General features: G+C 60.9%; 58 protein-coding genes and 1 tRNA gene (2 of these 59 running past the window's edge). 47 read left to right on the plus strand and 12 right to left on the minus strand.

All coding sequences use genetic code 11. The annotated features are described in order from the left end of the window. From fabF to araH, 17 genes are all read left to right on the plus strand, one after another. Positions 1-398, plus strand: partial view of a beta-ketoacyl-ACP synthase II gene (gene fabF, locus BLQ55_RS18805; RefSeq protein ID WP_092255817.1) — the 3' portion only. The gene continues 847 nt to the left of window position 1, outside the view; 398 of the gene's 1,245 nt are visible here — the last part of the coding sequence; its start codon lies off the left edge, out of view; its stop codon occupies positions 396-398. Continuing rightward, positions 398-1,213, plus strand: coding sequence for an aminodeoxychorismate lyase (gene pabC, locus BLQ55_RS18810; RefSeq protein ID WP_092201918.1), 816 nt, complete (start codon positions 398-400; stop codon positions 1,211-1,213). The genes fabF and pabC overlap by 1 nt, the downstream gene beginning before the upstream one ends. A gap of 3 nt (positions 1,214-1,216) precedes the next feature. Further along, positions 1,217-2,377: an endolytic transglycosylase MltG gene (gene mltG, locus BLQ55_RS18815; protein ID WP_092255820.1), complete on the plus strand. Its 1,161-nt coding sequence runs from the start codon at positions 1,217-1,219 to the stop codon at positions 2,375-2,377. 20 nt (positions 2,378-2,397) lie between these two features. After that, a complete protein-coding gene (gene tmk, locus BLQ55_RS18820) occupies positions 2,398-3,030 on the plus strand; it encodes a dTMP kinase (RefSeq protein WP_092201922.1) in 633 nt (210 codons plus the stop codon). After that, positions 3,023-4,009 carry a DNA polymerase III subunit delta' gene (locus BLQ55_RS18825; RefSeq protein ID WP_092255825.1) on the plus strand — a complete coding sequence of 329 codons (987 nt, stop codon included), beginning with the start codon at positions 3,023-3,025 and terminating at the stop codon, positions 4,007-4,009. The genes tmk and BLQ55_RS18825 overlap by 8 nt, the downstream gene beginning before the upstream one ends. 49 nt (positions 4,010-4,058) lie before the next feature. After that, on the plus strand, positions 4,059-4,415 hold the full coding sequence (locus tag BLQ55_RS18830; protein ID WP_092255828.1) for a PilZ domain-containing protein: 357 nt from the start codon (positions 4,059-4,061) through the stop codon (positions 4,413-4,415). A gap of 11 nt (positions 4,416-4,426) precedes the next feature. Next, complete coding sequence (locus tag BLQ55_RS18835) at positions 4,427-5,221, plus strand: TatD family hydrolase (RefSeq protein ID WP_092201926.1); 795 nt, start codon at positions 4,427-4,429, stop codon at positions 5,219-5,221. Between the two features lie 384 nt (positions 5,222-5,605). Then, complete coding sequence (locus BLQ55_RS18840) at positions 5,606-6,244, plus strand: TetR/AcrR family transcriptional regulator (protein WP_060741238.1); 639 nt, start codon at positions 5,606-5,608, stop codon at positions 6,242-6,244. Positions 6,245-6,400: 156 nt separating this feature from the next. Continuing rightward, positions 6,401-7,369: a GTP 3',8-cyclase MoaA gene (locus BLQ55_RS18845; protein ID WP_060741239.1), complete on the plus strand. Its 969-nt coding sequence runs from the start codon at positions 6,401-6,403 to the stop codon at positions 7,367-7,369. 187 nt (positions 7,370-7,556) lie between these two features. Beyond that, positions 7,557-8,162 carry a DUF4823 domain-containing protein gene (locus BLQ55_RS18850; protein ID WP_092201928.1) on the plus strand — a complete coding sequence of 202 codons (606 nt, stop codon included), beginning with the start codon at positions 7,557-7,559 and terminating at the stop codon, positions 8,160-8,162. A 15-nt stretch (positions 8,163-8,177) separates the two neighbouring features. Beyond that, positions 8,178-8,738 (plus strand): DUF1285 domain-containing protein, encoded by a 561-nt coding sequence (locus BLQ55_RS18855; protein ID WP_092201930.1) that lies wholly within the window; start codon positions 8,178-8,180, stop codon positions 8,736-8,738. A gap of 292 nt (positions 8,739-9,030) precedes the next feature. Next, complete coding sequence (locus BLQ55_RS18860) at positions 9,031-9,777, plus strand: FadR/GntR family transcriptional regulator (RefSeq protein ID WP_060741242.1); 747 nt, start codon at positions 9,031-9,033, stop codon at positions 9,775-9,777. Further along, the gene (locus BLQ55_RS18865; protein ID WP_092255832.1) at positions 9,774-10,649 is read left to right on the plus strand and encodes an SMP-30/gluconolactonase/LRE family protein; all 876 of its coding nucleotides are present in this window, start codon (positions 9,774-9,776) and stop codon (positions 10,647-10,649) included. Before BLQ55_RS18860 ends, BLQ55_RS18865 begins: the two co-directional genes overlap by 4 nt. A gap of 236 nt (positions 10,650-10,885) precedes the next feature. Beyond that, entirely contained in the window at positions 10,886-11,704 is an 819-nt protein-coding gene (locus BLQ55_RS18870; RefSeq protein ID WP_092201934.1) for an SDR family oxidoreductase, read from the plus strand. Between the two features lie 174 nt (positions 11,705-11,878). Then, positions 11,879-12,883, plus strand: a complete 1,005-nt coding sequence (locus BLQ55_RS18875; RefSeq protein ID WP_092201936.1) for a substrate-binding domain-containing protein — start codon at positions 11,879-11,881, stop codon at positions 12,881-12,883. Between the two features lie 75 nt (positions 12,884-12,958). Beyond that, positions 12,959-14,503, plus strand: coding sequence for an L-arabinose ABC transporter ATP-binding protein AraG (araG, locus tag BLQ55_RS18880; protein WP_092201938.1), 1,545 nt, complete (start codon positions 12,959-12,961; stop codon positions 14,501-14,503). A 10-nt stretch (positions 14,504-14,513) separates the two neighbouring features. Then, a complete protein-coding gene (gene araH, locus BLQ55_RS18885; protein WP_092201941.1) occupies positions 14,514-15,482 on the plus strand; it encodes an L-arabinose ABC transporter permease AraH in 969 nt (322 codons plus the stop codon). Between the two features lie 275 nt (positions 15,483-15,757). On the opposite strand, the gene BLQ55_RS18890 is transcribed toward araH, so the two are convergent. Next, positions 15,758-16,138, minus strand: coding sequence for a Rho termination factor N-terminal domain-containing protein (locus tag BLQ55_RS18890; protein WP_092201943.1), 381 nt, complete (start codon positions 16,136-16,138; stop codon positions 15,758-15,760). A 37-nt stretch (positions 16,139-16,175) separates the two neighbouring features. Continuing rightward, a complete protein-coding gene (locus BLQ55_RS18895; protein ID WP_092255835.1) occupies positions 16,176-16,520 on the minus strand; it encodes a hypothetical protein in 345 nt (114 codons plus the stop codon). 189 nt (positions 16,521-16,709) lie between these two features. On the opposite strand from BLQ55_RS18895, the gene BLQ55_RS18900 reads away from it, so the two are divergent. Continuing rightward, on the plus strand, positions 16,710-17,192 hold the full coding sequence (locus BLQ55_RS18900) for a GNAT family N-acetyltransferase (protein ID WP_060741250.1): 483 nt from the start codon (positions 16,710-16,712) through the stop codon (positions 17,190-17,192). Positions 17,193-17,197: 5 nt separating this feature from the next. Here the strand turns inward: BLQ55_RS18900 and BLQ55_RS18905 are convergent, their stop codons facing one another. Further along, positions 17,198-17,830: a glutathione S-transferase family protein gene (locus tag BLQ55_RS18905; RefSeq protein WP_092255838.1), complete on the minus strand. Its 633-nt coding sequence runs from the start codon at positions 17,828-17,830 to the stop codon at positions 17,198-17,200. A gap of 189 nt (positions 17,831-18,019) precedes the next feature. Here BLQ55_RS18905 and BLQ55_RS18910 point away from each other — a divergent pair, with 189 nt between their 5' ends. The 5 genes from BLQ55_RS18910 (at position 18,020) to BLQ55_RS18930 (ending at position 23,190) form a co-directional block, all read left to right on the plus strand. Further along, on the plus strand, positions 18,020-19,000 hold the full coding sequence (locus tag BLQ55_RS18910; protein WP_092201947.1) for a 2-dehydro-3-deoxygalactonokinase: 981 nt from the start codon (positions 18,020-18,022) through the stop codon (positions 18,998-19,000). A gap of 19 nt (positions 19,001-19,019) precedes the next feature. Further along, on the plus strand, positions 19,020-19,640 hold the full coding sequence (locus tag BLQ55_RS18915; RefSeq protein WP_003204208.1) for a 2-dehydro-3-deoxy-6-phosphogalactonate aldolase: 621 nt from the start codon (positions 19,020-19,022) through the stop codon (positions 19,638-19,640). A gap of 49 nt (positions 19,641-19,689) precedes the next feature. After that, positions 19,690-20,838, plus strand: a complete 1,149-nt coding sequence (gene dgoD / locus BLQ55_RS18920) for a galactonate dehydratase (protein WP_003179439.1) — start codon at positions 19,690-19,692, stop codon at positions 20,836-20,838. A gap of 178 nt (positions 20,839-21,016) precedes the next feature. Next, positions 21,017-22,327, plus strand: a complete 1,311-nt coding sequence (locus tag BLQ55_RS18925; RefSeq protein ID WP_060741253.1) for an MFS transporter — start codon at positions 21,017-21,019, stop codon at positions 22,325-22,327. A gap of 59 nt (positions 22,328-22,386) precedes the next feature. Further along, entirely contained in the window at positions 22,387-23,190 is an 804-nt protein-coding gene (locus BLQ55_RS18930; RefSeq protein ID WP_072406290.1) for an IclR family transcriptional regulator, read from the plus strand. A 6-nt stretch (positions 23,191-23,196) separates the two neighbouring features. Here BLQ55_RS18930 and BLQ55_RS18935 read toward each other — a convergent pair whose 3' ends face one another. Further along, complete coding sequence (locus BLQ55_RS18935) at positions 23,197-24,249, minus strand: NAD(P)-dependent alcohol dehydrogenase (RefSeq protein WP_092255841.1); 1,053 nt, start codon at positions 24,247-24,249, stop codon at positions 23,197-23,199. Between the two features lie 178 nt (positions 24,250-24,427). Here BLQ55_RS18935 and BLQ55_RS18940 point away from each other — a divergent pair, with 178 nt between their 5' ends. Beyond that, entirely contained in the window at positions 24,428-25,318 is an 891-nt protein-coding gene (locus BLQ55_RS18940) for an AraC family transcriptional regulator (RefSeq protein ID WP_092201951.1), read from the plus strand. Between the two features lie 183 nt (positions 25,319-25,501). Here the strand turns inward: BLQ55_RS18940 and BLQ55_RS18950 are convergent, their stop codons facing one another. Then, positions 25,502-27,166, minus strand: a complete 1,665-nt coding sequence (locus BLQ55_RS18950) for an electron transfer flavoprotein-ubiquinone oxidoreductase (RefSeq protein WP_092255844.1) — start codon at positions 27,164-27,166, stop codon at positions 25,502-25,504. Positions 27,167-27,710: 544 nt separating this feature from the next. Between BLQ55_RS18950 and BLQ55_RS18955 the strand changes: the two genes are divergently transcribed. From BLQ55_RS18955 to BLQ55_RS19020, 14 genes are all read left to right on the plus strand, one after another. Continuing rightward, positions 27,711-28,460 carry an electron transfer flavoprotein subunit beta/FixA family protein gene (locus BLQ55_RS18955; protein ID WP_092255848.1) on the plus strand — a complete coding sequence of 250 codons (750 nt, stop codon included), beginning with the start codon at positions 27,711-27,713 and terminating at the stop codon, positions 28,458-28,460. A gap of 2 nt (positions 28,461-28,462) precedes the next feature. Beyond that, entirely contained in the window at positions 28,463-29,392 is a 930-nt protein-coding gene (locus BLQ55_RS18960; protein WP_092204669.1) for an electron transfer flavoprotein subunit alpha/FixB family protein, read from the plus strand. Between the two features lie 91 nt (positions 29,393-29,483). Then, a complete protein-coding gene (locus BLQ55_RS18965) occupies positions 29,484-30,308 on the plus strand; it encodes a substrate-binding periplasmic protein (RefSeq protein WP_092204670.1) in 825 nt (274 codons plus the stop codon). 9 nt (positions 30,309-30,317) lie between these two features. Continuing rightward, positions 30,318-30,677 (plus strand): DUF4398 domain-containing protein, encoded by a 360-nt coding sequence (locus BLQ55_RS18970; RefSeq protein WP_072406275.1) that lies wholly within the window; start codon positions 30,318-30,320, stop codon positions 30,675-30,677. Then, positions 30,674-31,483: an OmpA family protein gene (locus tag BLQ55_RS18975; RefSeq protein WP_092204671.1), complete on the plus strand. Its 810-nt coding sequence runs from the start codon at positions 30,674-30,676 to the stop codon at positions 31,481-31,483. The genes BLQ55_RS18970 and BLQ55_RS18975 overlap by 4 nt, the downstream gene beginning before the upstream one ends. Positions 31,484-31,683: 200 nt before the next feature. Further along, positions 31,684-33,126, plus strand: coding sequence for an aminotransferase-like domain-containing protein (locus BLQ55_RS18980; protein WP_092204672.1), 1,443 nt, complete (start codon positions 31,684-31,686; stop codon positions 33,124-33,126). A gap of 85 nt (positions 33,127-33,211) precedes the next feature. After that, complete coding sequence (locus BLQ55_RS18985) at positions 33,212-33,691, plus strand: translation initiation factor 2 (RefSeq protein ID WP_092255851.1); 480 nt, start codon at positions 33,212-33,214, stop codon at positions 33,689-33,691. A 149-nt stretch (positions 33,692-33,840) separates the two neighbouring features. Beyond that, positions 33,841-34,095 (plus strand): YkgJ family cysteine cluster protein, encoded by a 255-nt coding sequence (locus tag BLQ55_RS18990; RefSeq protein ID WP_060741261.1) that lies wholly within the window; start codon positions 33,841-33,843, stop codon positions 34,093-34,095. Between the two features lie 53 nt (positions 34,096-34,148). Continuing rightward, positions 34,149-34,757, plus strand: a complete 609-nt coding sequence (locus BLQ55_RS18995) for an START domain-containing protein (RefSeq protein ID WP_092168574.1) — start codon at positions 34,149-34,151, stop codon at positions 34,755-34,757. Positions 34,758-34,897: 140 nt separating this feature from the next. Further along, the gene (locus BLQ55_RS19000) at positions 34,898-35,134 is read left to right on the plus strand and encodes a hypothetical protein (protein ID WP_092255853.1); all 237 of its coding nucleotides are present in this window, start codon (positions 34,898-34,900) and stop codon (positions 35,132-35,134) included. A 201-nt stretch (positions 35,135-35,335) separates the two neighbouring features. Beyond that, the gene (locus BLQ55_RS19005) at positions 35,336-35,677 is read left to right on the plus strand and encodes a ribonuclease E inhibitor RraB (RefSeq protein WP_003179463.1); all 342 of its coding nucleotides are present in this window, start codon (positions 35,336-35,338) and stop codon (positions 35,675-35,677) included. Between the two features lie 389 nt (positions 35,678-36,066). Then, the gene (locus BLQ55_RS19010) at positions 36,067-37,476 is read left to right on the plus strand and encodes a circularly permuted type 2 ATP-grasp protein (protein ID WP_092204676.1); all 1,410 of its coding nucleotides are present in this window, start codon (positions 36,067-36,069) and stop codon (positions 37,474-37,476) included. A 9-nt stretch (positions 37,477-37,485) separates the two neighbouring features. Continuing rightward, positions 37,486-38,436 carry an alpha-E domain-containing protein gene (locus BLQ55_RS19015; protein ID WP_092204677.1) on the plus strand — a complete coding sequence of 317 codons (951 nt, stop codon included), beginning with the start codon at positions 37,486-37,488 and terminating at the stop codon, positions 38,434-38,436. Then, complete coding sequence (locus BLQ55_RS19020) at positions 38,433-39,236, plus strand: transglutaminase family protein (RefSeq protein WP_092204678.1); 804 nt, start codon at positions 38,433-38,435, stop codon at positions 39,234-39,236. Before BLQ55_RS19015 ends, BLQ55_RS19020 begins: the two co-directional genes overlap by 4 nt. A 142-nt stretch (positions 39,237-39,378) precedes the next feature. On the opposite strand, the gene BLQ55_RS19025 is transcribed toward BLQ55_RS19020, so the two are convergent. Further along, positions 39,379-40,191, minus strand: a complete 813-nt coding sequence (locus tag BLQ55_RS19025) for a c-type cytochrome (RefSeq protein ID WP_092255856.1) — start codon at positions 40,189-40,191, stop codon at positions 39,379-39,381. A gap of 611 nt (positions 40,192-40,802) precedes the next feature. Here BLQ55_RS19025 and BLQ55_RS19030 point away from each other — a divergent pair. The 3 genes from BLQ55_RS19030 (at position 40,803) to BLQ55_RS19040 (ending at position 45,001) form a co-directional block, all read left to right on the plus strand. Beyond that, the gene (locus BLQ55_RS19030) at positions 40,803-42,008 is read left to right on the plus strand and encodes an acetyl-CoA C-acetyltransferase (RefSeq protein WP_092255858.1); all 1,206 of its coding nucleotides are present in this window, start codon (positions 40,803-40,805) and stop codon (positions 42,006-42,008) included. 22 nt (positions 42,009-42,030) lie between these two features. After that, positions 42,031-44,175 (plus strand): 3-hydroxyacyl-CoA dehydrogenase NAD-binding domain-containing protein, encoded by a 2,145-nt coding sequence (locus BLQ55_RS19035; protein WP_092255862.1) that lies wholly within the window; start codon positions 42,031-42,033, stop codon positions 44,173-44,175. A 91-nt stretch (positions 44,176-44,266) separates the two neighbouring features. Then, a complete protein-coding gene (locus BLQ55_RS19040; RefSeq protein ID WP_092204681.1) occupies positions 44,267-45,001 on the plus strand; it encodes an amidotransferase in 735 nt (244 codons plus the stop codon). A 106-nt stretch (positions 45,002-45,107) separates the two neighbouring features. Here the strand turns inward: BLQ55_RS19040 and BLQ55_RS19045 are convergent, their stop codons facing one another. The 3 genes from BLQ55_RS19045 to BLQ55_RS19055 all read right to left on the minus strand — a co-directional run bounded on the left by BLQ55_RS19045 (position 45,108) and on the right by BLQ55_RS19055 (position 47,941). Further along, a complete protein-coding gene (locus BLQ55_RS19045; protein WP_092204682.1) occupies positions 45,108-46,079 on the minus strand; it encodes a magnesium and cobalt transport protein CorA in 972 nt (323 codons plus the stop codon). A gap of 134 nt (positions 46,080-46,213) precedes the next feature. Continuing rightward, positions 46,214-46,936 (minus strand): 1-acylglycerol-3-phosphate O-acyltransferase, encoded by a 723-nt coding sequence (locus BLQ55_RS19050; RefSeq protein WP_092204683.1) that lies wholly within the window; start codon positions 46,934-46,936, stop codon positions 46,214-46,216. 315 nt (positions 46,937-47,251) lie between these two features. After that, positions 47,252-47,941: a crotonase/enoyl-CoA hydratase family protein gene (locus BLQ55_RS19055; RefSeq protein ID WP_060741273.1), complete on the minus strand. Its 690-nt coding sequence runs from the start codon at positions 47,939-47,941 to the stop codon at positions 47,252-47,254. 308 nt (positions 47,942-48,249) lie between these two features. On the opposite strand from BLQ55_RS19055, the gene BLQ55_RS19060 reads away from it, so the two are divergent. After that, positions 48,250-48,339: transfer RNA gene (locus BLQ55_RS19060), tRNA-Ser, on the plus strand. 46 nt (positions 48,340-48,385) lie between these two features. Continuing rightward, positions 48,386-49,048, plus strand: a complete 663-nt coding sequence (locus tag BLQ55_RS19065; RefSeq protein ID WP_256326603.1) for a nuclear transport factor 2 family protein — start codon at positions 48,386-48,388, stop codon at positions 49,046-49,048. 7 nt (positions 49,049-49,055) lie between these two features. Here the strand turns inward: BLQ55_RS19065 and BLQ55_RS19070 are convergent, their stop codons facing one another. After that, the gene (locus BLQ55_RS19070; RefSeq protein ID WP_092204685.1) at positions 49,056-49,871 is read right to left on the minus strand and encodes a DUF1206 domain-containing protein; all 816 of its coding nucleotides are present in this window, start codon (positions 49,869-49,871) and stop codon (positions 49,056-49,058) included. A gap of 216 nt (positions 49,872-50,087) precedes the next feature. Next, a complete protein-coding gene (locus tag BLQ55_RS19075; RefSeq protein ID WP_092255865.1) occupies positions 50,088-51,023 on the minus strand; it encodes a helix-turn-helix transcriptional regulator in 936 nt (311 codons plus the stop codon). Between the two features lie 561 nt (positions 51,024-51,584). Between BLQ55_RS19075 and BLQ55_RS19080 the strand changes: the two genes are divergently transcribed. The 4 genes from BLQ55_RS19080 to BLQ55_RS19095 all read left to right on the plus strand — a co-directional run bounded on the left by BLQ55_RS19080 (position 51,585) and on the right by BLQ55_RS19095 (position 55,543). Beyond that, entirely contained in the window at positions 51,585-52,916 is a 1,332-nt protein-coding gene (locus BLQ55_RS19080; protein ID WP_092204687.1) for an MFS transporter, read from the plus strand. Positions 52,917-53,018: 102 nt separating this feature from the next. After that, the gene (locus BLQ55_RS19085; RefSeq protein WP_092255867.1) at positions 53,019-53,717 is read left to right on the plus strand and encodes a fumarylacetoacetate hydrolase family protein; all 699 of its coding nucleotides are present in this window, start codon (positions 53,019-53,021) and stop codon (positions 53,715-53,717) included. 21 nt (positions 53,718-53,738) lie between these two features. Continuing rightward, positions 53,739-54,497 carry an SDR family oxidoreductase gene (locus BLQ55_RS19090; protein ID WP_092255870.1) on the plus strand — a complete coding sequence of 253 codons (759 nt, stop codon included), beginning with the start codon at positions 53,739-53,741 and terminating at the stop codon, positions 54,495-54,497. Between the two features lie 89 nt (positions 54,498-54,586). Then, the gene (locus tag BLQ55_RS19095) at positions 54,587-55,543 is read left to right on the plus strand and encodes a 2-hydroxyacid dehydrogenase (RefSeq protein WP_092255874.1); all 957 of its coding nucleotides are present in this window, start codon (positions 54,587-54,589) and stop codon (positions 55,541-55,543) included. 42 nt (positions 55,544-55,585) lie between these two features. On the opposite strand, the gene BLQ55_RS19100 is transcribed toward BLQ55_RS19095, so the two are convergent. Continuing rightward, on the minus strand, positions 55,586-56,035 hold the 3' end of the coding sequence (locus tag BLQ55_RS19100) for a DMT family transporter (RefSeq protein WP_092255950.1). It continues 516 nt past the right edge of the window; 450 of the gene's 966 nt are visible here — the last part of the coding sequence; its start codon lies beyond the right edge, outside the window — the gene reads right to left on this strand; it ends in the stop codon at positions 55,586-55,588.

A 56,035-nucleotide genomic window follows, 5' to 3' on the forward strand; every position in this document is an offset into this window, starting at 1 on the left:
GCATCGCCAATGCCTTGCGTGACGCGAAAATCAACGGTGAGCAGGTGCAGTACATCAACGCCCACGGTACTTCCACGCCGGCCGGCGACCTGGCCGAAGCCCAGGCGATCAAGACCGTGTTCGGCGAGCACGCCTACAAGCTGGCGGTCAGCTCGACCAAGTCCATGACCGGTCACCTGCTGGGTGCGGCTGGGGCGGTGGAAGCGATCTTCAGCGTACTGGCGATCAACAGCCAGACGGCGCCGCCGACCATCAACCTCGATGAGCCGGACGACGGCTGCGACCTGGACTTCGTGCCGCACACTGCCCGCGGCATGGACATCGATGTGGTGCTGTCCAACTCATTCGGCTTTGGCGGGACCAACGGTTCGCTGGTGTTCCGCCGGTTCGCCGGTTGATGGAAAGCTGGGTCGACGGTCAGCCAGCCGACGTCCTGTCGCTGAAAGATCGCGGCCTGGCTTACGGGGATGGGTTGTTCGAGACCATCGCCGTACGCGGTGGCAGCCTGCTGTTGCTGGAACGTCACCTGCAGCGCCTGGAAGCAGGTTGCCAGCGGTTGGCGTTCAACGTCGACACGAGCGCGTTGAACGCAGAGCTGGATGCCTATGCCCGCGACCTGGGCGACGGCGTGCTGAAGTTGATCGTGACCCGTGGCGACAGCCTGCGCGGTTATGCCGCCGATCCTTCGACGCCGGCCAGGCGCATCCTGCAAGGCAGTCCGCCGGCCGCCTATCCCGCCGTCCATGGCGACCAAGGCATTCTTCTGTTTCCCTGCACCGTGCGTTTGTCCGAGCAGCCCTTGCTCGCCGGGCTCAAGCACCTCAATCGCCTGGAACAAGTGCTGGCTCGTGCCGAATGGCGCGATACGCAGTACGCTGAAGGCTTGATGCTGGACGCGTCTGGACGAGTGATCGAAGGTGTGTTCAGTAACCTGTTCCTGGTGCGCGATGGCGTCTTGTTCACGGCGGACCTGAGCCGTTGCGGCGTGGCCGGCGTGATGCGCGCCGAATTATTGTTTCAAGCCAAGTCCCAAGGCATCGCCACGCAAATCACCGACATCAGCCTCGAACAACTGCACCAGGCCGATGAAGTCTTCGTCTGTAATAGCGTTTATGGCGTGTGGCCGGTGCGCGGATGCGGTTCGGCGCGCTGGTCGGTTGGCCCGCTCACCCGTAAACTGCAGACCCTTGCCCGTGCGCTATTGGATGTTTGATTCGTGAGACGTAAATTCTTGCTGCTGCTGGAGACCGGACTGGTCCTGGCAGGGCTGTTGTTGGGTGCTTCGGCCTGGAAGATTCATTCGGCGCTGCAACAGCCGCTGAACATCACCCAGGAAGAATTGCTGGACGTACCCAACGGGACCACCCCGACCGGAACCCTCAAGCGCCTCGAAGCCGATGGCTTGATCAAGGACGCTTTCTGGCTGCGGATCTATTGGCGCTTCAATCTTGCCGACCAGCCCTTGCACTCCGGCGAATACCGTATGGTGCCGGGCATGACCATGGAAGGCCTGATCGCCGTCTGGAAGCGCGGCGAAGTGGTGCAATACAGCGTGACGCTGGTGGAGGGCTGGAATTTCCGCCAGGTGCGTGCCGCACTGGCCAAGGATGAAAAGCTCCAGCAGACCCTCACCGACCTGAGCGACAGCCAGGTCATGGACCGTCTCGGTCATTCGGGCGTATTTCCCGAGGGTCGGTTCTTCCCGGACACCTATCGCTTCGTGCGGGGTACCTCGGACGTCGACCTGCTGAAGAAAGCCTACGACCGCCTGGAAGACGTGCTTGCCAAAGAGTGGGCACAGCGTTCCGCCGATGTGCCTTACACCTTGCCGTACCAGGCGTTGATCATGGCGTCCCTGGTGGAGAAGGAAACCGGCGTGCCCCAGGAACGCGGGCAGATTGCCGGCGTCTTTGTACGGCGCATGCGCCTGGGCATGCTGCTGCAGACCGATCCCACGGTGATCTACGGCCTGGGCGAGCGTTACACGGGTAAACTCACCCGCGCCCATTTGAAAGAAGAAAACCCCTATAACACCTACCTGATCCCGGGCTTGCCGCCGACGCCGATCGCGATGGTGGGACGTGAAGCGATTCACGCCGCGTTGAACCCGGCGCCGGGCAACAGCCTTTACTTTGTCGCACGGGGCGATGGCAGCCACGTGTTTTCCGATGACCTGGAGTCGCACAACAACGCGGTGCGCGAGTTCCAGCTCAAGCGCCGTGCCGACTACCGCTCCAGCCCGGCCCCGGCAACGCCGGACGAGCAGGCGCCGATCCCGGCGGCATCGCCCGACACGGCCCCCGAAGCGGTGCCCCAGGTGCCGCCTCAGGTACCGGCCCCCGAACCGGACGCCAGCGAGCCACCGAGCCCGCAATGACTTTGATTAAGGATCGCCCCGTGACTGGCTTGTTTATAACGCTGGAAGGCCCGGAAGGCGCCGGCAAGAGCACCAACCGCGAATACCTGGCCGCACGCCTGCGGGCCGCCGGCATCGAGGTGGTATTGACCCGTGAGCCGGGCGGCACGCCGCTGGCCGAGCGCATTCGCGAGGTTCTGCTGGCCCCCCTTGAAGAGGTCATGAACCCTGACACTGAGCTGCTGCTGGTGTTCGCTGCCCGGGCGCAGCATCTGGCCGAGGTGATTCGCCCGGCGCTGGCCCGTGGCGCCGTGGTGCTCTGCGATCGTTTTACCGATTCGACCTACGCCTACCAGGGCGGCGGCCGGGGCTTGTCCGTGGAGCGCATCGCCGCGTTGGAAACCTTCGTCCAGGGTGACCTGCGACCGGACCTTACCCTGGTGTTCGACTTGCCAGTGGAAATTGGCCTGGCCCGCGCCAGCGCCCGTGGCCGGCTGGATCGTTTCGAGCTTGAGGGCCAGGACTTCTTCAATGCCGTGCGCAACGCCTTCCTGGGGCGCGCGAAGGCCGATCCGGCGCGTTACCTGCTGATCGATGCCGCGCAGCCGCTGACCCAGGTTCAGCAGTCCCTGGACGGCTTGCTGCCACGTTTGCTGGAGCGTGTCCGTGGCTGAAGCCTATCCCTGGCAAGACGGTCTCTGGCAGCAACTGGCCGGTCGTGCCCAGCATGCCCACGCCTATCTGCTGCACGGCCCGGTCGGCATCGGTAAGCGGGCACTGGCCGAACGCCTGATGGCCAGCCTGCTGTGCCTGCGGCCGGGTGCTTCGAACGCCTGCGGTGAATGCAAGTCCTGCCTGCTGCTCAAGGCCGGCAGCCATCCCGACAATTACGTGCTGGAACCGGAAGAGGCGGACAAGGCGATCAAGGTCGACCAGGTCCGTGACCTGGTCAGCTTCGTGGTTCAGACCTCGCAGATGGGCGGGCGCAAAGTGGTGTTGATCGAGCCGGTCGAGTCGATGAACATCAACGCTGCCAACGCCTTGCTCAAGAGCCTCGAAGAACCCTCCGGCGATACCGTGCTGCTGTTGGTCAGTCACCAGCCGAGTCGCTTGTTGCCAACTATCAAGAGTCGCTGCGTGCAACAGGCCTGTCCGTTGCCGAGCGAAGCGATGAGCTTGCAATGGCTGGCCCAGGCCTTGCCCGACAACACCGATGAAGAACGTATCGAGCTGCTGACCCTCGCGGCCGGTTCGCCCCTGGCGGCTGTCAGCCTTCAGGCCCAAGGCGTGCGTGAACAGCGGGCCCTGGTGGTGGACGGGGTGAAGAAACTGCTCAAGCAGCAGCAATCCCCCACGCAGCTGGCCGAGGGTTGGACTGCCATCCCGCTACTCTTGCTGTTTGACTGGTTCTGCGACTGGTCGAGCCTGATCCTGCGTTACCAGTTGACCGAAGACGAGGCGGGCCTGGGGTTGGCGGACATGCGCAAGGTGATCCAGTACCTGGCGCAAAAAAGCAGCCAGGATAAAATCTTGAACATCCAGGACTGGATTCTTGCCCAACGGCAGAAGGTGCTGAGCAAGGCGAACCTCAATCGGGTGCTGTTGCTTGAGGCGCTGCTGGTGCAGTGGGCGAGTTTGCCTGGTCGAAACTGACAGACACGGCCCAGCTACTAGACTCAGCTCAACCGCAGCGGAGATCAGCATGAACGAACCTGTCAGTCCCGGCCCACGCAACGGCATCCTGTCCCTGACCATCAAGGACAAGTCGGTGCTTTACGCCGCCTACATGCCCTTCATCAAGAATGGCGGCCTGTTCATTCCGACCAACAAGAATTATCGCTTGGGCGATGAAGTGTTCATGCTCTTGAGCCTGATGGACGAGGCGGAGAAAATCCCGGTCGCCGGCAAGGTGATCTGGCTGACCCCCAAGGGCGCCCAGGGCAATCGGACCGCCGGCGTGGGCGTGCAGTTCAACGACGGCGACAATTCGGCCCGCAACCAGATCGAAACCCACTTGGCCGGCTCTCTGAAGTCCGACCGTCCCACCCATACGATGTAGCCTGGCCTTTTATGCTTGTAGATTCCCATTGTCACCTTGATCGTCTCGACCTCGCTGCCCACGGCGGTTCCCTGGATGCTGCACTGGATGCAGCCCGTGAGCGGGGTGTGGGGCACTTCCTGTGCATCGGCGTCAGCGCCGATAACGCCGCCGACGTCAAGGCCTTGGCCGAGCGGTATGCCGATGTCGACTGTTCAGTCGGTGTCCACCCACTGGATGTCCAGCCCGACGCCGCGCCGGCGCTCGATTGGCTGTTGCGTGAGCTCGATCATCCACGGGTGGTCGCCATTGGCGAAACCGGCCTGGACTATCACTACGAGCCGGAAGCCGCCGATGTGCAGCAAGCCTCATTCCGGCTGCACCTGGAGGCCGCCCGGCAGACCGGTAAGCCGGTGATCATCCACACCCGTGGCGCCCGGGCCGACACCCTGGCCCTGCTGCGTGACGCCGCGCTGCCCCAGGCCGGTGTGCTGCATTGCTTCACTGAAGACTGGGACATGGCCAAGGCGGCCCTGGACATGGGCTATTACATTTCCTTGTCCGGGATTGTCACGTTCCGCAATGCCGATGCCTTGCGCGACGTTGCGAGCAAAGTGCCGGCCGATCGGCTGTTGGTGGAAACCGACTCGCCTTACCTGGCGCCGATTCCGTATCGCGGCAAGCCGAACCTTCCGCAATACGTACGGGAAGTGGCAGAATTTCTGGCGATGTTGCGCGGTGAGTCCTACGAGCGGTTTGCCGAGCAGACGACGGAAAACTTTAAGCAATTGTTTCCGCTGGCTCACGTCCGTTCGGTGGATGCCTGAATCCCATGCAAAAAAAACCCGGGTTCTGGGGGGTGAATCCGGGTTAAGACCATTAGGAGTAAAACAAAGGCACGCGGTCCGTTGGTACCTTTATCAGCGCGTCACTTGGGGGAGATGTCGCGCCGACAGTTCAAGTATTGATCAGTATGCCAACGCGTCCAGTCGGGCCGGGGCGGTTTTTAAACAAATTTGGAATACGCTCGCTTCGGATAAGTTCTCACTGTCGGCAAAGCTCGCCAGGGCGGCGCATTGACCCGGGAAACGGCGAGCCGGGTGTGTACGGTTTTGTGAAGAACAGTGGCCGGGAGCGGATGATCCGTGCATTTTTGCGTAAGTTAGGCATAATACCCGGCTTCGAATTTTGACCCTTCAGACCTTTTTCTTATGCACAAAGAACCCCGTAAGGTCCGTGAGTTTCGCCGCCGCGAGCAGGAAATTCTCGACACCGCGCTCAAGTTGTTCCTCGACCAGGGTGAAGACAGTGTCACCGTCGAGATGATTGCGGATGCCGTGGGTATCGGCAAAGGCACGATTTATAAACATTTCAAATCCAAGGCGGAGATCTACCTGCGCCTGATGCTCGACTACGAGCGCGATTTGAACGAGCTGTTGCATTCGGCCGATGTGGACAAGGACAAGGAGGCCCTGTCCCGGGCCTACTTCGAGTTCCGCATGCGCGACCCGCAGCGCTACCGCTTGTTCGACCGTCTGGAAGAGAAGGTGGTCAAGGGCAACCAGGTGCCGGAGATGGTCGAGGAACTGCACAAGATCCGCGCCTCGAACTTCGAACGCCTGACCCTGCTGATCAAGGGCCGGATCAGCGAGGGCAAGCTCGAGGACGTGCCGCCTTATTTCCACTATTGCGCTGCCTGGGCGTTGGTGCATGGCGCGGTGGCGCTGTACCACTCGCCGTTCTGGAGCAACGTGCTGGAAGACCAGGAAGGTTTCTTCCAGTTCCTGATGGACATCGGCGTGCGCATGGGCAACAAGCGCAAACGCGACACCGACGTCCCGAGCAACTGACTGGCCGCAAGGCAACAAGACATTCAGCTGCCTTATTGCGCCATGTCCGCTTACATGGCGCAGTGCCCCAGTAATATACTCAGGCTTGGGTCTTGCGAAATCTTGATCTTCAGGTCAATTATCGCGAGTCCGATTTTTCTTGTGCCGGAGTGATCCATGATCGTTGACCGTCAAGGCAGGCGTTTCCGTAATTTGCGGATCAGCCTGACCTCAGCCTGCAATTACGCCTGTACCTATTGCGTGCCTGATGGCAAGCGGTTGGTGGCTGCGCAGGATGAATTGTCGGCTGACGCCATGGCGCGCGGCGTGGCCTATTTGATCGAGGCCGCCGGTATCGAGCGGCTGCGCATCACGGGTGGCGAGCCGCTGGTCAGCCCCAAGCTCGAGCGTTTCATGACGGCTGTGGGGCAGATGGGCCTGGAAGACATCAGCCTGACCACCAATGGCCAGTTGCTAGCGAAAAAACTGCCCTTGCTGGTGGACGCTGGTATTCGTCGCATCAACGTTTCCCTCGACACCCTGGACCCCGTTGCGTTTCGCAGCATCGCCCGTGGCGGCGACCTGGCGACCGTGCTCGACGGCATGGAACAGGCTCGGGCCGCCGGGTTGAAGATCAAGGTCAACATGGTGCCGTTGCGCGGACAGAACCTGGACCAGGTGATGCCGTTGCTCGAATACTGTCTGGAACGTGGTTACGAGTTGCGTTTTATCGAGTTGATGCGCATGGGCCACCTGGCCAGCGACTCCAACGCCTTCCTGCAGCAGTTCGTCAGCCTCCAGCAACTGCTCAGCCTGATCGGCGACCAGTACGAATACCTGCAAGCCGACGCGCCGGTGGATGCCACGGCGGTGCGCTATGAAATCCCGGGGCTGGGGCATTTCGGCGTGATCGCCAATGAAAGCGTGCCTTTCTGCCGGACCTGCTCGCGCCTGCGGCTGTCTTCTACGGGGTGGTTGCATGGCTGCCTGTCGTCGAGTAACCGTCACTTCGTCGGCGACCTGTTGGACAAGCCACGCCATCAGGCCTTGCCGGCGCTTCAGCGCTTGTTGGTCAAGGCACTGGGGGACAAGCAGGAGGTGGCATTCTCCGGTGGCGCAACCATCATGAAAATCATCGGCGGCTGATCTATTGCTATCGCGGGCAAGCCTTGCTCCCACAAGTACGACGCTTATCCTGTGGGAGCAAGGCTTGCCCGCGATAGCAATTTCCCATTCCCCTGGGTACATCTGACCCCCATCTCGATGAGCTGGCGCAAAAGCTGCATCCCACGACCATTCGCCGGTTTTCCGACACCGGTTTCTGGAGGGTAGGATGCGTAGCCTGGTTTTGCTGCTGGCCGTTTTGGTGCTTGGCGGTTGCATGAATGTCAGCGACATGGGAGAGGGCGTTCGTTATCACATGAGCGACGCCGGCCTGCTGGACCATAGCGACAGCCGTCGTATTAACAACCTGCGTATTCAGCCCGACTCGTTCATCTACATCGCCCAGGGCGCCTTCGCTCCGCCGGGCAGTGCCTATCCGCGTCCCAACGTAGTGGCCGAAGAAGCCTTCAATGGCTTCATCGAATATTTCCCCATGGTCCGTCGCGCCCGTGTTCCCGAAGGGCTCGACCAAGCCATGGGCGAAGCCCGTGCCGCGGGTGCCCATTACCTGTTGTACACCCGCTTCGCCAAGGCCGATAACCGCATCGGCAACTCCGACGAATGGCTGGATGAAGAAGCCGTGGATCGTCTCGGTGTCGATACCAGCGTGATTCAAATCATGTTGATCGAGACCAGTACCCAGTATTTGATCGATACTGCACGGATCAAGAGTCGTGGCGGTTTACTGACGTTGCACGACAAACAGCCCCAGGACCTCATCGCCACGCCGTTGCGTGAATATGCCCGCAGCCTGCTGGGGATGAGCGACGAATAATCACAAGGAGTCACCATGAGCGGACCGCAAAAAGCCAATGACTTGCTGGGGCAGATCCCCAAGACCAGAGGCCTGCCGCCGGTCCACTTGTGGAACCCGGATTTCTGCGGCGACATCGACATGCGCATCGCCCGGGACGGTACCTGGTACTACTTGGGCACGCCCATCGGACGAAAACCGATGGTCAAGCTGTTCTCCACCATCATCCGCCGCGACGGCGATGATTACTTCCTGATTACCCCTGTGGAAAAAGTCGGCATCAAGGTCGATGACGCGCCGTTCGTGGCCGTGACCCTCGAAGTTGAAGGGCAGGGGGAAGGGCAGTTGTTGCGCTTCACCACCAATGTCGAGGAAACCACTGAGGCTGGCGCCGAGCATCCGTTGCGGGTGGTGATCGATCCCCAGACCCAGGAACCGGCGCCCTACGTGCATGTGCGCAGCAATCTCGAAGCGCTGGTCCATCGCAATGTGTTCTACCAACTGGTGGAGCTGGCGGTCAGTCGCGAGATCGACGGGCAGCGCTGGTTGGGCGTGTGGAGCGGCGGCGTGTTCTTCCCGATAGGCCTGGAACCCTGAGCCCTTGTGGGAGCGAGGGTTGATCCAATATCTATGTTGACTGGACGTCCGCTATCGCGAGCAAGCTCGCTCCCACAGTGAATTTGGGGTGCCTGCAATATTTGTGTACGCCACCAGTCCCTGTGGGAGCGAGCTTGCTCGCGAAGGCGTCGGCACATCCAGCATCTTCTTGACTGACCCACTGCTTTCGTGAGCAAGCCCGCTCTCACAGCGGCCAAGTCAAATTAAAATTGACACCCAATCGTATGATGATTAGCGTGAGCCTCCAATAAGAGTGGCCCGCGGGGTTTTCATGTCCAGCAGTTTTCATGCATCGACCGTCGATTGGCTGGGGGGCTGGATAGCCGCCGGCCAGGTCAAGCCTGGGCAAACCATCAAGGTAGAAGCGGACTTGGGCGAGCAACTGGGCGTCAGTCGCACGGTGATCCGCGAGGCGATCAAGACCCTGGTGGCCAAGGGGATGCTGGAAGTCGGGCCGAAAGTCGGCACGCGGGTGTTGCCGGTGCGCCGCTGGAACCTGTTCGACCCCCAAGTGGTGGGCTGGCTGTCCCGCAGCGGCCTGCCGGAAAACTTCGTCGATGATTTGCTGGACCTGCGCCGTACCATCGAGCCGATGGCGGTGCGCTGGGCCTGCGAGCGGGCCACCGCCGATCAGGTGCAGGCGATCCGCCTGGCCTACCATGCGCTGGAACGGGCGGTGGACAGCGGCGCCGATTACAACCGCGCAGACCAGTTTTTCCACGAGTGCATTCTGGCCGCCAGCCATAATCAATTCATCGAACAAATGGTCCCGGCCCTGGGGGCGCTGCTGGCTGTGTCATTCGAGGTGTCGGCGGCCGACCCGGATGAGCTGCGCCGCACCTTGCCCATCCACAAGGACATCGCCGACGCCATCGCCGCCCGTGACGCGGCGCGGGGCGTCTGGGCCTGCATGACCCTGATCGATAACGCTGACCTGGCGATCAAACGCTTTTACCCCAATGTCATGGCGGGTCGAACAGATGCCGCCGGGCAAGTCGGGAACGGGAGGTTTCAATGAAGTGGACGGCTGTGACGGAACACCGGGCGAAATTGGGCGAAGGGCCGTTCTGGGATGCGCCGACCCAAGCGTTGTATTGGGTCGATATCGCCGGCAAGCAGGCCCTGCGGCTGATCGGCGCCAATGTGGAGATCTGGCAGATGCCCGAGCATGTCTCCGCCTTCATACCGACCCAAAGTGGCGACGCGCTGGTGACCCTGAGCAGTGGCGTCTACCGCCTCAATCTTGATTCGCCGGGCCTGGAGCCGCGCCTGACATTGCTGTGCATGGCCGACCCCCAGCCAGGCAATCGTGCCAACGAAGCCCGTTGCGACCCCCTGGGTCAACTCTGGCTCGGTACGATGCAGAACAACATCGGTGCCGGAGGCGAGGACTTGCCGATCGAGCACCGCTCCGGCGGCCTGTTTCGCATCGGGGGTGATGGCCGGGTCTTGCCCCTGTTGCGCGGGCTGGGCATCCCGAACACCTTGCTCTGGAGCCCCGATGGCACCACGGTGTATTTCGGCGACAGCCTGGATGGCACGTTGTATCGGCACTTTATTTACCCGGAAGGCAACCTGGCGCCTGCCGAGGTCTGGTTCGGCCCGCACCCCCGTGGCGGCCCGGATGGCTCGGCGATGGATGCCCGAGGGTATATCTGGAACGCCCGCTGGGACGGCAGTTGCCTGTTGCGGCTGACCCCGGACGGGCAGGTTGATCGGGTGATCGAGTTGCCCGTCAGCCGCCCGACCAGTTGTGTATTCGGCGATGAAGACCTCAAGACGTTGTACATCACCAGCGCGGCGAGCCCATTGGGTCATCCGCTGGACGGTGCCGTGCTATCGATGCGTGTCGACGTGCCTGGCGTGGCCTGTACAAGGTTTGGCGGCTAAATCCCAAAATATGGGATGTAAATATATATATTGAGATTATTTGGCAGCCGGGTTTATAGTCGGCTCCATCGGCAATACGCACTCACACTAAAAAAACAAGACAGGTGAAGTGATGCAACGATCTTTCCCCGTACGCCCCGGCGGCGTACGCCGGCCACTGTTCTTTCAAGCGCCTTCGCGCCGGTCATCCGTGGATGCCCGGTTTTTGTCGTGCCTGGGCACAGGAGCCCTGAGCCATGGCTGAGCCCTTGGTCTTGCCACCCGTGCCGGAGCCACCCAAGGGCGAACGCCTGAAGGACAAGGTGGTGCTGTTGACCGGCGCCGCCCAAGGCATCGGCGAAGCCATCGTCGCGGCATTCGCTTCGCAACAGGCCCGGCTGGTGATCAGTGATATCCAGGGGCAGAAAGTCGAGGCGGTGGCCGCCCATTGGCGTGAACGCGGGGCCGATGTGCACGCACTGCAAGCCGATGTGTCGAAGCAGCAGGACTTGCAGGCCATGGCTCGGCGTGCCGTCGAGCTGCACGGCCGCATCGATGTGTTGGTCAACTGCGCGGGCGTGAATGTCTTCCGTGACCCGCTGGAAATGACCGAAGAAGACTGGCGCCGCTGCTTCGCCATCGACCTGGATGGCGCCTGGTACGGTTGCAAGGCGGTGTTGCCACAGATGATCGAGCAGGGCGTGGGCAGCATCATCAACATTGCCTCCGTCCATTCGTCCCACATCATTCCCGGCTGTTTCCCTTACCCGGTGGCCAAGCACGGCCTGCTCGGCCTGACCCGCGCCCTGGGCATCGAATACGCGCCCAAAGGGGTACGCGTCAACGCCATCGCCCCGGGTTACATCGAAACCCAACTGAACGTCGACTACTGGAACGGCTTTGCCGATCCCCATGCCGAACGCCAGCGTGCGCTGGATCTGCACCCGCCACGGCGCGTCGGGCAACCGATAGAAGTGGCAATGACGGCCGTGTTCCTGGCCAGTGACGAAGCACCGTTTATCAATGCCTCATGCATCACCATCGATGGAGGACGTTCGGTCATGTACCACGACTGAATATTCCTGGATCGCAGCGGGAAACTTCGCCTGTAATCCAATCATCATACGATATGACTATTTAGGCCTATGCTGTGTAGCAACTTGATGTAACCGCCCAGCCTGCGCACTTCCACCGTCGGTGGAGCAGACCCTGGACGTTTGGCTTTCAATAAAAAAAACAAGGAGTCAACTATGAATCATCGTCGTGGGATCCGTTCCCTGTGTCGCGCCGCCCTGGCGGTCACCGCGGTCAGCCTCAGCAGCAGCTTGCTGGCGGCCGATCCCGTAAAAATCGGTTTCCTGGTCAAGCAGGCCGAGGAGCCTTGGTTCCAGACCGAATGGGCGTTCGCCGAGAAGGCGAGCAAGGACAAAGGCTTCGAGTTGATCAAGATCGCCGTGCCTGACGGCGAGAAGACCCTCTCGGCCATCGACAGCCTGGCCGCCAACGGTGCCAAAGGCTTTGTGATCTGCCCGCCGGACGTGTCCCTCGGCCCGGCCATCATGGCCAAGGCCAAGCTCAACGATCTCAAGGTGATTGCCGTGGACGACCGGTTCGTCGACGCCAGCGGCAAATTCATGGAGGACGTGCCGTACCTGGGCATGGCCGCGTTCGAGGTGGGCCAGAAGCAGGGCGCCGCCATGGCCGCCGAAGCGAAAAAGCGCAACTGGGAGTGGAAAGATACCTACGCGGTAATCAACACCTTCAACGAGCTGGACACCGGCAAGAAGCGCACCGACGGTTCGGTCGATGCCCTGAAGAAGGCCGGGATGCCGGCTGACCACATCCTTTATTCGGCGCTCAAGACCCTCGACGTGCCCGGTAGCATGGACTCCACCAACTCGGCGTTGGTGAAGCTGCCAAGCGCCGCGAAAAACCTGATCATCGGCGGCATGAACGACAACACCGTGCTGGGCGGCGTGCGCGCCACCGAAGCGGCCGGGTTCAAGGCGGCCAATGTGATCGGCATCGGCATCAACGGCACCGACGCCATCGGTGAATTGAAGAAACCCGACAGCGGCTTCTTCGGTTCGATGCTGCCAAGCCCGCACATCGAAGGCTACAAGACCGCCGAGATGATGTACGAGTGGATCACCACCGGCAAGGAACCGCCGAAGTACACCGCCATGGACGAGGTGACGCTGATCACCCGGGAGAACTTCAAGCAGGAGCTGGAAAAGATCGGCCTGTGGAACTGACGGTCGGTTGATTCAAAAGCGGCCCTGGCCACATGAGTGGCGGGGTCGCTTGATCTCTGTAAGTTCGAGGTGGTTATGCAAGCGCAAACAGCGACACTGCAACACAACATCGGCGGTAGCTTGCGGTTCAACGGGATCGGCAAATCCTTTCCCGGCGTGCAGGCGCTGGCCAATATCAGTTTCGTCGCGCATCCGGGGCAGGTGCATGCCTTGATGGGCGAGAATGGCGCGGGCAAGTCCACGTTGCTGAAGATCCTCGGTGGCGCCTACATCCCGAGCAGCGGTGACCTGCAGATCGGCGAACAGACGATGGCCTTCAAAGGCACTGCCGACAGCATCGCCAGCGGGGTGGCGGTGATTCACCAGGAGCTGCACTTGGTGCCGGAAATGACCGTCGCCGAAAACCTGTTTCTCGGCCATTTGCCGGCGCGTTTCGGCCTGGTCAACCGTGGCGTGCTGCGCCAGCAGGCGCTGACGCTGCTCAAAGGCCTGGCTGACGAAATCGACCCGCAGGAAAAAGTCGGCCGCCTGTCCCTCGGCCAGCGCCAATTGGTGGAAATCGCCAAGGCCTTGTCCCGTGGCGCCCACGTCATTGCCTTCGACGAACCCACCAGTAGCCTGTCGGCCCGGGAAATCGACCGTTTGATGGCGATCATCGCTCGCTTGCGCGACGAGGGCAAAGTGGTGCTGTACGTCAGCCACCGCATGGAAGAAGTGTTCCGTATCTGTAACGCGGTGACGGTATTCAAGGACGGTCGTTATGTCCGGACCTTCGAAAACATGAGCGAGCTGACCCACGATCAGTTGGTCACGTGCATGGTCGGTCGCGATATCCAGGACATTTATGATTACCGCCCTCGGGAGCGCGGCGATGTGGCGCTGCAGGTCAAGGGCCTGCTGGGGCCGGGCTTGCGCGAACCTGTGAGTTTCCAGGTGCACAAGGGTGAAATCCTTGGATTGTTCGGGCTGGTCGGTGCCGGTCGTACCGAGCTGTTTCGCTTGCTCAGTGGCCTGGAGCGCCAGAGCGAGGGAAGCCTCGTGCTGCACGGCAAGGAATTGAAACTGCGTTCGCCACGGGATGCCATCGCCGCTGGCGTGCTGCTGTGTCCGGAAGATCGCAAGAAGGAAGGCATCATCCCGCTGGGCAGCGTGGGCGAGAACATCAACATCAGTGCCCGTCCGGCTCATTCCGCGCTCGGCTGCCTGCTGCGCGGCGACTGGGAGCGGGGCAATGCCGACAAGCAGATCAAATCGCTGAAAGTGAAGACCCCGGCGGCCAGCCAGAAAATCATGTACCTGTCCGGCGGCAATCAGCAGAAGGCGATTCTCGGTCGCTGGCTGTCGATGCCGATGAAAGTCCTGCTGCTGGACGAACCGACCCGTGGCATCGATATCGGCGCCAAGGCGGAGATCTATCAGATTATCCACAACCTGGCGGCCGACGGCATCGCGGTGATTGTGGTGTCCAGCGACCTGATGGAAGTGATGGGCATTTCCGACCGAATCCTGGTGCTTTGCGAAGGGGCCATGCGCGGCGAGCTGTCGCGTGACCAGGCCAACGAATCCAACCTGCTGCAACTGGCGCTGCCGCGCCAACGCGTTGCCGACGCGGCGAACTGAGAGGTAAATCATGACCATTCAAAACAATGCACTGCCAACGGCACGCAAACCCCTGGACCTACGCCGTTTCCTGGATGACTGGGTCATGCTGCTGGCGGCCATCGGTATCTTCGTGCTCTGCACCTTGATGATCGACAACTTCCTGTCGCCGTTGAACATGCGTGGCCTGGGCCTGGCGATTTCCACCACTGGCATCGCCGCGTGCACCATGTTGTATTGCCTGGCGTCCGGGCACTTCGACTTGTCGGTCGGCTCGGTGATTGCCTGTGCCGGCGTGGTCGCGGCGGTGGTGATGCGCGACACCAACAGCGTGTTCCTCGGCGTCAGCGCGGCGCTGGTGATGGGGCTGATCGTCGGCCTGATCAACGGCATCGTCATCGCCAAGCTGCGGGTCAACGCCTTGATCACCACCCTGGCGACCATGCAGATCGTCCGTGGCCTGGCCTATATCTTTGCCAACGGCAAGGCGGTGGGTGTCTCGCAGGAATCGTTCTTCGTGTTCGGCAACGGCCAGTTGTTCGGCGTGCCGGTGCCGATCCTGATCACCATCGTCTGCTTCCTGTTTTTCGGCTGGCTGCTGAACTACACCACCTACGGGCGCAACACCATGGCCATCGGTGGCAACCAGGAAGCGGCGTTGTTGGCGGGGGTGAACGTCGATCGCACCAAGATCATCATCTTCGCCGTGCATGGTTTGATCGGCGCCTTGGCCGGGGTCATCCTGGCGTCGCGCATGACCTCGGGCCAGCCGATGATCGGCCAGGGCTTCGAATTGACCGTGATCTCGGCCTGCGTGCTGGGTGGGGTGTCGTTGAGCGGTGGCATCGGCATGATTCGCCATGTCATTGCGGGCGTGCTGATTCTGGCGATCATCGAGAACGCGATGAACCTGAAGAACATCGACACCTTCTACCAATACGTCATCCGCGGCTCGATCCTGTTGCTGGCGGTGGTGATCGACCGTTTGAAGCAACGCTGAAGATCATTTGTGACTGATCTACCGCTATCGCGAGCAAGCTCGCTCCCACAGGTTTTTGTGTCCGGCACAACATCGCGACACAGCGCCGATCCTATGTGGGAGCGGGCTTGCCCACGAAGGCGGTGGTACATTCGGTATTGATGCAAGCTGATCTACCGCCATCGCGAGCAAGCTCGCTCCCACAGGTTTTTGTGTCCGGCACAACATCGCGACACAGCGCCGATCCTATGTGGGAGCGAGCTTGCCCACGAAGGCGTCCTCACTAACGCCAACGATCACCCCGCTTTGCGCAACGCTTCGACCAACTCCTGCTTGCGCATCTTCGACCGTCCGGGAATGTTTTTCGCCCGGGCCTCCTTCATCAGGCTGTCCACCGTCTGGGTCCCATGGGAGGCTTTGCTGCTGCGCGGGTGACCTTCGCGGGTCTTGGCGGCGCGGCGGGCCGATTCCTTGCGGTCGGTTTTCTTTTGCGCAGTTGGTTTGGTCTTTCCCGAGCCGCCAGAGCGTTCGCCGCCACCGGACTGCTTGTTCACCGTCGCCCAGGCCCGTGCCTCGGCTTCGTTCTCCGACACGCCTTTTTTCTCGTAACTCTTTTCAATGTGTTCGGCCTTGCGTTTTTGCTCGGCGGTGTATTTGTCTTTGCTTCCACGAGGCATGGGGGTTTTCCTCCTCAAGTGTCCGGGCAGAGGCTGCTTACTGGCTGGCAGCGCCACCTTCGGAGCCCGAGCCACCGGTCGTGGTTTTCGAACCCACGCCGGTCTCGGCGTTGTCAGGGGCGGTGGAGTCAGGTGTATTCATGCCGCCCTGGCGCCCCATGTCATTACCCTGCACGCGGGGATCCGTGCCGGTGGCAGGTGGCTGGCCATTGTTCAGACCGCCGCTGGTGCCGTCGGTGTTCAACTTGGGCAGGCCTTGCGTGGCTGGAGAATTGGGCGCCTGTACCGGGTCGGTGGGGCCGGTGCCGGAAGTGGAAGCCGCGAAAGCCACCGAAGACAACAGCGTGGCGAGTGTGAATGCAGTCAGCCTTGAAGTGATCATGGTGTCGCCTCCATTTTTCAGATTGCTTACCTGATCTTGGGCCGTGGTGGCTTGGGGTTGGTGCCTGGGGCGCGACGAATGGCACGTGTGAAGGAAGCTCGCATCGACGATCAAATAGTTGGATCGGTATGTGACGAGCGCCGCGCAGCGGCTTAGTATGGCGCTTTCAATTGGCTACAAGGCCTGTTCATGTCGATCGAGATCCGTCCTGCGCAACCCAGCGATGCGCCTCAAATCCTTGCCTTCATCACCGAGTTGGCCGATTACGAAAAGGCCCGCCACGAAGTCATCGCCAGTGTGGCCGACATCGAGCGCAGCCTGTTCAGCGAGGGCGCGACCGCCCACGGGCTGATCTGCCTGCGTGATGGCGTGCCGATTGGTTTCGCGGTGTTTTTCTTCAGTTATTCCACTTGGCTGGGCAGCAACTGCTTGTACCTCGAAGACCTGTACATCACGCCTGAGCAGCGTGGTGGCGGGGCGGGCAAGACGCTGTTGCGCCACCTGGCGAAGATCGCCTGCGACAACGATTGCGGTCGCTTCGAATGGAGCGTGCTGGACTGGAACACGCCGGCCATCGAGTTCTACAAATCCCTCGGCGCGCAACCCCAGGAAGAGTGGGTGCGCTACCGAATGGACGGCAAGGTGCTACGGGATTTCGCTAACGGCCACTGAGCACTTCATGAGTGTGCGGCAGACGCGTATTCGGCAAACCCCGGTCGTTGCTCGAGGCGTTTGCAGTAGGCCGCCACGGCCGGATAGTCGGGACGCTCCATGGGCGCTTGGCGCCAACGGTGTACGGACAGGCCGATGAGCACGTCCGCGAGGGAAAACGCCGTACCGGCCACGTAGGCGCCGGTGCGGTTCAACTGCTGCTCCAGCAACCCCATCTTCTCGTTCCAGCCCTTGATGCCGGCGGCGATGCGCTGCGGGTCCTGGAAGTCCGGGTTCTTGCGAACCAGGGCGTGGAAGGCGTAGCCCCAGGACGGATTGAGCTCCGTGGCTTGCCAGTCCATCCACTGTTCGATTCGCGCCCGGGCGGCAGGCTCGACAGGTAGCAGATCGCTGGGCCCATGCTTGCCCACCAGGTACCGGCAAATGGTATTGGATTCCCAGAACACGCCGTTCTCATCAATGATCACCGGCACCTGGGCATTGGGATTCAAGGCCAGGAACGCTGGGTCCTGGGTCGAGGCAAAGCCGATGCCCCAATCTTCGCGCTCGTAGGCGATGTCCAGTTCCTGGCAGGTCCACAGCACTTTTCTGACATTGATCGAAGACGTGCGGCCGAGGATTTTCAGCAGTTGTCCCATCACTTTTTCCCTAGTTGTCTGGTGTCCGGTCAGAAAACGTAGCAGGGTCTTGGACGGATGGCGATTAGCTTTGTAGGTGATGTATTTATGTCCCAATATATGGGAGTGATATTTATATATTGAGATTCTGCCGGCCCCAGGTTTATAGTCCGTCTCACTCACTGCCAAAAAACAAAACAGGTGAAGCGGATGCAGGCGCAATTGATCGCGCTCGATTGGGGGACCACCTCATTACGGGCTTACAAACTCGCAGCCGGTGGCGAGGTGCTCGAGCAGCGTTCGCTGTCGTCGGGGATCATGCAGTTGCCCACGGGGCCACGAAACGTGGCCGGCCAGGTATGCATCGACGGTTTCGAGCTGGCCTTCGACGAGGCCTGCGGCGACTGGCTCGATGCCCAGCCAGGCTTGCCTGTCATTGCCTGTGGCATGGTCGGCAGTGCGCAGGGCTGGCGTGAAGCGCCGTACTGCGACACACCCGCCAACGTCGCCAATCTCGGACATTCCCTGCAAAGCGTTCGCAGCCTTCGCGGTGTCGATGTGCACATCGTGCCGGGCGTGATCCAGCGTTCACGCTTGCCCAATGTCATGCGCGGCGAAGAAACCCAAGTGCTCGGTGCCTTGCACAGCCTGCCGGACGAAGCGGTGCTGATCGGCCTGCCCGGCAGTCATTCGAAATGGGTGGAAGTGACCGATGGCCGCATCGTGCATTTCGATACCTTCATGACCGGCGAGATCTTCGCCGTGCTCAGTGACCACAGCATTCTCGGCCGCACCCAGCAACGGAGTGCGACCTTCGATGGCGTGGCCTTTGATCGCGGCGTGCAAGTGGCATTGTCGGTGGACGGCCAGATCGGCCCGTTGTCCACCGTGTTCAGTGCCCGCAGCCTGGGCTTGACCGGCGAGTTGAGCGCCAGTGCCCAAGCGGACTACCTCTCGGGCCTGTTGATCGGCCATGAGCTGACGGCGTTGGCCCAGGTACAACGCCGACGCCGCGACAGCCTGCACCTGCCGACGGTGGTGCTGATCGGCAACTCCCAACTCTGTGTCCGTTATCAACGGGCCCTCGACGCCTGCGGTTTCGCCCGGGTGGTCCTGGCCGAACAGGCCACCGAACGCGGTTTGTGGCAACTGGCCGTGGCGGCCGGGTTGCTCGATTCCACCGCCCCCTGAACCTGACTGGAGGTCTGACATGCTCACACAAGCACTGGCGCACAACGGGCTGATCGCGATCCTGCGTGGCTTGCGTCCCGAAGAGGCGGCGGCCATTGGCGAGGTTCTGTACAGCGCCGGATTTCGCGTCATCGAAGTACCGCTCAATTCCCCCGAGCCGTACGAAAGTATTCGCATCCTGCGCAGTACCTTGCCCGCCGATTGCCTGATCGGTGCCGGCACCGTGCTGACGCCGGAACAGGTGGAACAGGTGAAAGCCGCCGGTGGCCAAGTGATCGTCATGCCCCACAGCGATCCGAAGGTGCTGCGTGCGGCGAAAGCGGCGGGCTTGTATTTGTCGCCAGGCGTCGCCACGCCCACCGAAGCCTTCGCCGCACTCGCCGAGGGCGCCCATGTGCTGAAGATGTTCCCCGCCGAGCAAATGGGCCCGGCGGTGGTCAAGGCCTGGCTCGCGGTGCTGCCGGCCGGGACCGTGCTGGTGCCGGTGGGTGGGATTACGCCGGACAACATGGCGGTCTTCGTCGAAGCCGGCGTCAAGGGTTTCGGCCTCGGTTCCGGGTTGTTCAAGCCGGGCCTGACAGCGGATGAAGTGGCGGTGCGCGCCAAGGCCTATGTGGCCGCATGGAATGCCTTGAACTGAAGACTTTTCCAGCGCTCCGTGCGCTGCATCTGACAAGAGAGCCAACAAGATGAAAATCACCAAGCTGACCACGTTTATCGTTCCGCCGCGCTGGTGCTTCCTCAAGGTCGAGACCGACGAGGGCGTGACCGGTTGGGGCGAGCCTGTGGTCGAAGGCCGTGCCCATACGGTGGCGGCTGCCGTTGAAGAATTGTCCGACTACCTGATCGGCAAAGACCCTCGCAACATCGAAGACATCTGGACCGTGCTCTATCGCGGCGGCTTCTACCGCGGCGGGGCCATTCACATGAGTGCCCTGGCCGGCATCGACCAGGCGTTGTGGGACATCAAGGGCAAGGCCCTGGGCGTGTCGGTCAGCGACCTGCTGGGCGGCCAGGTGCGGGACAAGATCCGTGTGTATTCGTGGATCGGCGGCGACCGGCCGGCGGACACCGCTCGCGCTGCGAAAGAGGCGGTGGCGCGGGGCTTCACCGCAGTGAAGATGAACGGCACCGAAGAGCTGCAGTTCCTCGACACCTTCGAGAAGGTCGACCTGGCCCTGGCCAACGTGGCGGCGGTGCGCGATGCGGTCGGACCGAACGTCGGCATTGGCGTGGACTTCCACGGCCGGGTGCACAAGCCGATGGCCAAAGTGCTGATGAAGGAACTCGACCCCTACAAACTGATGTTCATCGAAGAGCCGGTGCTCAGCGAAAACTATGAAGCCCTCAAGGAACTGGCGCCGCTGACCAGCACCCCGATTGCCCTGGGCGAGCGGTTGTTTTCCCGCTGGGATTTCAAGCGCGTGCTCAGCGAGGGCTACGTGGACATCATCCAGCCGGACGCATCCCACGCCGGTGGCATCACCGAAACCCGCAAGATCGCCAACATGGCCGAGGCCTACGACGTGGCGCTGGCGCTGCACTGCCCACTGGGCCCCATCGCCCTGGCGGCGTGCCTGCAGCTGGATGCGGTCTGCTACAACGCGTTCATCCAGGAGCAAAGCCTGGGCATCCACTACAACGAGAGCAACGACCTGCTGGACTACATCAAGGATCCGCAGGTGTTCGACTACGACAAGGGCTTCGTGAAGATCCCCAATGGCCCGGGCCTGGGCATCGAGATCAACGAGGAATACGTCATCGAACGCGCGGCCATCGGCCACCGCTGGCGCAACCCGATCTGGCGCCATGCCGATGGCAGTTTTGCCGAGTGGTGAGTCAGGCCTGACCCTGTGGGAGCGACTTTGCCCGCGATGAGGATGTATCAGTCACACATGTGCCAACTGACACATCCTCATCGCGAGCAAGCTCGCTCCCACAATTTGATCTTCGCAAGCAGGGAGATCTTCTTCGATGCACCCGTTTCCTCAATAAACATAAGAAGAGGCACCTCACATGCAAGCGCACACCCTGAGCGCGCAGGCGTCGTTGGTGACGCCCAGCCGCAAGCGTTTTTTCATCATGGTCCTGCTGTTCATCACCGTGGTGATCAATTACCTGGACCGCAGCAACCTCTCCATTGCCGCCCCCGCGCTGACCAGCGACCTGGGCATCGACCCCATCCACGTCGGGCTGATTTTCTCGGCGTTCGGCTGGACCTACGCCGCCATGCAGATTCCCGGTGGCTGGCTGGTGGACCGTGTGCCGCCGCGCATTCTCTATAGCGTGGCGTTGCTGTTGTGGTCGGTAGCCACGGTGATGCTGGGGTTCGCCGCCAGCTTCATCGCGTTGTTCGTGCTGCGCATGGCGGTCGGTGCTCTGGAGGCGCCGGCTTATCCGATCAACAGTCGCGTGGTGACCACTTGGTTTCCCGAGCGCGAGCGGGCCACGGCCATCGGTTTCTACACCTCCGGGCAGTTTGTCGGGCTGGCCTTCCTGACGCCGGTATTGGCCTGGCTGCAACACGCCTTCGGCTGGCACATGGTGTTTGTCGCCACGGGCGCGGTAGGGATTCTCTGGGCGGTAATCTGGTACGCGGTGTATCGCGAGCCCCGGGATTTCAAAGGCGCCAACGCCGCCGAAATCGAGCTGATCCGTGAAGGCGGCGGGCTGGTGGATATCCAGGCCGATACCGCCAAGGTCAAGGCGAAATTCAGTTGGTCCGACCTGGGCATCGTCCTGACGCAACGCAAGTTGTGGGGCATTTACCTGGGGCAGTTCTGCCTCAACTCCACGCTGTGGTTTTTCCTGACGTGGTTCCCCACCTACCTGGTGAAGTATCGCGGCATGGATTTCATCAAGTCCGGCTTGCTGGCGTCGTTGCCATTCCTCGCGGCGTTTGTCGGCGTGCTGTGCTCCGGGTTCTTCTCCGACTGGTTGATTCGTCGCGGCGCCACCGTGGGGTTCGCGCGCAAGCTGCCGATCATTGGTGGGCTGCTGATCTCGACCTCGATCATCGGCGCCAACTTTGTCGAGTCGACGCCGCTGGTGATCGCTTTCCTGGCCCTGGCGTTCTTCGGCAATGGCCTGGCGTCGATCACCTGGTCGCTGGTGTCGACCCTGGCCCCGGCACGATTGCTCGGGTTGACCGGCGGGGTGTTCAACTTCATCGGTAACCTGGCGGCCATCGCCACGCCGATCGTGATTGGCTTCCTCGCCAGCGGCGATTCGTTCGCCCCGGCCATTACCTATATCTCTGTCCTGGCATTGGCTGGCGCGCTGTCCTACATCCTGCTGGTCGGGAAGGTCGAGCGCATCGAGTTGTAGTCCGACGGGGCGGGCGACCATAATGCCGCCCGTTCCCCGCTCACTGTTGAAGGCCGGCTATGCAGCAAGACGATCCAAAAATCACCAAGGACGCCGCGCCTACAGGCACGCAGACATTGCTGCGTGGTCTGGGCGTGGTCCAGGCGGTCGCCAGCGGCGCCCGTGACTTGAAGGAAATCGCCCGGCTGATCGGCACCACCCGCAGCACCACCCATCGCCTGGCCAGTTGCCTGGTGGACGAGCGTTACCTGCGCGTGGTGCCGCAAGTGGGTTACCTGCTAGGGCCGAAGTTGATCGAGTTGGGCTTCCAGGCCCGGGAAGAACTGCCACTGGTGAGCTTGGCGGGGCCGTACCTGGACGAGCTGTCGGCGCTGACCGGAGACACCGTTCACCTGGCGATTCGCGAGGGCGACGAAGTCTTGTACCTGCTGAAGAATCCGGGGCGTAACGGCCCGGAAATGCGTTCGCGCGTAGGCCATCGCATGCCGTTGGCGCGCACCGGGATCGGCAAGGCGCTGATGCTCGATGACACTCAGGAACAATGGAAGCGGCTGTATGAAATCAGCCTGCCGGCGGGTGGGAAAAATCAGTTCTGGCCCCAGCATCAGGAGCAGTCCTGGGAGCAGTTCCAGCAACGAATGCTGGAGTACGTGGCGGGGGGCTACGCTTTCGACCTGGAGGACAACGAACCGTCGATTCGCTGTGTGGCGGCGCCGATCCGTGACGCCGGCAAGCGCATCGTCGCTGGTATCAGCATCGCCAGCACCGTGCCGTACATGCCCCTGGAAAAGATGGCCGAGCTGATTCCCCTGGTCAAAGGGGTCACAGCCCGGCTGTCGGCGGAGCTAGGCGCCAAGGTCTGACGAACGTCAGGCCTTGAGCGTCGCCATGTCGATGACGAAGCGGTACTTCACGTCCCCGGCGATCATGCGGCTGTAGGCCTCGTTGATCTGGCGGATGTCGAGCATTTCAATGTCGCAGCTGATGTTGTGTTCGGCGCAGAAGTCCAGCACTTCCTGGGTTTCGGCGATACCGCCGATCAACGAGCCGGCCAGGACACGACGACCCATGATCAAGTTGGCCGCATGGACTGGCGGATCAATCGGCTCGACCAGGCCCACCAGGATGTGTACACCGTCGAACCGCAGGGTACTGAGGTAGGGGTTGAGGTCGTGCTGCACCGGAATGGTGTCCAGCAGGAAGTGGAAGCGTCCGGCCGCGGCAGCCATCTGCTCGGCGTCAGTGGACACGATCACATGGTCGGCGCCCTGGCGACGGGCTTCTTCGGCCTTGCTGGCCGAGCGGGTGAACAACGTGACTTCGGCGCCCATGGCCTTGGCGAACTTGATGCCCATGTGGCCGAGGCCGCCCATGCCCAGCACGCCGACCTTGTCGCCGGCCTTCACGCCGTAGTGCTTGAGCGGCGAGTAGGTGGTGATGCCAGCACAGAGAATCGGCGCGGCACTGGCCGGGTCGAGTGCTGCCGGGATGCGCAGCACAAAGTGCTCCTTGACCACGATGCTGTTGGAGTAACCGCCCATGGTGTGGCCGCCGCTGATACGGTCCGGGCTGGCGTAGGTCTGGGTCATGCCTTGGTAGCAGTATTGCTCCAGGTCGGCGTGACAGGCTTCACACTCGCGGCAGGAATCGACCATGCAGCCAACGCCCACCAGATCGCCGACTTTATAGCGGGTGACATCCGCGCCGACGGCGGTGACTTTGCCGATGATTTCATGGCCGGGCATCAGTGGATAAACGGCGATGCCCCATTCGTTGCGGGCCTGGTGAATGTCGGAGTGGCAGACACCGCAGTAAAGAATGTCGATCGCCACATCGTCGGCTCGCGGGCTGCGGCGCTCGAACTTCATCGGGGCGAGGGGAGCGGAGGGCGATTGGGCGGCATATCCGATGGCTGTGTACATGATGGACCTCGCTAAGCAGTGAACGGTGAGGGTTTCATTCTGGGAGTCCTGGCGGCAGGCGGCGATGGTAATTCCTCCGCCTGTCATGCCTAATCCTCCGGTCTTGGCCAGGATTTGATCCTATGTGACGCCAGACCTGCGATGATGGTTTCATCCCTTTTTTCGTGAAGTTTTCGCCATGTTGTTGACCCGCCATCTCGATGCCAACGCTACGCTGGTCTCATTGATAGAACCCTTGGCGACCCGCGACGGTTTCGTCCCGACGCCACTGCCCGGCGTACATGTGCTTCGGGCCAGCCAGGACGTCGCGCGTGGCCCGCAGCTCTACGAACCGAGTCTGGTGATCATTGCCCAGGGTAGCAAACTGGCGTATCTGGGGCCGCGCACGCTGGAATATGGCGCCGGGCATTATCTGATCCAGGCCTTGCCGGTGCCATTCGAATGCGAAACCTACGCCATGCCCAATGCTCCACTGTTTGGGGTTTCCGTTGCGATCGATCGGGCGATGCTGGGGGAACTGGTGTTGGCCATGGGGCTGGTGCCGGGTCGAAACCTGGCGCCGCAGACGCCGGAATCAATGACCTGCGCAGTGCTCGATGACGCCATGCGTGGATGTGTCGAGCGCTTGTTGCGCTGCTTGCACGATCCGTTGGAGTGCCAGGTCATGGGCCAGGCGCGGCTGCGGGAGTTGCTGTTCGTCGCGTTGCGCGGGCCTCAGGCCGACGTATTGCGGGCGCTGGTGGAGCAGCATGGGCAATTCGCTCGGATTGCCGCTGCCCTGAGTCATCTGCATGCGCATTTCACCGAGCCGCTGAACGTCGAGACACTGGCCAGTTGCGCGAACATGAGCGCCTCGACCTTTCATGAGCATTTCAAGCGCAGCACCTTGCTCTCGCCGGTGCAGTACCTCAAGCGGTTGCGCCTGCTCAAGGCCCAGCGGCTGCTGCTCATCGACGGCATGGGTGTGGCCCAGGTGGCGCATCAGGTGGGGTATCAGAGCCCGTCGCAGTTCAGTCGGGAGTACAAGCGCTACTTCGAGCGCAACCCCGGGGAAGAGCGCGCCGCCTGATCCTGTGATGTTCACCTGTGGGAGCGAGCTTGCTCGCGATAGCGGCGGTTCAGCTTGCATCAATGTTGAATGGGCTGCCGTCATCGCGAGCAAGCTCGCTCCCACATTGGGTTGCGGTGTTCCTTGGATGGCGGGCAACAAAAAGGCCCCCATTGCGGGAGCCTCGATGTTCAGCGTGTCGGCTTACATGTTCGGGTAAGTCGGCCCGCCAGCGCCTTCCGGCGACACCCAGGTGATGTTCTGCGCCGGGTCCTTGATGTCGCAGGTCTTGCAGTGCACACAGTTCTGGGCGTTGATCTGGAAGCGCTTCTCGCCGTCTTCCTTGGTCACCACTTCGTACACGCCAGCCGGGCAGTAGCGCTGGGCCGGTTCGTCGTACAGCGGCAAGTTCTTGCTGATCGGGATGCTCGGGTCGGTCAGCTTCAGGTGGCAGGGTTGTTCTTCTTCATGGTTGGTACCGGAGATGAACACCGAGCTGAGTTTGTCGAAGCTGAGCTTGCCGTCCGGTTTCGGGTAGTCGATCTTCTTGCAATCGGCGGCCAGCTTGAGGCAGGCATAGTCCGGCTTGTTGTCGTGCAAGGTGAACGGTATTTTGCCGCCGAAGATGTTCTGGTCGAGCCAGTTGAAACCTCCGCCGATGATCGCGCCGTACTTGTGGATCGCCGCGCCGAAATTGCGGCTGGCGAACAGTTCTTCGTACAGCCAACTGTTCTTGAAGTTGTCGACGTAGGCGGTCAGTTCATCACCGCCTTCGGACTCGGCGAACAAGCGATCGGCCACGGCCTCGGCGGCGAGCATGCCGGATTTCATGGCGGTGTGGCTGCCCTTGATCTTGGCGAAGTTCAGGGTGCCGAGGTCGCAACCGATCAGCGCGCCGCCCTTGAAGACCATTTTGGGCAACGAATTCAGGCCGCCCTTGCAGATGGCACGGGCGCCGTAGCTGACGCGCTTGCCGCCTTCCAGGTACTGCTTGAGCACCGGGTGATGCTTGAGGCGCTGGAACTCGTCGAACGGCGACAGGAAGGTGTTGCTGTAGGACAGGTCGATAATCAGGCCGACCACCACCTGGTTGTTTTCCAGGTGATAGAGGAAGGAGCCGCCGGTGTTCTCGGTGCCCATGATGTCCAGCGGCCAGCCAGCGGTGTGCACCACCAGGCCGGGTTGATGCTTGGCCGGGTCGATTTCCCAGATTTCCTTCAGGCCGATGCCGTAGTGCTGGGCGTCGGCCTCGCTGTCCAGGTTGAAGCGCTTGATCAACTGCTTGCCGATGTGACCACGGCAGCCTTCGGCGAACAGCGTGTATTTGCCACGCAATTCCATGCCGGGGGTGTAGAGGCCTTCCTTCGGCTTGCCTTCGCGGTCGACACCCAGGTCGCCGGTGATGATCCCGCGTACCACGCCATTTTCGTCGAACAGCGCTTGCTGGGCGGCGAAGCCGGGGTAGATTTCCACGCCCAGGTTCTCGGCCTGCTGGGCCAGCCAGCGGCACAGGTTGCCCAGGGAAATAATATAGTTTCCTTCGTTGTGCATGGTCTTGGGCACGAAGAAGTCAGGGATTTTGCTCGCGGCCTCGGCGTTTCTCAGGACATAAATGTCATCGCGTTTGACAGGCGTATTCAGCGGCGCGCCGAGTTCTTTCCAGTCCGGGAACAGTTCGTTCAGGGCGCGGGGCTCGAACACCGCGCCGGAGAGGATGTGCGCACCGACTTCGGAACCTTTTTCGACCACGCAGACGCTGATTTCCTTACCGGCTTCGGCGGCCTTCTGTTTCAGTCGGCAAGCGGCAGACAGGCCAGCGGGGCCGGCACCGACGATGACCACGTCGAATTCCATGTATTCGCGTTCCACAGGCTATCTCCTACTCAAGGCTCACAGTTTTTCTAATTGGAGGTTTGGCGTCGCATCCGTTGTTTCCTTCGCGAAAAGCGACGAAAGCGACAATGGATGAACCGCGGGTCTCTCTTAAGCGGCGCATTATATCTACACCACTCTCAGGGTCCAATACAAACGTTTGTTTGAAATTGCCGCAGCCCAGATAAATCACTGACGTACGGCTTATGACTGACCATTTTGCCGTATTGACCGGAATAGGTGTTCCGGTCAAGATACGGGCGGTTTTGCGCTCGCCGTAGGCTGACTGTTGGTTTCAAGAGCACCTCTAAAGACAGGGCGAAGGCAGCACAAAGTGACGTATTGCGCGGTTCCGAGGCGCAGTTTACACGCCGCGATAATGAATGACCCATCGGTCATCACTGACGAATGGTCTTCACTCCCGTGAGCAGGGTCATGTGTAGTTCATGCCGGCGTTTTTAGAGGTGCCCTTGCGCCCATGAGCATCAACCGCCAGGTTCGCCTAGGCGACTTTTTTTCACCGGAGAGTAACGAGGAATCCATGAAGGTTCTTGTAGCTGTCAAACGAGTGGTCGACTATAACGTCAAGGTTCGCGTCAAGGCGGACAGCTCCGGCGTCGACCTCGCCAACGTCAAGATGTCGATGAACCCTTTCTGCGAGATCGCCGTGGAAGAAGCCGTACGCCTGAAAGAGAAAGGCGTGGCAACGGAAATCGTCGTCGTCTCCATCGGCCCGACCACCGCCCAGGAACAACTGCGCACCGCGCTGGCACTGGGTGCCGATCGCGCCATCCTCGTCGAATCCGCCGAAGACCTGACTTCCCTGGCCGTGGCCAAGCTGCTCAAGGCCGTTGTCGACAAGGAACAGCCATCGCTGGTGATCCTCGGCAAGCAAGCCATCGACAGCGACAACAACCAGACCGGCCAGATGCTCGCGGCATTGAGCGGCTACGGCCAGGGCACCTTCGCGTCCAAAGTCGAAGTGTCCGGCGACAGCGTTGCCGTGACTCGCGAGATCGACGGCGGCGCGCAGACCGTTTCCCTGAAACTGCCGGCCATCGTCACCACCGACCTGCGTTTGAACGAGCCGCGCTACGCGTCCCTGCCAAACATCATGAAAGCCAAGAAGAAGCCGCTTGAAGTGCTGACGCCTGACGCTTTGGGCGTTTCCACCGCCTCCACCAACAAGACCCTCAAAGTCGAAGCACCGGCTGCACGCAGCGCGGGCATCAAGGTCAAGTCGGTGGCTGAACTGGTCGAGAAACTGAAAAACGAAGCGAAGGTAATCTAAACATGACTATCTTGGTAATCGCCGAACACGATAACAACGCGCTGGCTCCGGCCACGCTGAACACCGTTGCTGCTGCCGCCAAAATCGGTGGCGATGTGCACGTCCTGGTGGCCGGGCAGGGCGCAAGCGCCGTTGCCGAAGCCGCTGCGAAAATCGCGGGCGTGGCAAAAGTGCTGTCGGCCGACAACGCCGCCTACGCACACCAGTTGCCAGAGAACATTGCGCCGCTGGTAGCCGAGCTGGGCAAGGGCTATAGCCACATCCTGGCGGCCGCCACTTCCAACGGCAAAAACATCCTGCCACGCGTCGCCGCTGCGCTGGACGTCGACCAGATCTCCGAGATCATCTCGGTCGAAAGCGCCGACACCTTCAAGCGTCCGATCTACGCCGGTAACGCCATTGCCACCGTGCAATCGACCGCATCGGTCAAGGTCATCACCGTCCGCGCCACCGGTTTCGACCCGGTTGCCGCCGAAGGTGGCTCGGCTGCCATCGAAGCCGTCGGGGCTGCCCACGACGCCGGGATCTCCAGCTTCGTCAACGAAGAACTGGCCAAGTCCGATCGTCCTGAACTGACCGCTGCCAAGATCGTCGTTTCCGGCGGCCGTGGCATGCAGAACGGTGACAACTTCAAGCACCTGTACGCCCTGGCCGACAAGCTGGGTGCTGCTGTCGGCGCTTCCCGCGCGGCGGTCGACGCAGGTTTTGTGCCCAACGACATGCAGGTCGGCCAGACCGGCAAGATCGTTGCGCCACAGCTGTACATCGCCGTCGGTATTTCCGGCGCGATCCAGCACCTGGCCGGCATGAAGGACTCCAAGGTGATCGTAGCGATCAACAAGGACGAAGAAGCGCCGATCTTCCAGGTGGCCGACTATGGCCTGGTAGCGGACCTGTTCGAAGCCATCCCTGAGCTGGAGAAGCTGGTCTAATCCGGCGTCTTCACTTATAAAGAGCCCGGCCCTTTGGCCGGGCTTTTTATTTTCCGCACTGATTGTTTCGCTGCAAGGGGAGCGTATCGCCATGGATCTGCGTCGTTTGACCGGCTGGTCGTTGCTATGGACATTGGCGGTCATGCCGGGCCTGTCTGTCGCCGCCGGCAAATGTGAACGGCTGATCGCCACCGGCAGCCCGGACGCGCCGCCTTACCTCTGGCAAGACCCTCAGGACCCCAAGCACCTGATCGGCGCTGGCGCAGACCTGCTGGCGCAAGTGGCGGGCGAACTGGGGATCAAGATCGAGCTGCTTTACGCTGGCAAGCGTGCCCAGGCACTGGACGAAGTGCGCAGTGGGCGCATGGACCTGCTCACCGATGCGCCACTGACCAGTACGGGGCTTGAAGCGCTGGACTACGTCCACCCGCCCTTGCTGGAAAACGATTACCTGGTCTGGACCCGCAAGGATTCGGCACTGGTCATCAATCAACCCGAAGACCTCCAAGGACATTCCGGGGCCCTGTCGGAAAAGGCTCGTATGACCCAGGGATTTGGCGTTTTTGCTGAGCAGAAATTAACCTTGGTGCGCACGCCTAACCTGACCCAGGCTTTTCAGAAATTGCTGCTGGGAGAGGTGGAATATGTCCTGGCGGGTCGCTATTCGGGCCTGGCGATGGCGCAGACACTGGGCATGGCCAACGACCTGCAAGCCGCACCGCAACCGGTGGACAGACCCGGGCTGTTCCTCGCGGTTTCCCATAACTCCGCCTGCAACGACCCATGGTTACGCGGACAGCTGGCGCAAAAGATGACAGAATTGGCCGCGTCCGGTCTGACGGAGGCTGTGTTGCAGCGCAATCTCGAGCGCTGGAAAACACAGTTGCAGCCACCTGTCAGTGCCCCAAAACAGTAGGGAACATTAGTGACTATTCGACCTCTTTTCGCTGCCCTGGCCGTTCTGGCTCTGGCGGGCTGCGCAGCCGATCCGGCGCCGAATGAACAGATCCGCCTGACCGAACAGGCACTGCAGCAAGCCCGGGCCGTTGGCGCTACTGCCGACGAAGTGCCCGAATTGAAACTGGCTGAAGAAAAATTCGCCCGCGCCAAATCCAACATGGCCGACGAGTCCTACAAGAAGGCGCGCATGCGGGCCGAACAGGCTGAACTCGACGCCCGCCTGGCCGAAGCGAAGGTGCTGACCCTCAAGAGCCAGGAGCAACTGAACGTGCTCGACACCCGCATCAAGCGCTTGCGCAAACAGCTGAGGGAGGACGCCCAATGAAGCACTCCCACGTATTGGGCGGTCTGGTCCTCGCCGGCCTGGCCAGCTTGTATGGTTGCGCCGGCCAACGCAGCGAAGCGGCGCTCGAGCAGGCCAGCACCGATTTCCAGAAGGTCAAGGAAGACGCCAACGTATTGCGTGCCGCGCCCCGGGACGTGATCCGCGCCGGTGAATCCCTGGCCCGTGCCGATCGCTTGTCCAGCTACTGGGGCAGCGGCGAGGATGTGCAGCATTACGCCTACCTGAGCCAGCGCTACAGTGCGATCGCCCGGGAGCACAGCAATCAGGTGCTCAACGAAGAGCGCGCGGCGAAGCTCGAACTGGAGCGCCAGCGCCTGCAGCTGGCCCTGCGCGAATCCAAGTTGCTGAGTGTGCAGCAGCAGGGCAAATGGCTCGAAGAACAGATCATGGCGATGGCGACCACCCAGACCGATCGCGGCCTGGTAATGACCCTGGGCGACGTGCTGTTCGACACCGGCGAAGCGGAACTGAAGAATTCGGCCAACCGGGTGGTGCTCAAGATTGTGCAGTTCTTGCAGCTCAATCCCAAGCGCGTGGTGCGTATCGAGGGGTACACCGACAGCACGGGCGGCAAGCAGGAAAACCTCAAGTTGTCCCGAGACCGCGCACAGTCGGTTGCGGATGTGCTGGTGGACCTGGGGATCGATGAAAAGCGCATCCAGGTCGAAGGCTACGGTGATGAGTACCCGGTGGACGTCAACGCTACCGAGCGGGGCCGGGCACAGAACCGTCGCGTTGAAATTGTGTTTTCCGACGAAAAAGGCCAGCTCGGCGCCGCCCGCTAAGGGTTGCGTCACTGGAAAGCCCGGCCCCTGTAGAAGGCGCCGGGTTTTTTTGGCCCTGCAATCGATGCGCGATGAGTACAGTTAGAGCTGTCACTCCACTGTACTGTCGAGTAATCTGGCAACTGTCCCAGTACACTTCTAAACTGTTCCGGTATCGTTTCCCACAAGAATAAAATGCCCGTGAAATCGAGTGCTGCGTCATGACTAACCTCCTGCTCTATCAACGTATTGCTCAACAGCTGGCTGAAGACATCCGGCGCGGTGTGTATCAGCCCGGTGAACGCGTGCCTTCGGTGCGCAAGATGAGCTCGCAGCTCAACGTCAGCCACGCCACGGTGTTGCAGGCCTACGCGAACCTTGAAGATCAGGGGCTGATTCGCGCACGGCCGCAATCGGGCTACTACGTGCACCAGACACCGGCCCTGACGGCACCGACGCCGGACATTGCCCGGGTAGAGCGCCCGGGCCTGGTGACGCGCAGCAGCATCATCCAGCAGGTATTGGTCGAGTCGCGCCGCGAAGGGGTGTTCCCCCTGGGCGCGGCGGTGCCGAGTGTCGAGTACCTGCCTGTCCGGGCCTTGCATCAGCAGTTGGCCAAGGTCACGCGCTTCCACAGCCCACGGGCGTTCAGCTACATGTTCAGCCCGGGCTTCGAGCCGTTGCGGCGCCAGGTGGCGATTCGCATGCGCGATGCCGGTGTCGTGGTGGACCCTTCCGAGGTGGTGATCACCCACGGCTGCGTCGATGCGCTACAGATGTCCTTGCGGGTGCTGACGCGGCCGGGGGACTTGATCGCCGCCGAGTCGCCGACCTATTACGGCTTGCTGCAACTGGCGGATCTGTTGGGCCTCAAGGTCATCGAGATCCCCAGCGATCCGGTCACCGGCATGAGCCTGGAGGCCTTGCAGTTGGCGGCCAACCAGTGGTCGATCAAGGCGCTGGTATTGACCACGCGCTTGAGCAATCCCCTCGGCGGCACCATGCCCGAGGAGCGGCAAAAGCAACTGCTGCGCCTGGCGTCGGACTTCGACATCCAGATCGTCGAGGACGATATCTATGGCGAGCTGATGTTCGAGCAGGGGCGCACCAAGGCCCTCAAGGCCTACGATCGGCTAGACCGGGTCATCTACTGTTCGAGCTTTTCCAAGACATTGTCGCCGGGTGTGCGCATCGGTTGGATGATCGCGGGGAAATTCCAGCAGGAAATCCAGCGGCTCCAGACCTTCAGCACTCACTCGGCGTGCAGCGTCACGCAGATGGGCATTGCCGCCTACCTGGAAAACGGCGGCTATGACCGGCACCTGCGCTATATCCGCCAGGAGTACCGCAAGAACCTCAGCGCCTTTCAGCTGGCGGTGCAACAGCACTTCCCCGAAGGCACGCAAATGAGCCGTCCCAACGGCGGTTTCATCCTGTGGGTCAGCCTGCCGGGACGGGTCAATACCCAGGAGTTGCATGTGCGGGCGCTGCAACAAGGCATCAGTATCGCGCCAGGGCTGATTTTCAGTAACACCGAGCAATTCAATCACTGCATTCGCTTGAACTGCGGTACCCCCTGGAACCGTGAGGCAGAGCGGGCCTTGATGACGCTGGGGTTGTTGGCGACTCAATTGTGCCAAGAAACGGCCAACGGGCTCCTATAGAAATCAGCGGTTTAGCTTGATGTGCTTGTCAGCGCCTCATTATCAGGCGAGCATGGGGTTTTCTGCCGTCAGTACCGTTGTGTCTATGAAAGCCAATGTTCCTGTTGCCTGGATTTTGATCGGCCTGTTCAGTGTCTTCCAAATGGGAGGCGTCGTCTTGGCGGCTCCGGCGCAGGAAAAACCGGCCATCAATGCCACGAAGAATGCGCCGAAAAAAACCGCAGTGGCCAAGAAGCCTTCCGCTAAAAAGGCGACTGCGACGAAGAAAAAAAAGCGTGCGCCCATTGCTTCCAAGAGCAAATCCGCCCATGAGGTCGCCAAAACTCCATTGCCGCCGGCCAAGCTGGACCTGAGCCTGCCCCATGACATGGTCGAGCAGTTGGAGCCACCGGGTAAGGTTGCGCCGCTCAAGCGCGAACCGCTCTTGCCGTCCATGTTCGGAGATAAACCCGGACCGTTCCAGCTCAATGGCCGGTTGTTGAGCAATGAAATGCAACTGCCGCTGCGCAATCAGGAGCGTAACGAGGTGGAAGGCGCAGCGCTGGATTTCGAATTCAAGCAGTAAGCCTTCCACTGGACATGCAGCTCGTCGCTGACCGTTCGGTCATTTGGCCAACGGTAAAAAAACACGCAGACGGTAATTTAAAACGAGTGTTTTAGCCGTTACTCTGTCTTCTGTTATTCATCATTACCCGCCGCGAGGATGTTGTCGTCATGAAGTGCCGTGAAGGCTGTGGCGCCTGTTGCATCGCCCCTTCCATCAGCTCACCTATCCCTGGCATGCCCCAAGGCAAACCGGCGGGAGAACGTTGTGTGCAACTGTCGGTCGATAACCTGTGCCGGATCTTCGGCCAGCCGGAGCGTCCGGCGGTGTGCTCGGCGTTCGAAGCCGACATCGAGGTGTGCGGCGGCAGCCGTGAAGAGGCTATCCGCTTGATCGGTTGGTGGGAGCAAGTCACGGCAGCGTAATGGGTCAATGAACAGATCCGAAATGAACGAACTTGGACAATAAGGAAAAAACTATGGGTTCGCTGCATCGTATGGCTGTGTTGTGTGGGTTGACCGTGTTGCTGGCGACGGCCACCGCCCAGGCAGAGGACTGGCAGGTTGCCAAGGAGAAGGAGGGTATCAAGGTTTCCCTCAGTGAAGTGGCGGGCTCCAAGTACAAGGCCTATCGCGGCGTGACGGTGATGAAAACCACCATGGCCAAGCTGCGGGCCCTGCAGGAAGACGTTCCCGGCGCCTGCGCCTGGATTCATGAGTGCAAGAGCCAGAAACTGCTCAAGCACGAAGGCGACAAGAGCTGGACTTATACCCAATTCAACACGCCATGGCCGGTGACACCACGGGACTCGGTGCTGGAAGTCACCACCGAGGAGGGGGCCGACGGCAGCCTGACCCGCAAGCTCAAAGGCGTGCCGACATACCTGCCTGAGGAGCAAGGTTTCGTACGGGTGGCCCAGGTTGACGGTTTCTGGAAATTTACGCCAAAGGGCGCGGACCAGATTGAAGTCGTTTATCAGGTCCACACCGAGCCGGGTGGGGACGTGCCGTCCTGGCTGGCGAACAAGTTCGTGGTGGATGCGCCGTTCAACACCCTCAAGGCCCTGAAGGAACGCGCCGAAAAGTGATCACCAAGGCTGCACAAGAGAGACCGCCCCCGAGGCGGTCTTTTCATTGGGTACCGTCCAAGCACCCAGCGGAACGATTGTCCGCCCCCCAATGTCGAGATGAAGGTAAGCCAGGCCCTGAATTGATCAAGGAGACACTGATGCAAAAGTGGGAAATCACTTTCATTGACGATCACGGTGAAACCACCGTCGAGCAGTTCGACTATGACCACCAACCCACCATGGAGCAGGCCGCCCAACTGATTCGCGAAAGGTTGCTACCCGTGCTTACCCAGTTGGACCTCAACGACCTGGTGGACCGCACCGAAGACCCGACAGTCAAGAACCTCAAGTCCCAGAACAGTATCGAAATCCTCAGCATTACACCGATTTCATGAAACGTTGCCTGGTCTCGCTTGGCAGTGGCCACCACTTGCGGCTACTCTGCAATTGAGATCAGCGAAAGGATCGCCAAGGTCCGGTCTTGTCAGCTACATGCTTGTGTCCCGACGGCCATTTGATGCCGTATCGCTTGCAGCCTGAAGGCTTCACGCACGGGAAGACGGAAAGTCTATCCATCGGTTTTAGGAGGACGTTTCATGAGCACAGCCTATCAAGAAGACATCAGCACCAGCGTATTGCGCCGCATGAAAGAAGGCGGTTTCGATTTTTCCCGATTCCATCCCATTGAGTTCTACGCCATTTTCCCGGACGAGGAGCGGGCGCGCAGGGCGGCAGGTCATTTTCGGGGCGAATCGTTGAACGCGCAGATCAGCGCACGGGACGACGGGGCTTGGTCATTGGAACTGAGCCGGGTGATGTACGCCACTTACGATGATATTGGCGACTTCGAGCAAGACTTCGAGGCAGTTGTCGAACCCTTGGGGGGTGTTATCGAGGGTTGGGGCGTCAAGCAAGAGATCCGGCGCCTGCAGGCCTGACAGTCACTCATCGCAACCACAGCAACGGCTGACCTTTGTGTCGGCCGTTTTCATGTCTGTGAGCTAACCGAGGGTCCCTGTGGGAGCCGAGCTTGCTCGCGATGGCGGCTGCACGATCAACATCTTATCCGCTGACACACCACAATCACTTCCCCAGGTTTTGTACCTAACTGTATCCAGACCAAGCCGCTTCGTTTTTCCATGGCTATGCTCAGGAGAGCGACGCCCCTGCGTCGCAATGAAGCGGGGGGCGGCGGGTTGGGGGCATTTGCCGCACCATAAAAGTGCGCGGCCTCTCAATGGAGATTCCAACCCGTTGATCATAAAGCGTTTATGCCGATGGCACGGGGCTTGCGAAGCCTTGCTGCCAGGGTGACAAGGAGCACGGCATGATCCGCAGCGGTTTTGATGAAATGTACGATGCCGACGGCCAGGTCCGCCCGCACTACCAGGCGTTTGCCCGCTGGCTGGCCGACACGCCTGACGAGCTGCTGGCGCAACGCAGGCGCGAAGCCGATCTGTTGTTTCACCGTGCTGGCATCACCTTCACGCTCTACGGGGACGAGCAGGGGACCGAGCGCCTGATCCCGTTCGACACGATCCCGCGCAGCATCCCGGCCAGCGAATGGCGGGTGGTCGAACGTGGCTGCATCCAACGGGTCAAGGCGCTGAACATGTTCCTGGCCGACCTCTACCACGAACAGCGGATCATCCGGGCCGGCATCATCCCCGCCGAACAGGTGCTGGCCAACGAACAGTACCAACTGGCGATGCAAGGGCTCGATCTGCACCGTGACATCTACGCGCACATTTGCGGTGTCGACCTGGTACGCGACGGTGACGGCACCTACTACGTGCTCGAAGACAACCTGCGTACGCCCAGCGGCGTCAGCTACATGCTCGAAGACCGCAAGATGATGATGCGCCTGTTTCCCGAACTGTTCGCCGCCCAGCGCATCGCCCCCATCGATCATTATCCGAACCTGCTGCTCGACACCCTGAAAAGCTCCAGTCCGCTGGACGACCCCAGCGTCGTGGTACTGACGCCGGGGCGTTTCAACAGTGCATTTTTCGAGCACGCTTTCCTGGCCCGGGAGATGGGCGTGGAGTTGGTGGAAGGCGCTGACCTGTTCGTACGGGATGACAAAGTGTTCATGCGCACCACCGACGGGCCGAAGGCGGTGGATGTGATTTACCGTCGCCTCGACGACGCGTTCCTCGATCCACTGGCCTTCAATCCGGATTCGATGCTCGGTGTACCAGGGCTGTTGTCCTCCTACCGTTCCGGCAATGTGGTGCTGGCCAATGCCATCGGCACGGGGGTGGCGGATGACAAGTCGGTGTACCCCTTCGTCACCGACATGATCCGTTTTTACCTGGACGAAGCGCCGATCCTGAAGAACGTTCCCACCTGGCAGTGCCGTAATCCTGCAGAGCTTTCCCATGTACTGGCGAATCTTCCCGACCTGGTGGTCAAGGAAACCCAGGGCTCCGGCGGGTATGGAATGCTGGTGGGGCCGGCTGCGACGACGGCGCAAATCGATGCCTTTCGCGAGCGGATCAAGGCCAGGCCGCACGCCTACATCGCCCAGCCGACGCTGTCGCTCTCGACGTGCCCGACCTTTGTCGAGAACGGCATCGCCCCGCGTCACATCGACTTGCGCCCGTTTGTGCTGGCCGGCCGCGAGACCCGCGTGGTCCCTGGCGGGTTGACACGGGTGGCGCTGCGCGAAGGCTCCCTGGTGGTGAACTCATCCCAGGGTGGCGGTACCAAGGACACTTGGGTGGTCGAGGATTGAGGAGCTGCCATGCTGAGTAGAACCGCCTCGGACCTGTACTGGATGTCGCGCTACCTGGAGCGGGCGGAAAACCTCGCGCGGATGCTCGACGTCAGTTATTCGTTGTCACTGATGCCCCAGGACGGGCGTGGCGACGGCCTGCACGAACTGGCCATGCCATTGCTGATCACTGGCACGCTGGACGATTACCGGGAGCGACACGGCGATCTGCACGCCGAGCGCCTGCTGCATTTCTTTGCCCTGGAAGCGGCCAACCCGGCCAGCATCTACAGCTGTCTCGGTTCCGCGCGGGCCAGTGCCCATGCGGTACGTGGCCGAATCACCGCCGACATGTGGGAAAACATCAACGCCACCTGGCTGGAAATTCGCGGTATCGGCCAGCAAGGCTTGAATCGCTACGGCATGAGCCGTTTCTGCGAGTGGATCAAGGAGCGCTCGCACCTGTTTCGTGGCGCGACCTACGGCACCATCATGCGTAACGACGCGTTCCGGTTCATACGCCTGGGGACCTTTATCGAAAGGGCCGACAACACCCTGCGCTTGCTCGATGCCCGCTACGAAATGGCCGGCGACCAGGCCGACGCAGTCAGCGACGGCACGGCCCACGCCTACTACCAATGGAGCGCCTTGTTGCGGGCCTTGTCGTCCTTCGAGGCCTACACCGAGATCTATCGTGAGGCCCCGGGCGCTCGCCATGTGGCTGAGTTGCTGCTGTTGCGCGCCGACGTGCCGCGCTCGCTGCGTGCCTGTACCGAAGAAATCGACCAGATCCTCGCGAGCTTGCCGGGCACCAACGGTCGGCAGGCACAACGGCTGGCGGCGGAAATGGACGCACGCCTGCGCTACACCGGCATCAATGAAATCCTCGACGGGGGCCTGCATGCCTGGCTCACCGAATTCATCCCACTGGTCCGTGAACTGGGCAACACCATTCACAGTTCCTACCTGGAGGTCATATGAGACTCTCGATCAGCCACGAAACGGCCTACCACTATGACGATCAGGTTCGCGCCAGCATCCAGTACCTGCGCCTGACGCCCCACGACAGCGAACGCCAGCATGTGCTGAGCTGGCAGCTTGATTTGCCACGGCCGGTGCGGGCGCAACTGGATCCGTTTGGCAACATCCTGCACGTGCTGACCCTGGATGAACCCCACGAAACGGTCATCATCGGCGCCCGCGGACAGGTGGATATCGATCCGTTGCGCGAAGCCGAACACGAGAGCCAGTCGGCGCTGCCATTCCTGCGCTTCACCCGGCTGACCGAGGCGGACGAGGCCCTTCGAAACTTCGCCGCGCAGCAATGCCAGCAGCGTCGCGACCGCACCGCGTTGATCGACCTGATGCATGGGTTGAACCAGCACATGATCTACACCCCTGGCACCACGGCAGTCGAGACCAGCGCAGCCCAGGCGTTCGCCGGTCGTAGCGGGGTGTGCCAGGACCATACCCATGCCTTCCTGGCCTGCGCTCGTAGCCTGGGTGTGCCGGCGCGGTATGTGTCGGGTTATCTGTTCAGCGAAGAGAGCGAGCACCTGGCGAGCCATGCCTGGGCAGAGGCCTGGCTGGACGACGCCTGGTACAGTTTCGACGTGACCAACCAACTGGCCCGCCCGGAGCGCCACCTGAAACTGGCCGTGGGCCTGGATTACCTGGACGCCTGCCCAGTGCGTGGCATGCGCCGCGGCGGTGGTGGCGAGCAGATGCATGCCAAGCTGGTCGTGACTCCGGCGCCGGTGATCACGGTGCAACAACAATAACCTCGCCTCCGTAGGAGCTGCCGAAGGCTGCGATCTTTTGATCTTTTGCTTGAAACTCAAGCGTCGAGGAAAAGATCGCAGCCTCGTTGTACTCGTCAGCTCCTACGGCTTGAGGGGACAACCTCGTCACAGTGGTAGCGGATTATTGGACCGGGGGTTGCTTGCGTCCCGCCATATGCTTCAAGTAACCCACCAGCAAATCCAGCTCCGAATCCGGCAACACCGCTGCCGAGAACCCGGGCATCTTGCCCTGGGGCCAGTGTCGCAGGCCTTGGGGGTCGCGAATGTAGCGCTTGAGGAAATCCCCGGAGAAGTATTCGGTGGGATTGAAAGGAATGTTCAGGTCAGGGCCGAACTGTGCATCGCCAGCGCCATTGAGCCGATGACACGCCAGGCAGTTCTTCTGGAACAGCTCAAAACCTTTATTGATCGGGTCGTCCTTGGCCAGGTTGGGCGCAGGTAGCAGGGCCGGGAAGCGTTCAGCCACCGCCGACAGGCGCTTGATGCTCGCCACCGCATAGGGCCATTGTTCCGGGCTGATGCGGCCTGCCTGCGGGTCGGTCCAGACCAGATAGAAAGGCCCGGCACTGGACTTGCCTTCCCCCAGCGACGGCCACGGCCTGGCCGGGTCTTCGATCGCCAGCCAGGCCCGGGCCCCGCTCTTGTTGAGTAATGGTGCCGCGGGCATTTCGGCAGCGAAGCCGTCCAAGGCAACGGCCTGCAGGTGGTCGTCCGGCTGGATGCCCGTCAACAATGACGTCAGCGGCACGGCTCGATAACTCATGGGTTTCTTGTAGGAAACGTCCTCAGCAATCTCGACCGTTTGAGCGTCCGGATGCTTGAGCAGTTCTTCGGTTTGCCAGGTACGCGTGCTCGCGCCAAACTCCAACACCAGTTGCGCGGCATACAGGGGCGTGCTGAGCAGCAACGCCCCGAACACAATGAGAGCTTTCAAGTCGATCGCCTTCCATGTCGAGGGGTGGCTGCAAAGGTTGGCACAGCCATCGCGGCTCGAATAGTGAACCCATCACATTTTTTGGCGACACAACGTATTGGATGAAGCAGGTGCCCCCGCGCAGGATTCAGCCAATCACCTTGGTGATATTCGGCAAAATCAACAGCAGCGTCGTGGCAAAGAGAATGAGTCCGGCTTGACGAACTTTCGAATGTTTGAACATGGCTGATCCGCCTTTTTTGTTATGTCCTGAAAACCAGCCTGCATATCCATGACAGCTGGCGTTGCACTTCCTGTTCCGACAAGCGCCTCGGCAAAACCCGACGACTAACTTGTACAAGGATTACATTAGGGGCCGCAGCCGCCTTGGCTTAGATCCAATTCGTATCAGCTTGTTAAATATCGCTATTAAAAAGGTATGAGGCCTAGTGCCACCTTCCTGCTGGCCCTTTTGCTAGACAGCTTGCCCTCCTGAATCGGTTAACCCGATAGCTCGCTACCGTTCGTCTGAGCGTGCCCGTCAACGCCATTGAGCGCTGTGGTCATTGAATCCGGCGCCGCTGGGCTTATGGTTGGAGGCGTCGCATTACCCCCGTGGTTTAGAGGAAGTCATGACCCAAGCTTTGATTTTCGACGCATTACGCACGCCTCGTGGCAAGGGCAAGGCTGATGGCGCCCTGTACAGCGTCAAGCCGGTGAACCTGGTGGGTGGCTTGCTCAGTGCCCTGCGCCAGCGCATGGATTTGGACACCAGCCAGGTCGACGACATCGTGCTCGGTTGCGTAACGCCAGTGGGCGAGCAAGGTGCCGATATCGCCAAGACCGCAGCGTTGGTGGCCAATTGGGATGTCAGCGTGGCGGGGGTGCAACTCAATCGTTTTTGCGCCTCGGGCCTGGAAGCGGTGAACCTGGCGGCGATGAAGGTGCATTCCGGTTTCGAAGACCTGGTGGTGGCCGGCGGCGTCGAATCCATGTCCCGGGTGCCCATGGGCAGTGATGGCGGTGCATGGGCGCTGGACCCGCAATCCAACCTGCAGGGCCACTTCATTCCCCAGGGTATCGGCGCCGACCTGATCGCCACCCTGGAAGGCTTCAGCCGCGAGGACGTCGACAGTTATGCGTTGCACTCCCAACAAAAAGCGGCACGCGCCCGGGCCGACGGTTCGTTCGATAAGTCCCTGGTTGCCGTGCGGGACCAGAATGGCATCGTGTTGCTGGACCACGACGAATTCATCCGCGCCGACTCCACCCTCGAAGGTCTGGGCAAGCTCAAGCCGAGTTTCGAAGCCATGGGCCAGATGGGTTTCGACGGCACGGCGCTACGGGTCTACAGCCATGTCGAACGCATCCATCATGTGCACACGCCGGGCAACAGCTCCGGCATCGTCGATGGCGCGGCGCTGATGTTGATCGGTTCCGAAGCCAAGGGGCGTGCCATGGGCCTGCAACCCCGGGCCCGGATCGTCGCCACGGCCGTCACCAGTACCGACCCGACCATCATGCTCACCGGCCCGGCGCCGGCCACCCGCAAGGCCCTGGCCAAGGCCGGGCTGCGGGTGGAGGACATCGACCTGTTCGAAGTCAACGAAGCCTTCGCCTCGGTGGTGCTCAAGTTCATCCGGGACATGGCCATCGATCCCGCCAGGGTCAACGTCAACGGTGGCTCCATCGCCATGGGGCATCCCTTGGGGGCCACCGGCTGCGCAATCCTTGGCACGTTGCTCGACGAATTGGAGGCGCGTCGCCTGCGCTATGGCCTGGCGACCCTCTGTGTCGGCGGCGGCATGGGCATTGCCACCGTCATCGAACGCCTCTGAGCCCCTTCAAGGAACATTTTTCATGACCGCTGCCATCCGTTACGAAACCGGCCAGGACCGGATCGTCGTCCTGACCCTGGACATGCCGGGCCAGAGCGCCAACACCATGAATGCGCGCTACCGCGAGGCCATGGCCGCTTGCGTTACCCGTTTGAAGGCTGAAAAGGACGCGATTGCCGGTGTGATCATCACCTCGGCCAAGCAGACGTTCTTCGCCGGTGGCGATCTCAATGAACTGGTCAAGGTCGGCAAGCCCGAGGCCAAGGCATTCTACGACATGGTCCTGCTGCTTAAAGCGCAACTGCGAGCCTTGGAGACCCTGGGCAAGCCCGTGGTGGCAGCCATCAATGGCGCGGCCCTCGGCGGTGGTTGGGAGATCTGCCTGGCTTGTCATCATCGCGTGGCGCTGGAGCAGCCATCGGTGCAGCTCGGCTTGCCGGAGGTCACTCTCGGGCTGCTGCCGGGGGGCGGCGGAGTGGTGCGGATGGTGCGCCTGCTCGGTTTGGAAAAGGCCCTGCCGTATCTGCTCGAAGGTAAGAAGGTCAGTGCACAACAAGCGCTGCTGGCCGGATTGATCGATGAGCTGGCCAAGGATCGTGAGGAACTGCTGGCCAAGTCCCGGGCCTGGATTCTGGCCAATCCCAACGTCGTGCAACCCTGGGATGCAAAGGGCTATCGGCTCCCAGGCGGCACGCCGTCCGACCCGAAGGTCGGGCAAATGCTGGCGATCGCCCCCTCGATCCTGCGCAACAAGACCCAGGGCTGCCTGCCGGCACCGGAGAAAATCCTCTGCGCGGCGGTGGAGGGGGCCCAGGTGGATTTCGACACTGCGCACCTGATCGAAACCCGCTACTTCACCGAACTGACCACCGGCCAAGTGGCGAAGAACCTGATCGGTACCCTTTGGTTCCAGCTCAACGAGATCAAGGCCGGTGGCTCTCGCCCACAAGGTGTGGCGCCTTATCTGACGGAAAAAGTCGGCGTGCTCGGTGCAGGCATGATGGGGGCGGGGATCGCCTATGTCAGCGCCCTGGCCGGCATTGCCGTGGTCCTCAAGGACGTCGACCTGGCGGCCGCCGAGAAGGGCAAGGCCCGCTCGGCGGCGTTGCTGGATAGAAAGGCCGCCCGCGGCCAACTCACGGCCGAGCAGCGCGACGCCACGCTGGCGCGGATTCAAGCGACCGACAGCAATGCTGACCTGGCCGGTTGCGACCTGATCATCGAAGCGGTGTTTGAAGATCGCGCCCTGAAAGCCAGCGTGTCGGCTGCGGCCCAGGCGGTGGCGGGCGACGACGCAGTGATCGCTTCCAACACCTCGACCTTGCCCATCACTGGCCTGGCCATGGCCGTGCCGGATCCGACGAAGTTCATCGGCCTGCACTTCTTCAGCCCGGTGGAAAAAATGCCCTTGGTGGAGATCATCAAGGGCGCGCGTACCAGTGATGCCACCCTGGCCCGGGGTTTCGATTTTGTCCTGCAGATCAACAAGACGCCGATTGTGGTCAACGACAGTCGCGGTTTCTTCACGTCGCGGGTGTTCGGTACCTTTACCCATGAGGGCATCGCCATGCTCGGCGAGGGCGTGAGTGCGCCGATGATCGAGACCGAAGCGCGCAAGGCCGGGATGCCGGTCGGGCCTCTGGCGATCTCTGACGAAGTTTCCCTCAGCCTGATGAGCCATATCCGCGCGCAAACCGCCAAGGACCTGCACGCAGAAGGGAAAACGCCGATTGAGCACCCGGCATTCGCCGTGATTGACTTGCTGCTCAACGAATACAAGCGGCCGGGCAAGGCCGCCGGCGCCGGTTTTTATGAATACCCGGCCAACGGGCAGAAGTACCTGTGGCCGCAGCTCAAGAGCCGCTTCGAGCAAGCCGATGGGCAGATTTCGCCCCAGGATATCCGTGATCGCCTGCTGTTCATCCAGGCCTTGGAGACCGTGCGCTGCGTGGAAGAGGGGGTGCTGACGTCGACGGCCGATGCCAACATCGGCTCGATCTTTGGCATTGGTTTCGCGGCCTGGACCGGCGGTGCGTTGCAATTCATCAACCAATACGGCCTGCAGGACTTTGTCGGTCGCGCCCAATATCTGGCCGAGCAATACGGCGAGCGCTTCTCACCGCCGGCCCTGTTGCTGGAGAAAGCCGCCCGGCACGAACGGTTCTGACAGACCAGGGGAAAGGGGCTTGCCTTGGAACCGTGTTTCAGGGCAGGCTCTGGGGTGTGCAATATTCCCATCATCGTGTCAGGTATTTTTTATGTCGCTACGCATCTGCATTCTGGAAACCGATATCCTGCGTCCGGAACTGGTCGACCAATATCAGGGTTACGGGCAGATGTTCCAGCGCCTGTTTTCACAGCAGCCCATCGCCGCCGAATTCATCGTGTACAACGTGATGGAGGGGCATTACCCCAGCGATGACGAGGTGTTCGACGCTTATCTGGTGACGGGCAGCAAGGCTGACTCCTTCGGCACCGACCCTTGGATTCAAACCCTCAAGACCTACCTGCTGGAGCGCTACCAGCGGGGCGATAAATTGCTCGGTGTGTGCTTTGGCCATCAGTTGTTGGCGTTGTTGCTGGGCGGCAAGACCGAACGCGCCACCCAAGGCTGGGGCGTCGGCACCCATCGCTACAAACTCGCCGCCAAGGCGCCGTGGATGAGCCCGGTGATGGAAGAGCTGACCTTGCTGATCAGCCATCAGGACCAGGTCACTCAACTGCCAGAAAGCGCGACCGTCATCGCCTCCAGCGATTTCTGCCCCTTCGCCGCCTATCACATCAACGACCAGGTGCTGTGCTTCCAGGGCCACCCGGAGTTCATCCACGATTATTCCCGGGCCTTGCTGGAGATTCGTCAGCAGCACCTCGGCGAACAGATCTACAGCCAGGGCATGGCAAGCCTGGCCCACGAGCATCATGGCACCACGGTGGCGGAGTGGATGATGCGTTTCGTCGCACACAAGCCGCAGGCCGAAACCACCCAAGGCTAACGATCACCGCTCCCACAGGGTATTTGGGTAGGCCCCAATCCGAAACAACTGTGGGAGCGAGCTTGCTCGCGATGAATGCCACCAGACACCCTCGAAAAACGCTTGCCTACAACCACCCTGATCGCTTGAAGCTCCACCACAACGAGGAGCATCCCACCGCAATAACCCCCAGCACCGCGAAATACCCATACTGCCAACTCAACTCCGGCATGTCCTGGAAGTTCATCCCATAAATCCCGGCCACGGCCGTGGGGAACGCCAGGATCGCCGCCCACGCCGCGAACTTGCGCTGCACCACGCTCTGGCGCGACGCCTCAAGCAGCACGCCGACTTCGATGGTCTGGCTGGCGATGTCGGCCAGGGTCGCCAGGTCTTCCATTTGCCGCGTGACATGGATCTGCACATCGCGGAAATAGGGGCTCATGTTCTTATCGATGAAGGGGAAGTCGAGTCGCTGCAACTCTTCGCTGATCTCCACCATCGGTGCCGCGTAGCGACGCAGGCGCAACACGTCGCGGCGCAAGCTGTGCAGGTTCTGAATATCCCGCTCGTTCAGGGAACTGCACATGACGTTGCGTTCCAGCTCATCGATTTCGGCGTGAATGGCTTCCCCCATCGGCTGATAGTTTTCAATCACGAAATCAAGGATGGCGTAGAGGACGAAATCTTCCCCATGTTTCAGCAAAAGCGGACGTGCCTCACAACGTTGTCGGACGTGTGCGTAGGAGGCTGAATGACCGTTGCGAGCGGTGATGATGTAGCCCTTGCCGGCAAAGATATGGGTTTCGATGAACTGCAGCTTGCCGTCCTTGCGTATCGGCGAATACGTGACGATAAACAGCGCATCGCCAAAGGTCTCCAGCTTGGGCCGGCTGTGCTTCTCCATGGCGTCTTCGATGGCCAATTCGTGCAGGTTGAATTGACGTTGCAGATTGGTCAGCTCCAAGGCACTGGGCTCTTCGAGACCGATCCACACAAAATGACCAGGTTTGGCAGCCCAGGCACTGCCTTCGTCGAGGGTGATATTGGTGACTTTCTTACCGGCGCTGTAGACCGCAGCAGCAACGACTCTACCCATAATGGTGGTTCACTTCTTATTGGAAAATGGCAGTGGCAGGCAACGCTCAGCTTAGCGCGCCCTGTAGCTTGAGAGTCAGCAAAATCTGCGGAGTTCGGCGGCAAAAGAAAACCCGCCGAGGGGCGGGTTTTCCATTACGCGGCTTGTAACTGCCGGTCCATTGTCGCAATGCATTCACGCATTTGTTCACGGCATTGGGCGATGAGCCGGGGCATGTCATCCATGCTCAATCCGGCCGTAGGAATCGCTGGCAACGAGCGTATGAGGATGTCACCGCTGCGCCAGCGATCGAGGCGCATGTGCTTGATGTAGCTGCTGACGCACACCGGAATAATCGGGACCCCGGCGGCGATTGCCATCTGGAATGCGCCTTTCTTGAAAGGCAGCAGATCTTCGCCCAGATTGCGCGTGCCTTCCGGAAAAACCCAGATCGAGGTGTCCTCGTGCTGCAACGTATGGGTGGTGGTCAGCATCGACCGTCGTGCCTTGATCGCGTTGCCACGGTCGATCAACACATTGCCTGCCAGCCAGAACAACTGCCCGAACAGCGGCACCCATTTCAGGCTCTTCTTGCCGATGCACACAGTACGGCGCGGCACTACGTTGCCGAACATGAACAAGTCATAGTTGGATTGATGGTTGGCGATGATCACGCAGCCGTTGGGCTTATCCACCAGGGTGTCGACCTGCGCCCGGACCCGCAGGCGCAAGATGCACATGGCCGGCAAAGCGTACAGCCTTGCGCATAAACGGCTGTTGTCCGGATTGAACGGTCTGCACAGGCCCAGAATCACCCCGAGCACACCCGCCAGGACAAAGTGCAGGCCCATCAACAACATACGCAATACAAACAGCATCTACAGGCCCCATCGGGACAAAAGGTGGCGCAGTGTACGGATGTGCACTGTTTTCGGCAATTGCCCCTATAGAGGTAGGAAATGGATGATGTTTAAGCGCATGTTTCCACATTGCGTGATGGAAGCGGCCTAGAGCGGTTGCGGACTTTTAAACGACGCGCGTAGGAAAAAGCCCCGCTCTAGGGGAGGGGGGCATCTGTGGGCCCGTAGGAGCTGACGAGCGGAGCGAGGCTGCGATCTTTCCCTTAGCAATTGAGTCCGGAGCGAAAGATCAAAAGATCGCAGCCTCGCTCCGCTCGACAGCTCCTACAAGCGTCAGCCCATATGCTCCTGATCCAGCAAAATCGCAGTGTCCAGCGTCTCCAGCAGGGCCTTGCGAACTTTCAGTTTGGTGTTCTTGTGGGCGGACATGTTGATTTTCTTCAACTGACGCGCTGCTTCCAGGGCCGCGCCTTGCAGTTCCTCGGCCGACACCACCTTGTCGAGGAAGCCCGCATCCACAGCGCTCTGGGGATTGAACATCTCGGCATTGATCACCGAACGGTGAAACGCCGACTTGCGCAGGCGATCACGCGCCAGCTCGATACCGGCGTGGTGCATGGTCATGCCGATCTGCACTTCGTTCAGGCCAATGCTGAACGGCCCTTCCACACCAATGCGGTAATCCGCCGAGAGCAGCAGGAACGCCCCCTTGGCCACCGCATGCCCGGGGCAAGCGACAACGACAGGGAAGGGGTGCGACAACAGGCGACGGGCCAGCGTCGAGCCGGCCGTGACCAGGCTTACCGCTTCCTTGGGACCGGCGGTCATCACCTTCAGATCGTAGCCACCCGACAGAATCCCCGGCTGCCCGGTAATGATCACCACCGCCCGATCCGCCGTCGCCTGGTCCAGCGCAGCGTTGAACGCGGCAATCACATCCGGCGAGATGGCATTGACCTTGCCGTTGTTCAAGGTCAGGGTCGCGATACCGTCTTCGAGATGGTAAGCAATCAAGTCGCTCATGACGCTATTCCTTGTAAGAGAAGTGTCGCAGACGTTACCCACCGCCGCAGGCCAGGTAAAGCACCGTGACTGACCCACCGGTCAGCCCTAAGCCCCGTAAACAGCCTGGCCCGCCCATCCCACCAAGCCTTCATCTATAGAGCCTTGCCTGTACAGCCCCGAAGATTGGCCGGTTTGCCCTGCCCAGACGCGTTTGAAATGCCCAACGAAGCTTAACCGCATGAAAATTCTGAAAAAAACCTTTGCCATCGGAAAAGCTTTCGACTACATTAGCGCGCCTCGACAGACTGAACAGTTTGCCGAGATACGGTGAAGTGTCCGAGTGGCTTAAGGAGCACGCCTGGAAAGTGTGTATACAGGAAACTGTATCGAGAGTTCGAATCTCTCCTTCACCGCCAAATTCGATACACACAAAACCCCTGGTTTCCCAAGAAACCAGGGGTTTTGTGGTTTCTGCCGTCTGAAAAAATAGCGATCTCGACACTATCCGCCCAGCCCCTTCGCCAAACAGCATCAGGCAAATCTGCAACAGCATCGAGCAACAGCCGCCAAGCGCATGCCGTTAAGGTTTCCCTTTATCGACTGCATTGCTGGAGAGAAAACATCATGACTACGCGGATGAGTTTGGCTTCGAGCCTTCAGGCTGTCGCTTTGTCCTGGATCGTTTCATCGAGCCCCGTCTGGGCATCGGAAACAGTGACTCACGCCAATACGGACCTGGTGCGCCAGGCGTTCATGAACTGGCAGCAGGGCAAAGGCACGGTATTCGACTTGCTGGCGCCCGGCGCCATATGGACTGTCAGTGGATCGAGCCCGGTTTCAGGCGTGTATAGCAGCAAGGCCGATTTAATGGAGCAAGCCGTAAGGCCCATCACTGCGCGGCTGGCGACGCCTATTTCCCCCACTGTCCAAAGCATTGTCGCCGAGGACGATGTCGTGGTGGTGCTGTGGAACGGTGAGGCAACGGCCCTGGATCGTAAGCCTTACCGCAACACTTACTTGTGGCATATGACATTCAAGGACGGCCAGGTCACCGAGGTACAGGCCTTTCTGGACACCTACGCGTTGAACGATCTTATGCGTCGCGTAGAACCTGCGAAGAAATAAGTCAGCGCTATGTGTCCGACATGCCGGGCACATCCATGTTGATCTTGCGCCAGGCGGCTTCGGCAAAGCTGTAGGCCGAAAAAGCGATCAGGCCCAGCGCCATCGCCATCAAGAGCACACCGCCAGCCGGCAGGTTCTGCAGCGCGTCGAGGGCGTCTTTCATGCCGGGTGGGTCCATGGCCTTGTAGGTCGAGCCGCTGATGCTCAGCAGCAGGGCGATTTCAATGAAGACGACGCCGCGGGCGATCAGACCGAAGCGCGATACCGGGCGCACATAGCGCATGACGTCTTCGTCCGCTTCAAAGTACTTCTCGAACGACGCCTTCCAACCCTTGATGATGTGAGCGATGCCCACTCCGAAGGGCACCAGGGCGATGAGGTAGATCAGCAGGTTCGAATGGTCCCAGGACAGCAGGCGTGCCAGCAGGTCCTGGGTCTGTCCGCCACCGGAGCCGCCGGAGCTTTTCAGCCCGCTGACGAGCAGGCTCAACGCGAAGAACGCCAGCGCGCCGTTGATGAGCCCGCCCGCCAGCAAGCCTGCGCGGATCACCAGGCCCTTGAGTTCCTTGCCGTGATGATCGACATCGCGAGTGGCCTGCAACACGCGCCATCCGGCGAAGGCGAGCAGGCCCATCACCACCAGACCCACCAGGGCATGGCCGAAGGGCTGGCTCAACAGCGTTTCCAGGCTGCTGTGGCTGTCTTTCGGATTGCTTGAGTCGCGAGCCGCCAGCAGGGCGAAGATACCCATGATCAGGTAAATAACGCCTCGAGCGGCGTAGCCACCTCGTGCCAGGAAAACGAGGCTTTGGTGTGGGGACATAGGAACAGATTCCAAAGAGGTCATACAGAAGCAGACCCATGGCATGGCGAGTGGGTTCGATCAGTGTGATAGCGGTAGCGGCGGTGTTGATCCTGCGTTGATTTTTAGAGTGGCAATGCGTCCGTGGCGAGGGAGCTTGCTCCCGCTTGAGTGCGAAGCACTCACAGGAAGGCGACACAGACAACCTGGCTACGCCGACTCAAGGCCTGGAAGTCCCTAGCCATTGTTCAACGGCAACTGCGGACTGTCCGGATTCAACTGCTGGCGCCTGAACTGCCCCGGCGGCTGTCCATGTATCTGGCGAAAACGCCTGGAAAAATAAGCCTCGTCGGCAAAACCGCACAACCTCGCCACTTCGCCCACAGGCCGTGTGCCATTGAGCAAGTAATTGCGCGCCGCATGCATGCGACGTTCGAGCACCAGTTCGGTAAAGGTCTTGCCGATTTCCTTGCGCAGCCAGTGGGTCAGGTACGTCGGCGACAGGTAGGTCGCCGCCGCCACTTTGATGAGGTTGAGGTCCGGGTCGGCGATGTTCTTGCGCAGGTATTCGGACATTCGGCCCAGCGCATCGCGTCGGCTGACTTCGGCGGCGTTTTCTTCGGCCAAGCGCTTGAGCGGCTCGGCGTACAAGGTACAGACGCCGCCGATCAGTTGCAGCAACAAGCCCTTGAGCATCTCGCGGGTACCGAATTGTCGATTCTCGTCCAGCGCGCGCATCTGCGTGATCAACGCGCACACCTTGGCGAAATCGTCGTCGCCGAGAATGAAGTCCAGATGCTCTTGGAAACGAAACGGCGAGAGTTCCGGCGCCAGCAGAATCGAGACTTCTTCCAGGTCCATCGGGTCGCACTGCAAATGTGGCAACAGGAACGTCTGGGAAAAATTGATCACCATGAAGTTGCTGTCCGCCGGGTGCGGAATCACATGCACGCGGTGAGGCAGGATGAAGGCCAGGGTGTTGCGTGGAAACGGACGCTCGACGTTGCCAATGTGTTGCACGGTGTCGCCACCGAGGTTGATCTGGATCTGGAAGTACTCATGGCGATGCGGGCTGGTTTCGGCGCGTCGGCCCTTTTTGTCGCGGATGTAGAAGTCCGTCAATTCGCTGCGTTGCTGCATGACATAAGTGGGGACTCGGCTCGGTGATGACATCTCCTGGGAATCCTTTGCGGGGCATGGCGGTGACGACGATTGTGACGGTGCATCTGGCCGATTTTCAAGGCGTTATACGATGACGGGGTTCCTGGGCTGAATTTTCTGTGGCCCGAGGATGGCGGCTGGTTGTCCAAAACGACAAATTCATATTTTTGATATTTGTTCTTTAAAAACAGTTGCTTATCTGTATTTATAAAACGCTTATAAAAAACTCGGCGATCTTGTTTTTTTGGACAGGTTTCTTGGGCACGGTTTCAACCGGGAAAAATGATCTAACACCTCAGTTGATTTTGAATGGTTGTACGACCACTGTTGGGTCACGCAACCCGACCCTCCATCCAAAAACAATCAAAGGTGCGCACATCATGAGCCTGTTCCTGTTTCACCCTGACCCTCCCGACTGCTCCTGCGACAGATCCTGTTGCAAGGCCTCTTTGAACACCTGACACCGGCTGTTCGCCTTTCATTCCTGTAGCGATTGTTCTGCCCCGGCATCGAGGGCATTGATTTCGGCTGCTCGTAAACATTTCGACGCTTCTAACAATAATGAGGTCCACCATGTCGAATTCCCACACCTCCCAAATTGCCAGCGTCCGGGACGCCGCGGTGCCTGAGCGCCTGCCGTCGCGGCGGCGTTGGTTCATGCTGTCGTTGCTGCTGATCGCGACGATCATCAACTACATCGATCGAGTGAATATTTCGATTGCCGCACCCTTCCTTGCCAAGGACCTGGGCCTGGACAAGGTCGAGATGGGGCTGATTTTTTCTGCGTTTGCCTGGACCTACGCCATTGCGCTGGTACCCGCCGGGTTCATCGCCGATCGCTTCGGTTCCCGGTTCACCTACGGGGTGTCGCTGATCAGTTGGTCGGCCGTCACGGTGTGCCAAGGCTTTGCCACGGGCTTCGCTTCGCTGTTCGGTCTGCGCCTGGCGGTCGGTGCGATGGAAGCGCCGGCGTTTCCGGCCAACAGCCGGGCGGTCACGGTGTGGTTCCCGGCGCGTGAACGGGGCCTTGCCAGCAGTATTTACGTCTGCGGCCAGTACCTGGGCACGGCGCTGTTTACTGGTGCGCTGCTGTGGCTGGCGACTACCTACGACTGGCGCCATGTGTTCTACAGCACCGGTGCGCTCGGCATCGTTTTCGGTGTGGCTTGGCTGTTCCTGTATCGCGACCCGATGAACTGCAAGAAGGTCAGCAAGGAAGAACTCAAGTACATCGAAGCCGGGGGCGGACTGGTCAAGAGCAGCCAAGAGCGAACCCGGTTCAACTGGCGCCAGATCGCCGAGCTGTTCAGCTATCGGCAGGTCTGGGCGATCTGCATCGGTAAGTTCGCCAGCACCTCGGCGCTGTACTTCTTTCTCACCTGGTTCCCCACGTACCTGATCGAAGAACGTCAATTGACCATGATCAAGGCCGGGATCTTCGCCGTGCTGCCGTTCGTGGGCGCGACAGTAGGAATCCTGCTCGCCGGGATTGTCTCCGATCTGCTGATACGCCGGGGCTATTCGCTGTCCTTTGCCCGCAAGTTGCCGCTGGTGGTCGGCTCGATGCTGGGCATGTCCATCGTGCTGGTGAATTTCACCGATTCGAACGTGATCTGCATCGCCGTGCTGACAACTGCCTTCTTTGCCCAGGGCATCGCTTCGTCCTCGTGGGCGGCGGTGTCGGAAGTGGCGCCCAAGGAACTGATCGGGCTGACCGGCGGGATCACCAGCCTGGCGGCCAACATCGGCGGAATTGTCACCCCCATCGTGATTGGCGCGATCGTTCACAAGACTGGCTCATTTGCCTTGGCCTTCTGGTTCATCGGCGGTGTGGCGCTGATCGGCACCTTGTCCTATTCGTTGCTGCTTGGCCGTTTGTATCGCATTGAACTCAAGGCGCGCTGAGCCCGGAAAAAAGCTGTTTTTCTCCAATACGAGGCGGCATTCCTCCAACTTAGCCAGGGGTTGCCGCCGTACGCTGACGCTTCCATCAGGACTTTTACCAGGATGAACATGCCCGAGTATGTCTTTACCCCGGACCTGCCAGTGACCCTACCGGTTGTCGGCACTCCGCAGCGTTTTCCCGTCGGCCGGGTCTTTTGCGTCGGTCGCAACTACCCTTGGCCCGATACCCAGGGGGAATCCCGAGTTCCCCCCGTGTTTTTCATGAAGCCTGCCAGTTGCGTGGTGGAGGCGACCGGCGACGTGACGTTTCCATCGGTAACCGAGGAGTTCGCTCACGAAATCGAATTGGTCGTGGCCATCGGGGAGGGCGGCGCCAACATCCCTGAGAGCCAGGCGCTGGCCTATGTGTGGGGCTATGCGGCAGGTTTGGATCTGACCCGGCGTGATGTCCAGCGTGAGGCCAAGCGCAACGGTTTGCCGTGGGAGGGTGCCAAGGTGTTTGACGGCGCCGCGCCGATGACGGCCATTGTGCCGGTGTCGCGGGCGGGGCACCCCGAAGGCGAGTTGTGGCTGAACGTGAACGGTCAAGAGCGCCAGCGCGACAGCCTCGGCAGCCAGATCTGGTCGGTCAGTGAAGTGATCGCCCGCATCTCCCAATCGGTGGCGCTGCGGGCCGGCGACCTGATCATGACCGGCAGCCCGGCAGGTGTCGATGTGCTGCAGCCGGGGGATGTCATCACGGCCGGCATCGATGGCATCGGCGAACTGGAAATGCGCGTCGGTCCGCGTCTATCTGACTGAATTCGAGAAGGGAGAATCCACATGTCCAACACATTGAAAGTGGCTCTGGTGACTGGCGCCGGCAGCGGGATTGGCCGAGCGGTGGCCCTGGGCCTGATGGCAGACGGCTACACGCTGGTGCTGGCCGGGCGCCGCCCCGAGCCCTTGCAGGCATTGGTCGAGTTGGCGGCCTGCGAGGGGCGCGAAGCCCTGGCGGTGCCCACCGATGTGCGCGATACGGCCAGTGTCGATGCACTGTTTGCCGCCATCGCCGAGGCCTATGGACGCCTGGACGTCGTGTTCAACAACGCCGGCGTCAATGCACCCGCCGTGCCGCTGGATGAACTCACGTTCGAGCAGTGGCGAAACGTGATCGACACCAACCTCAACGGGGTTTTCCTGTGCGCCCGTGGTGCCTTCGGCCTGATGCGCCGGCAACAGCCCCAGGGTGGGCGGATTATCAACAACGGATCGATCTCGGCCCACACCCCACGGCCGTTCAGCAGCGCCTACACGGCCAGTAAACACGCGGTGCTGGGGCTGACCAAATCCCTGGCCCTGGACGGACGCGAATACAACATCGCCTGCAGCCAGATCGACATCGGCAACGCCCTCACCGAAATGTCCGTGCGCATGACCAAGGGCGTGCGGCAGGCCAACGGCAGCATCGCGGTGGAACCGATGGTGGACGTCAAGCATGTGGCCGACGCGGTGCGCTACATCGCGGGCCTGCCGTTGTCGGCCAACGTCTTGAACATGACCGTCATGGCCACGGCCATGCCGTTTGCCGGTCGCGGTTGAGCCAGCGCGCTGTTCATTTTTGAAGGTGTGCATGCGTAGCGAGCACGCCTGATTGCACTTGAATCAGTTTTTCCTATTACGAGGTCTCCATGAAGCCAGAAGTCTTGCAGCTCAGCCCGATCCTGATCCCTGAAATCAACACCCGGCTCAACGAGCTGTTCACGGTACGGCGCTATTTCGAACAGGCTGACAAACAAGCCTATCTACAAGAGCACGGCGCCAACATTCGCGGTGTGATCACCGGTGGGCATACGGGCATCAGCCAGGCGCTCATGGCGCAACTGCCCCAACTGGAAGTGGTGGCGGTCAACGGCGTGGGCACCGATGCGGTGGACCTGGCCTACGCCCGGGATCGCGGAATCCGCGTGACCGCCACCATCGGCGCGCTGACCGAAGACGTCGCCGACCTGGCGATCGGCCTGTTGATTGCCGTGTGCCGAGGGCTGTGCACCGGTGATCGCTACGTGCGTTCCGGCCAATGGCCCCAGAGCCCGACGCCACTGGCTCCGTTGCCATTGGCCCGGCAGGTGTCCGGCATGCGCATCGGCATCGTCGGCATGGGCCGGGTCGGTCGCGCCGTGGCAACCCGCGCCACGGCGTTCGGTTGTCCGATCAGCTATACCGATCTGCAACCGATGAGCGACGTGAACCACACCTTCGTCGCCGACCTCAAGCAACTGGCTCGCGACAGCGATGCCCTGATCCTCGCGGCGGCCGCCGACAAGGCTGAAGCCATCATCGATGCCGAGGTGTTGCGCGCCTTGGGCCAGGGCGGTTACCTGATCAACGTGGCCCGCGGCAAATTGGTCAACGAGCCCGACCTGGTGGCGGCGCTGACCGCCGGGGAAATCGCCGGCGCGGCGCTGGATGTGTTTGTCGATGAGCCGCACGTGCCCGAGGCGTTGTTTGGCAATGAGCAGGTGGTGCTGCAACCGCACCGGGCGAGTGCGACGTTGCAGACCCGCACGCGGATGGGGGAGATGGTGGTGGCGAGTCTGGTGGACAGTTTTGCTGGGAAGGTGCCGCAGGGGTGTGTGACGGGGTGAGGCGCACATTGCAGAGGATGTTGTTGAAATAGTGTCGGCTGATCAGGAGGCTGCGCTGGTTGTCGGTCCCCGAGTCGTCAGGATGATCCGCACCGCCATGATCACCCCGACAAGCACAGCCGCAAGACCTGACGTCTCCAGAAGTGTCGGCAGCCGATCATGAAACCACAAGCCAAGTAGCGTCGCGAACAGCGACTCCAAGGCGATCAATTGCCCGGAAAGCACCATGGGCAAACGCCGGGACGCGGCGTTCCAAGCCCAGGCCCCGACAACGGATGACATCAGTGCAATCACGAAACCCCAGAGATACAACCCCCCCGCAACGGAAATACTAAACCCCAGGCTCGGCAGTTTGAGCAGATCGAGAGCTTGTACCGCCGGTAACAAGCACAAGGTGCCGACTCCGGCGCCAGCCATCATGAGGCCGGTCCAGGCCCCTGACGCGTGTGGGGGCAGCGTCAGCAGGGCGTGCTGGTTCAACCAACTGAATGC

It is taken from the genome of Pseudomonas sp. NFACC13-1 (genome assembly GCF_900104425.1).
In the GTDB taxonomy this organism is placed as follows: Bacteria; Pseudomonadota; Gammaproteobacteria; order Pseudomonadales; family Pseudomonadaceae; genus Aquipseudomonas; species Aquipseudomonas fluorescens_AA.

Coding starts and splice junctions, on each gene's coding strand:
- pabC (WP_092201918.1), top strand. CDS start 398: ATGGAAAGCTGGGTCGACGGTCAGCCAGCCGACGTCCTGTCGCTGAAA.
- BLQ55_RS18830 (WP_092255828.1), top strand. CDS start 4,059: ATGAACGAACCTGTCAGTCCCGGCCCACGCAACGGCATCCTGTCCCTG.
- BLQ55_RS18835 (WP_092201926.1), top strand. CDS start 4,427: ATGCTTGTAGATTCCCATTGTCACCTTGATCGTCTCGACCTCGCTGCC.
- BLQ55_RS18840 (WP_060741238.1), top strand. CDS start 5,606: ATGCACAAAGAACCCCGTAAGGTCCGTGAGTTTCGCCGCCGCGAGCAG.
- BLQ55_RS18845 (WP_060741239.1), top strand. CDS start 6,401: ATGATCGTTGACCGTCAAGGCAGGCGTTTCCGTAATTTGCGGATCAGC.
- BLQ55_RS18850 (WP_092201928.1), top strand. CDS start 7,557: ATGCGTAGCCTGGTTTTGCTGCTGGCCGTTTTGGTGCTTGGCGGTTGC.
- BLQ55_RS18855 (WP_092201930.1), top strand. CDS start 8,178: ATGAGCGGACCGCAAAAAGCCAATGACTTGCTGGGGCAGATCCCCAAG.
- BLQ55_RS18860 (WP_060741242.1), top strand. CDS start 9,031: ATGTCCAGCAGTTTTCATGCATCGACCGTCGATTGGCTGGGGGGCTGG.
- BLQ55_RS18865 (WP_092255832.1), top strand. CDS start 9,774: ATGAAGTGGACGGCTGTGACGGAACACCGGGCGAAATTGGGCGAAGGG.
- BLQ55_RS18870 (WP_092201934.1), top strand. CDS start 10,886: ATGGCTGAGCCCTTGGTCTTGCCACCCGTGCCGGAGCCACCCAAGGGC.
- BLQ55_RS18875 (WP_092201936.1), top strand. CDS start 11,879: ATGAATCATCGTCGTGGGATCCGTTCCCTGTGTCGCGCCGCCCTGGCG.
- araG (WP_092201938.1), top strand. CDS start 12,959: ATGCAAGCGCAAACAGCGACACTGCAACACAACATCGGCGGTAGCTTG.
- araH (WP_092201941.1), top strand. CDS start 14,514: ATGACCATTCAAAACAATGCACTGCCAACGGCACGCAAACCCCTGGAC.
- BLQ55_RS18890 (WP_092201943.1), bottom strand. CDS start 16,138: ATGCCTCGTGGAAGCAAAGACAAATACACCGCCGAGCAAAAACGCAAG.
- BLQ55_RS18895 (WP_092255835.1), bottom strand. CDS start 16,520: ATGATCACTTCAAGGCTGACTGCATTCACACTCGCCACGCTGTTGTCT.
- BLQ55_RS18900 (WP_060741250.1), top strand. CDS start 16,710: ATGTCGATCGAGATCCGTCCTGCGCAACCCAGCGATGCGCCTCAAATC.
- BLQ55_RS18905 (WP_092255838.1), bottom strand. CDS start 17,830: ATGGGACAACTGCTGAAAATCCTCGGCCGCACGTCTTCGATCAATGTC.
- BLQ55_RS18910 (WP_092201947.1), top strand. CDS start 18,020: ATGCAGGCGCAATTGATCGCGCTCGATTGGGGGACCACCTCATTACGG.
- BLQ55_RS18915 (WP_003204208.1), top strand. CDS start 19,020: ATGCTCACACAAGCACTGGCGCACAACGGGCTGATCGCGATCCTGCGT.
- dgoD (WP_003179439.1), top strand. CDS start 19,690: ATGAAAATCACCAAGCTGACCACGTTTATCGTTCCGCCGCGCTGGTGC.
- BLQ55_RS18925 (WP_060741253.1), top strand. CDS start 21,017: ATGCAAGCGCACACCCTGAGCGCGCAGGCGTCGTTGGTGACGCCCAGC.
- BLQ55_RS18930 (WP_072406290.1), top strand. CDS start 22,387: ATGCAGCAAGACGATCCAAAAATCACCAAGGACGCCGCGCCTACAGGC.
- BLQ55_RS18935 (WP_092255841.1), bottom strand. CDS start 24,249: ATGTACACAGCCATCGGATATGCCGCCCAATCGCCCTCCGCTCCCCTC.
- BLQ55_RS18940 (WP_092201951.1), top strand. CDS start 24,428: ATGTTGTTGACCCGCCATCTCGATGCCAACGCTACGCTGGTCTCATTG.
- BLQ55_RS18955 (WP_092255848.1), top strand. CDS start 27,711: ATGAAGGTTCTTGTAGCTGTCAAACGAGTGGTCGACTATAACGTCAAG.
- BLQ55_RS18960 (WP_092204669.1), top strand. CDS start 28,463: ATGACTATCTTGGTAATCGCCGAACACGATAACAACGCGCTGGCTCCG.
- BLQ55_RS18965 (WP_092204670.1), top strand. CDS start 29,484: ATGGATCTGCGTCGTTTGACCGGCTGGTCGTTGCTATGGACATTGGCG.
- BLQ55_RS18975 (WP_092204671.1), top strand. CDS start 30,674: ATGAAGCACTCCCACGTATTGGGCGGTCTGGTCCTCGCCGGCCTGGCC.
- BLQ55_RS18980 (WP_092204672.1), top strand. CDS start 31,684: ATGACTAACCTCCTGCTCTATCAACGTATTGCTCAACAGCTGGCTGAA.
- BLQ55_RS18985 (WP_092255851.1), top strand. CDS start 33,212: ATGAAAGCCAATGTTCCTGTTGCCTGGATTTTGATCGGCCTGTTCAGT.
- BLQ55_RS18990 (WP_060741261.1), top strand. CDS start 33,841: ATGAAGTGCCGTGAAGGCTGTGGCGCCTGTTGCATCGCCCCTTCCATC.
- BLQ55_RS18995 (WP_092168574.1), top strand. CDS start 34,149: ATGGGTTCGCTGCATCGTATGGCTGTGTTGTGTGGGTTGACCGTGTTG.
- BLQ55_RS19000 (WP_092255853.1), top strand. CDS start 34,898: ATGCAAAAGTGGGAAATCACTTTCATTGACGATCACGGTGAAACCACC.
- BLQ55_RS19005 (WP_003179463.1), top strand. CDS start 35,336: ATGAGCACAGCCTATCAAGAAGACATCAGCACCAGCGTATTGCGCCGC.
- BLQ55_RS19010 (WP_092204676.1), top strand. CDS start 36,067: ATGATCCGCAGCGGTTTTGATGAAATGTACGATGCCGACGGCCAGGTC.
- BLQ55_RS19015 (WP_092204677.1), top strand. CDS start 37,486: ATGCTGAGTAGAACCGCCTCGGACCTGTACTGGATGTCGCGCTACCTG.
- BLQ55_RS19020 (WP_092204678.1), top strand. CDS start 38,433: ATGAGACTCTCGATCAGCCACGAAACGGCCTACCACTATGACGATCAG.
- BLQ55_RS19030 (WP_092255858.1), top strand. CDS start 40,803: ATGACCCAAGCTTTGATTTTCGACGCATTACGCACGCCTCGTGGCAAG.
- BLQ55_RS19035 (WP_092255862.1), top strand. CDS start 42,031: ATGACCGCTGCCATCCGTTACGAAACCGGCCAGGACCGGATCGTCGTC.
- BLQ55_RS19040 (WP_092204681.1), top strand. CDS start 44,267: ATGTCGCTACGCATCTGCATTCTGGAAACCGATATCCTGCGTCCGGAA.
- BLQ55_RS19045 (WP_092204682.1), bottom strand. CDS start 46,079: ATGGGTAGAGTCGTTGCTGCTGCGGTCTACAGCGCCGGTAAGAAAGTC.
- BLQ55_RS19050 (WP_092204683.1), bottom strand. CDS start 46,936: ATGCTGTTTGTATTGCGTATGTTGTTGATGGGCCTGCACTTTGTCCTG.
- BLQ55_RS19055 (WP_060741273.1), bottom strand. CDS start 47,941: ATGAGCGACTTGATTGCTTACCATCTCGAAGACGGTATCGCGACCCTG.
- BLQ55_RS19070 (WP_092204685.1), bottom strand. CDS start 49,871: ATGTCCCCACACCAAAGCCTCGTTTTCCTGGCACGAGGTGGCTACGCC.
- BLQ55_RS19075 (WP_092255865.1), bottom strand. CDS start 51,023: ATGTCATCACCGAGCCGAGTCCCCACTTATGTCATGCAGCAACGCAGC.
- BLQ55_RS19080 (WP_092204687.1), top strand. CDS start 51,585: ATGTCGAATTCCCACACCTCCCAAATTGCCAGCGTCCGGGACGCCGCG.
- BLQ55_RS19085 (WP_092255867.1), top strand. CDS start 53,019: ATGAACATGCCCGAGTATGTCTTTACCCCGGACCTGCCAGTGACCCTA.
- BLQ55_RS19090 (WP_092255870.1), top strand. CDS start 53,739: ATGTCCAACACATTGAAAGTGGCTCTGGTGACTGGCGCCGGCAGCGGG.
- BLQ55_RS19095 (WP_092255874.1), top strand. CDS start 54,587: ATGAAGCCAGAAGTCTTGCAGCTCAGCCCGATCCTGATCCCTGAAATC.